Annotated in this window: 58 protein-coding genes (2 of these 58 running past the window's edge); 31 read left to right on the top strand and 27 right to left on the bottom strand. The window is 67.1% G+C overall.

What is annotated here, in order from left to right; all coding sequences use genetic code 11:
• The 3 genes in view from SBI20_RS07875 to SBI20_RS07865 are tightly spaced (at most 3 nt apart) and all read right to left on the bottom strand, a layout consistent with a single transcriptional unit that may run on beyond the window.
• Positions 1–708, bottom strand: partial view of a M48 family metallopeptidase gene (locus tag SBI20_RS07875; RefSeq protein ID WP_317974538.1) — the 5' portion only. 42 nt of this gene lie to the left of the window's left edge; the window shows 708 of its 750 coding nt (coding positions 1–708); its start codon is at positions 706–708; its stop codon lies beyond the left edge, outside the window.
• On the bottom strand, positions 705–1,175 hold the full coding sequence (locus SBI20_RS07870) for a YcgN family cysteine cluster protein (protein WP_317974537.1): 471 nt from the start codon (positions 1,173–1,175) through the stop codon (positions 705–707). Before SBI20_RS07870 ends, SBI20_RS07875 begins: the two co-directional genes overlap by 4 nt.
• Before the next feature lie 3 nt (positions 1,176–1,178).
• Positions 1,179–1,841: an SCO family protein gene (locus tag SBI20_RS07865; protein ID WP_317974536.1), complete on the bottom strand. Its 663-nt coding sequence runs from the start codon at positions 1,839–1,841 to the stop codon at positions 1,179–1,181.
• Between the two features lie 163 nt (positions 1,842–2,004).
• On the opposite strand from SBI20_RS07865, the gene SBI20_RS07860 reads away from it, so the two are divergent.
• From SBI20_RS07860 to ssb, 5 genes are all read left to right on the top strand, one after another.
• Complete coding sequence (locus SBI20_RS07860) at positions 2,005–2,610, top strand: ankyrin repeat domain-containing protein (RefSeq protein ID WP_317974535.1); 606 nt, start codon at positions 2,005–2,007, stop codon at positions 2,608–2,610.
• A gap of 60 nt (positions 2,611–2,670) precedes the next feature.
• Positions 2,671–3,351, top strand: a complete 681-nt coding sequence (locus tag SBI20_RS07855; protein ID WP_317974534.1) for a COQ9 family protein — start codon at positions 2,671–2,673, stop codon at positions 3,349–3,351.
• A gap of 89 nt (positions 3,352–3,440) precedes the next feature.
• Complete coding sequence (locus SBI20_RS07850) at positions 3,441–3,692, top strand: FeoA family protein (protein ID WP_317974533.1); 252 nt, start codon at positions 3,441–3,443, stop codon at positions 3,690–3,692.
• Positions 3,689–5,560 (top strand): ferrous iron transporter B, encoded by a 1,872-nt coding sequence (gene feoB / locus SBI20_RS07845; protein WP_317974532.1) that lies wholly within the window; start codon positions 3,689–3,691, stop codon positions 5,558–5,560. The genes SBI20_RS07850 and feoB overlap by 4 nt, the downstream gene beginning before the upstream one ends.
• A gap of 102 nt (positions 5,561–5,662) precedes the next feature.
• Positions 5,663–6,259: a single-stranded DNA-binding protein gene (gene ssb, locus SBI20_RS07840; protein WP_317974531.1), complete on the top strand. Its 597-nt coding sequence runs from the start codon at positions 5,663–5,665 to the stop codon at positions 6,257–6,259.
• A gap of 76 nt (positions 6,260–6,335) precedes the next feature.
• Here ssb and SBI20_RS07835 read toward each other — a convergent pair whose 3' ends face one another.
• The 4 genes from SBI20_RS07835 to SBI20_RS07820 all read right to left on the bottom strand — a co-directional run bounded on the left by SBI20_RS07835 (position 6,336) and on the right by SBI20_RS07820 (position 11,485).
• Positions 6,336–7,364: a phosphatase PAP2 family protein gene (locus SBI20_RS07835; protein ID WP_317974530.1), complete on the bottom strand. Its 1,029-nt coding sequence runs from the start codon at positions 7,362–7,364 to the stop codon at positions 6,336–6,338.
• A 77-nt stretch (positions 7,365–7,441) separates the two neighbouring features.
• Positions 7,442–7,774, bottom strand: coding sequence for a hypothetical protein (locus SBI20_RS07830; protein ID WP_317974529.1), 333 nt, complete (start codon positions 7,772–7,774; stop codon positions 7,442–7,444).
• 114 nt (positions 7,775–7,888) lie between these two features.
• The gene (locus SBI20_RS07825) at positions 7,889–8,635 is read right to left on the bottom strand and encodes a 7-carboxy-7-deazaguanine synthase QueE (RefSeq protein WP_317974528.1); all 747 of its coding nucleotides are present in this window, start codon (positions 8,633–8,635) and stop codon (positions 7,889–7,891) included.
• 123 nt (positions 8,636–8,758) lie between these two features.
• Complete coding sequence (locus tag SBI20_RS07820) at positions 8,759–11,485, bottom strand: valine--tRNA ligase (protein ID WP_317974527.1); 2,727 nt, start codon at positions 11,483–11,485, stop codon at positions 8,759–8,761.
• Positions 11,486–11,624: 139 nt separating this feature from the next.
• Between SBI20_RS07820 and SBI20_RS07815 the strand changes: the two genes are divergently transcribed.
• From SBI20_RS07815 to parC, 7 genes are all read left to right on the top strand, one after another.
• The gene (locus tag SBI20_RS07815) at positions 11,625–12,743 is read left to right on the top strand and encodes an MlaE family ABC transporter permease (protein ID WP_317974526.1); all 1,119 of its coding nucleotides are present in this window, start codon (positions 11,625–11,627) and stop codon (positions 12,741–12,743) included.
• Positions 12,740–13,681 carry an ABC transporter ATP-binding protein gene (locus tag SBI20_RS07810; RefSeq protein ID WP_317974525.1) on the top strand — a complete coding sequence of 314 codons (942 nt, stop codon included), beginning with the start codon at positions 12,740–12,742 and terminating at the stop codon, positions 13,679–13,681. The genes SBI20_RS07815 and SBI20_RS07810 overlap by 4 nt, the downstream gene beginning before the upstream one ends.
• A gap of 3 nt (positions 13,682–13,684) precedes the next feature.
• The gene (locus tag SBI20_RS07805) at positions 13,685–14,623 is read left to right on the top strand and encodes an MlaD family protein (protein WP_317974524.1); all 939 of its coding nucleotides are present in this window, start codon (positions 13,685–13,687) and stop codon (positions 14,621–14,623) included.
• 22 nt (positions 14,624–14,645) lie between these two features.
• On the top strand, positions 14,646–15,242 hold the full coding sequence (locus tag SBI20_RS07800) for an ABC-type transport auxiliary lipoprotein family protein (RefSeq protein WP_317974523.1): 597 nt from the start codon (positions 14,646–14,648) through the stop codon (positions 15,240–15,242).
• Positions 15,243–15,490: 248 nt separating this feature from the next.
• Positions 15,491–15,982, top strand: coding sequence for a cache domain-containing protein (locus tag SBI20_RS07795; protein WP_317974522.1), 492 nt, complete (start codon positions 15,491–15,493; stop codon positions 15,980–15,982).
• A gap of 227 nt (positions 15,983–16,209) precedes the next feature.
• Complete coding sequence (locus SBI20_RS07790) at positions 16,210–17,271, top strand: acyltransferase family protein (protein WP_317974521.1); 1,062 nt, start codon at positions 16,210–16,212, stop codon at positions 17,269–17,271.
• Between the two features lie 87 nt (positions 17,272–17,358).
• Positions 17,359–19,656, top strand: a complete 2,298-nt coding sequence (parC, locus tag SBI20_RS07785) for a DNA topoisomerase IV subunit A (RefSeq protein ID WP_317974520.1) — start codon at positions 17,359–17,361, stop codon at positions 19,654–19,656.
• Positions 19,657–19,703: 47 nt separating this feature from the next.
• Here the strand turns inward: parC and SBI20_RS07780 are convergent, their stop codons facing one another.
• Positions 19,704–20,594 carry a LysR substrate-binding domain-containing protein gene (locus SBI20_RS07780; RefSeq protein ID WP_317974519.1) on the bottom strand — a complete coding sequence of 297 codons (891 nt, stop codon included), beginning with the start codon at positions 20,592–20,594 and terminating at the stop codon, positions 19,704–19,706.
• A 99-nt stretch (positions 20,595–20,693) separates the two neighbouring features.
• Between SBI20_RS07780 and SBI20_RS07775 the strand changes: the two genes are divergently transcribed.
• The 8 genes from SBI20_RS07775 (at position 20,694) to fghA (ending at position 29,564) form a co-directional block, all read left to right on the top strand.
• Positions 20,694–21,731 (top strand): 2-oxoadipate dioxygenase/decarboxylase family protein, encoded by a 1,038-nt coding sequence (locus SBI20_RS07775; protein ID WP_317974518.1) that lies wholly within the window; start codon positions 20,694–20,696, stop codon positions 21,729–21,731.
• A 78-nt stretch (positions 21,732–21,809) separates the two neighbouring features.
• Positions 21,810–23,033: an aspartate aminotransferase family protein gene (locus SBI20_RS07770; protein ID WP_317974517.1), complete on the top strand. Its 1,224-nt coding sequence runs from the start codon at positions 21,810–21,812 to the stop codon at positions 23,031–23,033.
• Positions 23,033–24,043 (top strand): arginine N-succinyltransferase, encoded by a 1,011-nt coding sequence (locus SBI20_RS07765; protein WP_317974516.1) that lies wholly within the window; start codon positions 23,033–23,035, stop codon positions 24,041–24,043. Before SBI20_RS07770 ends, SBI20_RS07765 begins: the two co-directional genes overlap by 1 nt.
• Positions 24,044–24,047: 4 nt before the next feature.
• Positions 24,048–25,454 (top strand): succinylglutamate-semialdehyde dehydrogenase, encoded by a 1,407-nt coding sequence (gene astD, locus SBI20_RS07760; RefSeq protein WP_317974515.1) that lies wholly within the window; start codon positions 24,048–24,050, stop codon positions 25,452–25,454.
• A gap of 170 nt (positions 25,455–25,624) precedes the next feature.
• Positions 25,625–27,502 (top strand): HWE histidine kinase domain-containing protein, encoded by a 1,878-nt coding sequence (locus tag SBI20_RS07755; protein WP_317974514.1) that lies wholly within the window; start codon positions 25,625–25,627, stop codon positions 27,500–27,502.
• Between the two features lie 2 nt (positions 27,503–27,504).
• Positions 27,505–28,239: a hypothetical protein gene (locus tag SBI20_RS07750; protein WP_317974513.1), complete on the top strand. Its 735-nt coding sequence runs from the start codon at positions 27,505–27,507 to the stop codon at positions 28,237–28,239.
• A gap of 93 nt (positions 28,240–28,332) precedes the next feature.
• A complete protein-coding gene (locus SBI20_RS07745; RefSeq protein ID WP_317976074.1) occupies positions 28,333–28,716 on the top strand; it encodes a VOC family protein in 384 nt (127 codons plus the stop codon).
• Positions 28,713–29,564, top strand: a complete 852-nt coding sequence (fghA, locus tag SBI20_RS07740; RefSeq protein ID WP_317974512.1) for an S-formylglutathione hydrolase — start codon at positions 28,713–28,715, stop codon at positions 29,562–29,564. The genes SBI20_RS07745 and fghA overlap by 4 nt, the downstream gene beginning before the upstream one ends.
• Before the next feature lie 74 nt (positions 29,565–29,638).
• On the opposite strand, the gene SBI20_RS07735 is transcribed toward fghA, so the two are convergent.
• Positions 29,639–30,229 carry a DnaJ domain-containing protein gene (locus SBI20_RS07735; RefSeq protein WP_317974511.1) on the bottom strand — a complete coding sequence of 197 codons (591 nt, stop codon included), beginning with the start codon at positions 30,227–30,229 and terminating at the stop codon, positions 29,639–29,641.
• Between the two features lie 39 nt (positions 30,230–30,268).
• Between SBI20_RS07735 and SBI20_RS07730 the strand changes: the two genes are divergently transcribed.
• The 4 genes from SBI20_RS07730 to nusB all read left to right on the top strand — a co-directional run bounded on the left by SBI20_RS07730 (position 30,269) and on the right by nusB (position 33,027).
• Positions 30,269–30,541, top strand: coding sequence for a BolA family protein (locus SBI20_RS07730; protein ID WP_317974510.1), 273 nt, complete (start codon positions 30,269–30,271; stop codon positions 30,539–30,541).
• Between the two features lie 76 nt (positions 30,542–30,617).
• Complete coding sequence (hisG, locus tag SBI20_RS07725; RefSeq protein WP_317974509.1) at positions 30,618–31,289, top strand: ATP phosphoribosyltransferase; 672 nt, start codon at positions 30,618–30,620, stop codon at positions 31,287–31,289.
• Positions 31,289–32,578, top strand: coding sequence for a histidinol dehydrogenase (gene hisD / locus SBI20_RS07720; RefSeq protein WP_317974508.1), 1,290 nt, complete (start codon positions 31,289–31,291; stop codon positions 32,576–32,578). Before hisG ends, hisD begins: the two co-directional genes overlap by 1 nt.
• Positions 32,575–33,027, top strand: a complete 453-nt coding sequence (nusB, locus tag SBI20_RS07715; protein WP_317974507.1) for a transcription antitermination factor NusB — start codon at positions 32,575–32,577, stop codon at positions 33,025–33,027. Before hisD ends, nusB begins: the two co-directional genes overlap by 4 nt.
• A gap of 318 nt (positions 33,028–33,345) precedes the next feature.
• Here nusB and SBI20_RS07710 read toward each other — a convergent pair whose 3' ends face one another.
• From SBI20_RS07710 to SBI20_RS07695, 4 genes are all read right to left on the bottom strand, one after another.
• Complete coding sequence (locus tag SBI20_RS07710; protein WP_317974506.1) at positions 33,346–33,531, bottom strand: hypothetical protein; 186 nt, start codon at positions 33,529–33,531, stop codon at positions 33,346–33,348.
• 27 nt (positions 33,532–33,558) lie between these two features.
• Positions 33,559–33,915 carry a hypothetical protein gene (locus SBI20_RS07705; protein ID WP_317974505.1) on the bottom strand — a complete coding sequence of 119 codons (357 nt, stop codon included), beginning with the start codon at positions 33,913–33,915 and terminating at the stop codon, positions 33,559–33,561.
• Positions 33,916–34,140: 225 nt separating this feature from the next.
• Positions 34,141–34,764, bottom strand: a complete 624-nt coding sequence (locus SBI20_RS07700) for a calcium-binding protein (protein ID WP_317974504.1) — start codon at positions 34,762–34,764, stop codon at positions 34,141–34,143.
• A gap of 256 nt (positions 34,765–35,020) precedes the next feature.
• Positions 35,021–36,163: an acyltransferase family protein gene (locus SBI20_RS07695; protein WP_317974503.1), complete on the bottom strand. Its 1,143-nt coding sequence runs from the start codon at positions 36,161–36,163 to the stop codon at positions 35,021–35,023.
• Between SBI20_RS07695 and SBI20_RS07690 the strand changes: the two genes are divergently transcribed.
• Positions 36,162–36,293, top strand: a complete 132-nt coding sequence (locus SBI20_RS07690) for a hypothetical protein (RefSeq protein WP_317974502.1) — start codon at positions 36,162–36,164, stop codon at positions 36,291–36,293. The two genes, SBI20_RS07695 and SBI20_RS07690, sit on opposite strands and share 2 nt — an antisense overlap.
• 166 nt (positions 36,294–36,459) lie before the next feature.
• Complete coding sequence (gene cobS, locus SBI20_RS07685) at positions 36,460–37,452, top strand: cobaltochelatase subunit CobS (protein WP_317974501.1); 993 nt, start codon at positions 36,460–36,462, stop codon at positions 37,450–37,452.
• 47 nt (positions 37,453–37,499) lie between these two features.
• Here cobS and truA read toward each other — a convergent pair whose 3' ends face one another.
• Both truA and fmt read right to left on the bottom strand, forming a co-directional pair.
• Positions 37,500–38,249: a tRNA pseudouridine(38-40) synthase TruA gene (truA, locus tag SBI20_RS07680; RefSeq protein ID WP_317974500.1), complete on the bottom strand. Its 750-nt coding sequence runs from the start codon at positions 38,247–38,249 to the stop codon at positions 37,500–37,502.
• 73 nt (positions 38,250–38,322) lie between these two features.
• A complete protein-coding gene (gene fmt, locus SBI20_RS07675) occupies positions 38,323–39,228 on the bottom strand; it encodes a methionyl-tRNA formyltransferase (RefSeq protein ID WP_317974499.1) in 906 nt (301 codons plus the stop codon).
• Between the two features lie 51 nt (positions 39,229–39,279).
• On the opposite strand from fmt, the gene recR reads away from it, so the two are divergent.
• Positions 39,280–39,873, top strand: a complete 594-nt coding sequence (gene recR, locus SBI20_RS07670; RefSeq protein ID WP_317974498.1) for a recombination mediator RecR — start codon at positions 39,280–39,282, stop codon at positions 39,871–39,873.
• Positions 39,874–39,877: 4 nt separating this feature from the next.
• Here the strand turns inward: recR and SBI20_RS07665 are convergent, their stop codons facing one another.
• The 7 genes from SBI20_RS07665 to SBI20_RS07635 all read right to left on the bottom strand — a co-directional run bounded on the left by SBI20_RS07665 (position 39,878) and on the right by SBI20_RS07635 (position 45,630).
• Positions 39,878–40,681 (bottom strand): TrmH family RNA methyltransferase, encoded by an 804-nt coding sequence (locus tag SBI20_RS07665; protein WP_317974497.1) that lies wholly within the window; start codon positions 40,679–40,681, stop codon positions 39,878–39,880.
• A gap of 40 nt (positions 40,682–40,721) precedes the next feature.
• A complete protein-coding gene (locus tag SBI20_RS07660; RefSeq protein WP_317974496.1) occupies positions 40,722–41,021 on the bottom strand; it encodes an HPr family phosphocarrier protein in 300 nt (99 codons plus the stop codon).
• Between the two features lie 33 nt (positions 41,022–41,054).
• The gene (locus SBI20_RS07655; RefSeq protein WP_317974495.1) at positions 41,055–41,459 is read right to left on the bottom strand and encodes a PTS sugar transporter subunit IIA; all 405 of its coding nucleotides are present in this window, start codon (positions 41,457–41,459) and stop codon (positions 41,055–41,057) included.
• A gap of 218 nt (positions 41,460–41,677) precedes the next feature.
• The gene (gene rapZ, locus SBI20_RS07650; RefSeq protein ID WP_317974494.1) at positions 41,678–42,637 is read right to left on the bottom strand and encodes an RNase adapter RapZ; all 960 of its coding nucleotides are present in this window, start codon (positions 42,635–42,637) and stop codon (positions 41,678–41,680) included.
• A 56-nt stretch (positions 42,638–42,693) separates the two neighbouring features.
• The gene (locus tag SBI20_RS07645) at positions 42,694–43,116 is read right to left on the bottom strand and encodes an HPr kinase/phosphorylase (protein ID WP_317974493.1); all 423 of its coding nucleotides are present in this window, start codon (positions 43,114–43,116) and stop codon (positions 42,694–42,696) included.
• The gene (locus SBI20_RS07640) at positions 43,113–44,786 is read right to left on the bottom strand and encodes a sensor histidine kinase (RefSeq protein ID WP_317974492.1); all 1,674 of its coding nucleotides are present in this window, start codon (positions 44,784–44,786) and stop codon (positions 43,113–43,115) included. Before SBI20_RS07640 ends, SBI20_RS07645 begins: the two co-directional genes overlap by 4 nt.
• A 28-nt stretch (positions 44,787–44,814) precedes the next feature.
• Positions 44,815–45,630 (bottom strand): response regulator transcription factor, encoded by an 816-nt coding sequence (locus SBI20_RS07635; RefSeq protein ID WP_411911550.1) that lies wholly within the window; start codon positions 45,628–45,630, stop codon positions 44,815–44,817.
• 492 nt (positions 45,631–46,122) lie between these two features.
• On the opposite strand from SBI20_RS07635, the gene SBI20_RS07630 reads away from it, so the two are divergent.
• Positions 46,123–47,727: a phosphoenolpyruvate carboxykinase gene (locus SBI20_RS07630; RefSeq protein ID WP_317974490.1), complete on the top strand. Its 1,605-nt coding sequence runs from the start codon at positions 46,123–46,125 to the stop codon at positions 47,725–47,727.
• 79 nt (positions 47,728–47,806) lie between these two features.
• On the opposite strand, the gene SBI20_RS07625 is transcribed toward SBI20_RS07630, so the two are convergent.
• Complete coding sequence (locus SBI20_RS07625; RefSeq protein WP_317974489.1) at positions 47,807–48,463, bottom strand: alpha/beta hydrolase; 657 nt, start codon at positions 48,461–48,463, stop codon at positions 47,807–47,809.
• Between the two features lie 133 nt (positions 48,464–48,596).
• On the opposite strand from SBI20_RS07625, the gene SBI20_RS07620 reads away from it, so the two are divergent.
• From SBI20_RS07620 to SBI20_RS07610, 3 genes are read left to right on the top strand one after another with little or no spacing between them, the layout of a single operon-like run.
• A complete protein-coding gene (locus SBI20_RS07620) occupies positions 48,597–49,628 on the top strand; it encodes a cysteine desulfurase family protein (RefSeq protein WP_317974488.1) in 1,032 nt (343 codons plus the stop codon).
• On the top strand, positions 49,625–50,704 hold the full coding sequence (locus SBI20_RS07615) for a cysteine desulfurase family protein (protein WP_317976073.1): 1,080 nt from the start codon (positions 49,625–49,627) through the stop codon (positions 50,702–50,704). The genes SBI20_RS07620 and SBI20_RS07615 overlap by 4 nt, the downstream gene beginning before the upstream one ends.
• A gap of 5 nt (positions 50,705–50,709) precedes the next feature.
• Positions 50,710–51,042, top strand: coding sequence for a 2Fe-2S iron-sulfur cluster-binding protein (locus SBI20_RS07610; protein WP_317974487.1), 333 nt, complete (start codon positions 50,710–50,712; stop codon positions 51,040–51,042).
• 292 nt (positions 51,043–51,334) lie between these two features.
• Here SBI20_RS07610 and SBI20_RS07605 read toward each other — a convergent pair whose 3' ends face one another.
• The 4 genes from SBI20_RS07605 to SBI20_RS07590 form a co-directional block, all read right to left on the bottom strand.
• Positions 51,335–52,099 (bottom strand): hypothetical protein, encoded by a 765-nt coding sequence (locus tag SBI20_RS07605; RefSeq protein WP_317974486.1) that lies wholly within the window; start codon positions 52,097–52,099, stop codon positions 51,335–51,337.
• Between the two features lie 61 nt (positions 52,100–52,160).
• A complete protein-coding gene (locus tag SBI20_RS07600) occupies positions 52,161–53,693 on the bottom strand; it encodes a DNA recombination protein RmuC (RefSeq protein WP_317974485.1) in 1,533 nt (510 codons plus the stop codon).
• Positions 53,694–53,822: 129 nt separating this feature from the next.
• A complete protein-coding gene (gene def / locus SBI20_RS07595) occupies positions 53,823–54,389 on the bottom strand; it encodes a peptide deformylase (RefSeq protein WP_317974484.1) in 567 nt (188 codons plus the stop codon).
• A gap of 192 nt (positions 54,390–54,581) precedes the next feature.
• Positions 54,582–54,985: the 3' portion of an ATP12 family chaperone protein gene (locus tag SBI20_RS07590; protein ID WP_317974483.1), read on the bottom strand. It continues 292 nt past the right edge of the window; 404 of the gene's 696 nt are visible here — the last part of the coding sequence; its start codon lies beyond the right edge, outside the window; it ends in the stop codon at positions 54,582–54,584.

Raw genomic sequence — 54,985 nt, 5'->3', positions numbered from 1 at the left:
GCGATTGGCCGCCGCCACGCTCCCCTCGAACAGCGCGTCGAGCAAGGCGTGAAAGGCCGGGCTGTGGTCGAAATGGACAAGGTGGGCCACCTCGTGGGCGACAACCGAGCGGCGCACGGCATCGGGCGCCATGATCAGGCGCCAGTTGATGCGAATCGTGCCATCCGCCGCGCAGCTTCCCCAGCGCCGCGTCGCACGCGAAAGGGCGAGCGCGGGAACGGGCTTTCCCGCCCGCGCGCAATAGTGGGCAAGGTCTGCCTCGCACAGGCGCAGCGCTTCGGCTTCGAGCCAGCGGCGGGTACGCACGGCCAGTTGCTCGGCGGGGCCCCCCACCAGCAGGCGCCCGTCATCGACGACCGGGCGGCGCGGGTGCTGGCGGTCCCAGTCGAGGATCAGGCTGTCGCCGCGAAAGGGCAGGGCACTGCCGCTCTCCAGCGCGAGCGGGGCGGGCAGGCGGACGAGTTGCGCGGCCAGCCAGTCGTGCCGTTCGCGCACGAAGGCCAGGGCATCGGCCTGCCGCGCCCATGTCGGCATCGAGACCCGCGCCGCGCTGCCGTCGGGGGCGAGGCGCAGGGTCATCCGCCGGGCCTGTGCGAGGCGGCGGATCTCGACCGGCAGCGCGCGCCCCGCGACCGTCACGGTGGGCGCCTTCGGGGCCGTTTCGGCATGAGGCGGCCTGACGCCGGAGCGGCGCAGCCAGTCGATCATGGCCGGGCCGGGCTGTCCCATTCGACATCGGAGACGACATGGTTTTCCAGCGGCCCGGCGAGGACTTCGCTGATCGCCTTGCCCGCCACCGAGGCCCCGGCGCGGTGGACCGCCTCGCGGTCGCCACATTCGAGATAGTGCCATGCGGGCAAGGGCTTGCCCTGTCCGCGCAGGCGATAGGCGCATGTCGCGGGCAACCAGGCGACCTGCTCGACAAGGCGCGGGGTCAGCCGCAGGCAATCGGGCACCATCGCGCGGCGGTGGCGATAGTCGGCACAGCGCGCGGTCTTGATGTCGAGCAGGCGGCAGGCGACGTTGGTGTGATAGACCTCGCCGGTGTCCTCGTCCTCCAGCTTGTGGAGGCAGCACTTGCCGCAGCCGTCGCACAGGGCCTCCCACTCGTCGCGGGTGAGCGTGGCGATGGGCTTGTCCCAGAAACGGCCTGATGGGGTCGGGGTGTTGCTCATCTTTTAGTGGACCCAGCGGGCCAGTTCGGTGGCCACGGCCTGTCCGCTCTGCTCGACCGGAAGCAGCGCGATGGGCTTGCCATCCGGGCCCATCAGGTAGGCCGCGCGGCTGTGGTCCATCAGATAGGCTTCGGGCGGGGTGCCCTTGGGGGCGGGGCGCTTTTCGGAATAGACCGCGAATTCCTTGGCCACGGCGGCAATCTGGGCCGGGGTTCCGGTCAGCCCGACCAGTTCCTTGCCGAAGGCGTCGGTGAACGTGGCGAGCACGGCGGGGGTGTCGCGCGCGGGGTCGATGGTCACGAACAGGGGGACGACGCGCTTGGCCAGGTCCGGGTGGTCGTGCGCGAAGCGGTGATAGCCCTGCATCAGGTTGGCCGCGTCCATCGGGCAGACATCGGGGCAGAACGTGTAGCCGAAATAGAACACGGTGTAGCGCCCGGCGAAATCTGCGGCGTGGACGGTCTTGCCGGTCTCGTCGGTCAGCGTGAAATCGCCGCCCAGTTCGGCACCGGCCAGCGGCGGATCGCCCGGCTTGGGGCCGCTGTCGCATCCGGCGAGGGAAAGCGCGCCGGCAAGCGCCAGAGGGGCGAGAAAGCGCGGGGCGAGAAAGCGCGTTTGGCGAGAGGCCGCACGGGCAATATTACGAAAGAACGCAGGGTGATCCATGGCGTGGCGGTTCATGCTCTGCTAACAGCGCGCTTGCAAGGGGGCTGTCCTTCCATGGGCGAGCATCCTTGCAGCCAGTGGAGGACCAAAGCCCGTGCCGATCATCAGCGCCCGTTCGCGTCGTCTTGTGCCAGCCCCCGTGCGGGCTCTGGCCGGATTTCAGATGCTTGCTCTTCCGGCGCTGGCGCTTCCGCTGGCGGCCCTGATGCCCGCAACCCCGGCTTTCGCCCAGTTTTCCGAGAGCTACAAGTTCCTCGATTCCGTGCGCAAGAAAGAGGGCGACAAGGTCAACGAGGCGCTTCAGGTCCCCGGCACCCAGATCGTCAACACCCGCGATGTCAGCACCGGCGAATCCGCGCTCCACATCGTGACCGCGCGGCGCGACCTGCTGTGGATGCAGTTCCTCGTGGGCAAGGGCGCCAACGTCAACATCCACAACAACAAGGGCGAGACCCCGCTGGTGATCGCGGCCAATCTCGGTTTCCTCGAAGGGGTGGACTTCCTGATCTCGGTCGGCGCGCGGGTGGACGAGCCCAACAACACCGGCGAGACCCCGCTGATCTCGGCGGTCCATGTCCGCAACATGGCACTCGTGCGCTCGCTGCTCAAGGCCGGGGCCAACCCCGACCATCCCGACAATTCGGGCCGTTCGGCGCGCGACTATGCCGCGCTGGACAAGAACACCGCGATGTCCGAAGAGCTTGATGCGGCGGCGGCCAAGAAGAAGCAGCAGGACAAGGGCGGACAGACCTACGGCCCCACGTTCTGAGCTTTTCGCTCCTTATCGGCCCTTTCGCTTCAACGCGCACACGTCACAGGAATTGCTTGCATGGTTATCGACGCTCCCGAAACGCTCACGCTCGAAGCGCTGCGTCTCGAACTGGCCCCGCTGGTGGCCGCGGCGGCGATGTTCGACGGCTGGAGCGAGGCGGCGGTCGACAGCGCGGCGCAAGATGCCGGGGTCGATCCGGCGGTCGCCCGCTTTGCCTTTGGCACGAGCCAGGGGCGCAGCAGCGCGATGACCATGATCACCGCGTGGATCGCGCGGATCGATGCCGACATGGTGCGCGCGCTTCCCGCCGAGCTGCTCGCCACGCTCTCGATCCGCGAGCGGATCCGCCGCCTCGTCCAGTTCCGCCTCGATGCGCTCACCGGCCTTGAGGAAGCGCTGCGCCGCGCCCAGATCGAGATGGCGCGCCCGCGCAATGCGGCGGCTGTCGCGCGCCTGTGCTGGCACAGCGCCGACCTGATGTGGCATCTGGCCGGCGACAAGGCGACCGACCTCAACCACTACAGCAAGCGCGCGACGCTGGCCGCGCTCTATACCTCGACGCTGGTCTTCTTTGCCCAGGACCACAGCGAGGATCACGCCGAAACGCGCGCTTTCCTCGACCGGCGGATTGCCGGGGTGATGCGCTTTGAAAAGATCAAGGCGCAGTGGACCGGACGCAAGGGCGAGCATTTCAGCCCGGTGCGCCTGCTCGGCCGCCTGCGCTATCCCGCGCGTTGAATGGGCGGGTGCGTTGAATGGGCGCTGGCCTGATATAAAACTATTGCGAACGACTTGCATAAGCGGCGCGGCTATGGCAGCGGGAATTTGTGACGCTCGATGAACTCCCCGTGGGCCACGAGGCCCGAATCGCTTCGGTCGACTGGGCCGCTCTCGTGCCCGAGGAAGCGCAGCGCCTGCGCGCGCTGGGGTTTGATGCCGGGGCGAAGGTCAAGCTGGCCTATCGCGGCGTGTTCTTCACGCGCGATCCGCTGGCGATCGAGATCGGGCGGATGACGGTCGCGCTGCGCCGGGTCCATGCCCGCGCGATGCAGGTGGCTGAGCAGGATCTGGCGGCATGAGCCGCGGGCCCTTCGTCACCGCGCTGGTCGGCAACCCCAATGCGGGCAAATCGGCGCTGTTCAACGCCCTGACCGGCGCGCGCCAGAAGATCGCGAACTATCCGGGCGTGACCGTCGAGCGCAAGTCGGGGCGCCTCCAGCTCGCTTCGGGCGAGAGCGTCGAACTGGTCGACCTGCCCGGTTCTTATGGCCTTCACGCCACCAGCCCCGACGAAGAAGTGACCCGCCGGGTGATCATGGGCGAACAGGCAGGGCAGGCCCGACCCGATGTGCTGGTGCTGGTGCTCGATGCCTCGAACCTCGAACAGCATCTCGTTTTCGCGCAGGAAGTGCTTGAACTGGGCCGTCCTTGCGTGGTCGCGCTCAACATGGTCGATCTGGCCGCGCGCGATGGCCTGACCATCGATGCTGCCGCCTTGTCGAGCGCGCTGGGCGTTCCGGTGATCGAGACGGTGGCCGTGCGCCGCCGGGGCCTGACCGAACTGGCCGACGCGATTGCCGCCGCGCGCGACCGCATCGCGCCCGAAACGTCTCCTGAAACACAGCCCCATCCGCGCGTGCATGTGACCGAGCCCGAGCGTCGCATGCTCGCGCGCGAGATCGCGCATGGGGCGATCCTGTCGGAAACGGCAAAGCACCGCATTCACGCGCGGATGGACAGGCTCCTGCTCCACCCGTGGCTGGGGCCGCCGATCCTGTTTGCGCTGCTGTTCGTGGTGTTCCAGGCGGTGTTCTCGTGGGCGACGCCGTTTCAGGACGCGCTCGACGCGGGGGCCAGTGGCCTGGCCGACATGGTGCGCGCCGCGCTGCCCGCCTCGCTGCTGCGCGACCTGCTCACCGACGGGGTGATCGCGGGCGTGGGCTCGGTCGTGGTGTTCCTGCCGCAGATCCTGATCCTGTTCTTCTTCATCCTCGTCATGGAGGCGACCGGCTACATGGCCCGCGCCGCCTTCCTGATGGACCGCATGATGGCGGGCGTGGGGCTTTCGGGGCGCAGCTTCATTCCGCTGCTCTCCAGCTTTGCCTGCGCCATTCCGGGCATCATGGCGACCCGTTCGATCACCGACCCCAAGGACCGGCTGACGACGATCCTGATCGCCCCGCTGATGACCTGTTCGGCCCGCCTGCCGGTCTATACGGTGATCATCGCCGCGTTCATTCCCAATAGCCATGTCCTGCCCGGTGTCGGCCTTCAAGGGCTGGTGCTGTTCGGGCTCTATGTGGTGGGGATCGTGGGGGCGATGGTCGTCGCGCTGGTGCTGCGCCGCTCGGTGACCAAGGGCGCGGCCTCGGGCTTCATCATGGAAATGCCCAAGTACCAGTTGCCCACGCTCAAGGATCTGGCGCTGGGCCTGTGGCAGCGCGCATGGGTCTTCCTGCGCCGCGCGGGGACGATGATCTTCACCGTGACGGTGGTGCTCTGGCTGCTGCTGAGCTTTCCGCGCGCCGAGCCGGGCAAGAGCCAGGTCGATGCCTCGATCGCCGGGCATCTGGCCAATGGCCTTGCCGTGGTGCTCGAACCGATCGGTTTCAACCGTGATATCGCGCTCGCGCTGGTGCCCTCGATGGCTGCGCGCGAGGTGGCGGTCTCGTCGCTGGCGACCAGCTATGCGGTCGACAATGCCGACGAGAATGCGCAAGGGCGCGCGCTGGGCGACCAGCTCAAGCACCACTGGAGCCTGGCCACCGCGCTGGCGTTCCTCGCCTGGTTCGTCTTCGCGCCGCAGTGCATGTCGACCATCGCGGTGACCCGGCGCGAGACCAACGGCTGGAAATGGCCCGGTTTCATGCTGGCCTATCTGTTCGTGCTGGCCTATCTGTTCGCCGGGATCACCTACTGGACCGCCGTGGCCTTCGGGCTGGGATAAGCCGGGCCGGGGGTATTCCCAGAAAAATCGGGCGGCGGGCGTGCAACCATGCCCCGCCTTGCGCTATTACGCGCAACAGGATTCCATAGGGACAAAGATTCGATGGCAGGCAGCGTCAACAAAGTCATTCTGATCGGCAATCTGGGGGCCGACCCGGAAGTGAAGTCGTTCCAGAACGGCGGCAAGATCGCCAACCTGCGGATCGCCACGTCCGAAACCTGGAAGGACCGCCAGACCGGCGAGCGCAAGGAGCGCACCGAGTGGCACAGCGTCGTGATCAACGGCGAAGGCCTGATCGGCGTGGTCGAGCGCTTCCTGCGCAAGGGCAGCAAGGTCTACATCGAAGGCCAGTTGCGCACCCGCAAGTGGCAGGACCAGAACGGCAATGACCGTTACAGCACCGAAGTGGTCGTGGCCGGTATCGGCGGCGCGCTGACGATGCTCGACGGCCCGCAGGGCGGCAGCGGCGGCGGCGGGCAGCGCGGCGGCAGCAGTGGTGGCGGCGACGGCGGCTGGGGCCGCGACAGTGGCAGTTTCTCGGGCGGCGGCTCGTCGGGCGGCGGCTCGTCGGGTGGCGGCTTTGGCGGTGGTTCGCGCGGCGGCAGCGGCGGTGGCCAGCCCTCGGGCGGTGGCAGCACCTGGAACCAAGGCGGCGGCGGCGGTTTCGCCGACGATCTGGACGACGATATTCCGTTCTGACCGGCTGTTTACCGACAGAAAAAGGGGCCTTCCGGGCCCCTTTTTTGTGGCTGCGAGGGTGGCGGAGGGCTCCGGTTCAAGGGCGGGGCGACGACATAGGGAGCGCCTCGTCACCCCGAGCTTGAGCCGGGGCCTTCAGCAGCGGTCGGGGGACGGCGGTGCCTTCGACAAAACCGATCATCAGCAGTGCAAGGCCGGTTCCGGCTACGAGATCGACCAGATAATGCCCGCCGATGGGAATGGCTGAAACCCACATGACGGCGTTGATGGCCAGAAAAGGCCAACGCAGATAGCGGATCTTGCCATATCCCCAGGCTAGGAGAACCGCACCAGCGGCATGAAAACTGGGGAAACTGACGAGTCCACTTAAAGCGGCACTGTTTAGCGTGGTGATGGAATGGGCACGCAGTTGTTTGAGAATAATGGGATAATCCCATGCTGCAGTGCACAGGGCATCGGGCATCGCAGAGTGAGGGATCGCGTGAAAGGTATAGGGATTAAGGGCGGGGGCGAATGGAAAGATCAGTGTGGTTACAAGAATGCACAAGGTCCAGGCATTGATGAATTTCCAGGCTTCCTGCTTCCTGCCTTGACAGCAAAGTAAGGCCAAAAGAACGGGTGGCTGCCAACCAAGTGCTATGTAAGCGTATGATAAAAGATGAAGAATTTGTGGGTATCGTTCCAGCGCCTGTACGGTGGATGGCCAGGAAAAGCCGGAAACCAACTGGTGATCCAGTTGCGTGAGCGTGGCGTCGGCAAGCGGAAAATTCGTGGTGGCCAGTGCGGCGCAAGCCAACGGTGAGGCGAGCGCAACCCCCAGGAAAACGGCGTACAGTTTACAAAGATCTGGAACGACGCCGCCATGGCGTAGCTGACAAAGATGGCCCAGAAGCCATAGGAGCGCGAAGGTCAGGATCAGGCCGTCAAAATCGGCATGACTGAAGGTAAATACCCCTGATGCTACTGCGATGGCGGCGATGAGGCTGAAGATTGCTATTGTCGCTAAAGCTGGAATTTCATGAGCGGGTAAATACCAGTTGTGAAACCATGGTTTCAGCGATCGGGCTGCATTTTCCTGATGCGTGTTAACGTTTGCATACGCCATGCACTACGTAATGCTGCGTATGATTTAAAAATTAATTTCAAATGCGGTGGAAGCGGTAGTTTCTGCTTCACATAGGTTCAGCGGCCGCAGGCGTCGTAATAGCCGGCGCGGCAGTCGGCGACGGCGCGGCGCCAGTCGGCAAGGTCGCGGCGGTATTGGGCCTGGGCATCGGCATAGCTGTCGGCGTCTTCGTAGGAGCGGGTGCTCGATGCTTCCCATTCGCGGGCCTGGCGGGCGTCGCGCTTGCGCACGTAGTCGAGCTGGGCCTGGTTCATGCGGCGGATCGTTTCGTGGTCGCGGGCGCGGGCGGCGGCGCTGCGCATCGTGCGGTCGTTGGGATCGTCGGCGTGGGCGGCAGCGGGAAGGCATGCGGCCAGAAGGCCTGCGCAGAGCAGCGAATGAAGTTTCATGGGTTCTTACAGGTCCCTCATGGAGCGGGCAAAACGCTCCCGATGAGGCGTGTCCTATCAGGGATGGGGCGGGGTGGAACAGCGCTCTTGCGACGAGCTGTTCCACCGTTTGCCTCAGGTTCCGCGCGTGTCGCCGTAGAGGTGGATGTGGAGGCGATCCGTCATCCGCCAGCCGTGGTCGAGCGCGGTGGCGCTCAGCCACTTTTCGCGGGTGCGCAAGGTTTCGCTGTCGGTGCCTTCGGGCATCACGAACAGGCGGTCTCCGGGGATGCCATAGGTCGCCGCAAGCGTGGCGACTTCCTCGCAATCCGCCGGTGTGGCCACGACGAACTTGAAGAAAGCACGAGGACTTTGCGCCCATGCAGCCAGCCGCTCGGGGATCAGCGCGAGGTCGGCCGGATTGCCCGAATGGGACAGCTTGGGGCTGACATTGTACTGGTCGATCAGCTCGTCGATGGTCGGGGGCGGGGTCACCGTGCCATTGGTCTCGATCTCGACATGGAGCGTGGGGCGCGCGGCCTTGAGCGCGGCAAGCACGCGGGCGAGCGCCGGGGCCTGCAACAGCGGTTCGCCCCCGGTCACGACCAGCCGGTCTTGCGGGAAGGCCAGCAGGCGGTCGATCACCTCGGTTTCTTCGAGCACGAGCTGGTTGGCCTCCCGCGCGAAGGACAGGCCATCGCGGTGGGGGCGATTGTCGCCGGTAAAGCGCCAGGTATAGGCCGTGTCGCACCAGTGACAGGCCAGGTTGCAGCGCGAAAGGCGCAGGAACAGCGAGGGGCGGCCCATCGAGGGGCCTTCGCCTTGCAGGGAGGCGAAGATTTCCGGTCCGCCCGGTTTGGTGGTGGCGAGAGCTAAGGTCATGGCCAAAGCCCCTCCACCAGCCTGCGGCTGGTCCCCCTCCCCATTGCATGGGGAGGATCTGGTTCCTCCCCGCGGGGCGGGGAGGGGGACCGCCCGCGCAGCGGGTGGTGGAGGGGCATTTCCTTAGCCCAGCCGCGCCAGCGCGGCGGCGAAGCGTTCGGCTTCGGCGCTGTGGTGGGCGTGGTCGGCGCGGGCCTTTTCGACCGCCTCGGGCTTGGCGCGTTCGACGAACGAAGGGTTCGACAGGCGCCCGTCGAGCGCCTTGGCTTCCTTCTGCGCGGCGGCCAGCGCCTTTTCGAGGCGGGCCTTTTCCGCCGCGATGTCGATGATCCCTTCGAGCGGCACCACCAGCGTCGCATCGCCAGCCACGATCTGCATCGCCGCGCCCGCCGGGGCCGGGGCGAACGTGATCCCGGTCAGGCGGGCAAGGCGCTCGATGGCTGCCGGGTTGGCGGCGATGATCGCGGCGGTGCGTTCGCTCGGCTCGGCCAGGAAGGCGTCGAGGCGGGCGCCCGGCGCGATGCCCAGCTCGTTCTTGGCCGTGCGCAGCGAGGAGACCAGCGCGATCAGCCATTCGACTTCGGCCTTGGCATCGGCATCCACGCTGGCCTGCGGGGCGGGCCAGCGCGCGACGATCAGGTCATTGGCGCGCGGGGCCTCGCTGCTGGCCATGGCATGCCACAGCTCTTCGGTGACGAAGGGCATGAACGGATGGAGCATGACCAGAATCTGGTCGAGCACCCAGCCGGCCACGGCGCGGGTTTCGGCGTCGAACGAGCCCTTGATCAGCTCGATGTACCAGTCGCAGAAGGTGTTCCATGCGAACTGGTAGATGGCATTGGCAGCCGCATCGAAGCGCAAATCGGCCATGGCCTGGTCGATCTGGGCGAGGGTTTCGACCACTTCGCCCACGATCCAGCGGTTGACCGCGCTGGTCGCCTCGGGGGCTTCGAGGCTGGCCGAGCCGGTGATCCCGTTCGATTGGCAGAAGCGCGCCGCGTTCCACAGCTTGGTGGCAAAGTTGCGGTATCCCTCGACCCGCTTCTCGTCCATCTTCACGTCGCGGCCCTGGCTTTCCATGGCGGCCATGAAGAAGCGCAGCGCGTCGGCGCCATACTTGTCGATCAGGCCCAGCGGATCGACCACGTTGCCCTTCGACTTCGACATCTTCTGCCCGTCGGCCGCGCGCACGAGGCCGTGGAGATAGAGCCGCTTCCACGGCACTTCGTTCATGAAGTGCAGCCCCTGCATGGCCATGCGCGCATCCCAGAAGAACAGGATGTCGAAGCCGGAAACCAGCAGGTCGTTGGGGTAATGGCGCTTGACCATCTCGGTTTCGTCGGGCCAGCCGAGCGTGGCGAACGGCCACAGCGCCGAGGAGAACCACGTGTCGAGCACGTCGGCATCGCGCGTGAGCGGCTTGTTGCCGGCCAGCGCCCGGGCTTCTTCCTCGGTCTCGGCGACGTAGGGGGTGCCTTGCTCGTCATACCACGCCGGGATCTGGTGGCCCCACCAGAGCTGGCGCGAGACGCACCAGGGCTGGATGTTTTCCATCCAGTTGAAGAAGGTCTTTTCCCACGACTTGGGCACGATCTCGATGGCGCCCGAGCGGACGGCCTCGATCGGCTTTTGCGCGAGAACTTCCGCGTTCACATACCACTGGTCGGTCAGCCAGGGTTCGATGACCACGCCGCCACGGTCGCCGAACGGGGTCTGGATCGTGCGCGGCTCGGCGTCGAGTTCCTGCTCCTCGCCGTCCTTGGTCTTGACGACATGGGGCACCAGCAGACCTTCGGCCTTGAGGCGCTCCACCACGGCCTGACGCGCGTCGAAGCGGTCGAGGCCCAGGAATTCAGCCGGGATCAGGCCATCGGCGGTCTGGATCACGCGAGCTTGCGCGTCGAGCATGTTGAGCATGTCGGCGGCCTTGATGCCCGCGCGGCGGCCCACGTCGAAGTCGTTGAAATCGTGACCCGGCGTGATCTTGACCGCGCCCGTGCCCAGTTCGGGATCGGCGTGTTCGTCGGCCACGACGGGAATGCGGCGCCCGGTGATCGGCAGGATGATGTGCTTGCCGATCACGCTCTTGTAGCGGGCGTCCTCGGGGTGGACGGCCACGGCCATGTCGGCCAGCATGGTTTCCGGGCGCGTGGTGGCGACCACGATATGGTCGGCCCCGTCGTCAAGACGCACGCCATCGGCCAGCGGGTAGCGGAAGCGCCAGAAGCCGCCCTTGACCTCGCGCGTTTCGACTTCGAGGTCGGAAATCGCGGTCTTGAGCTTGGGGTCCCAGTTCACCAGCCGCTTGTCGCGGTAGATCAGGCCCTGATTGTAGAGGTCGACGAAGACCTTGACCACCGCGCGGGTGAAGTGCGGGTCCATCGTGAACTGTTCGCGGCTCCAGTCCATCGAGCAGCCCAGACGGCGCAGCTGGCGCGTGATCGTGCCGCCGCTTTCCGCCTTCCATTCCCACACTTTGGCGATGAACTCCTCGCGGGTGTGGTTGGTGCGCTTGTCACCGGCGGCTTCGAGCTGGCGCTCGACGACCATCTGCGTGGCGATGCCCGCATGGTCGGTGCCGACCACCCACAGAGCGTCCTTGCCCTTGAGGCGCTCGTGACGGATCACGATGTCCTGAAGCGTGTTGTCGAGCGCGTGGCCGATGTGGAGCGAGCCGGTTACGTTGGGCGGCGGGTTTACGATGGTAAACGGCTGGGCCTGCGGGCGCTCGGGACGGAACAGGCCGCCTTGCTCCCAATGCTGGTACCAGCGCGCCTCGATGGCACCCGGTTCAAAGGTCTTGGCCAGCTGGTCCTGGCCCGATTCCGGCTGAAGATTGGTCTCGCTCATGGGGTGGCGCCTTGCCATCTGGCGGGCTTCCTCGCAACCATGATCGCCGCTGTTGCGGGAACAGAACAGGGCATTGCCGTGTTTGAACGCATGTGCAGCACTTGTCGCCCCCCACATTTTCCCCCATGAAGCGGGCAGGATGAGAGCCTTAGCCGAATTCACCATGGAACCTGGCCAGGGCGGCGAGGGCACCACGCTGGTCTTGCGCGGCCCCATGGTCGTGTCTTCGCTGGGGGCGATCGACCACAAGCTGCGCCAGATCGATGAGGCGGTGGCCACCATCGACCTTGCCGGGGTGGACCGCATGGACACCGTGGGCGCCTGGATCGTGTTGCGGCTCTCGCGCCAGTTTGACGCAAAGGTAGCCAATGGCCGCGAGGAGGCCACCCGCCTGATCGCGGCGCTTGAGGAAACCGAGGAAAACACCCAGAGCCTGAGCCCTCCGCGCCTGCCCCTGATCCAGCGCGTCCCCTCGCAAGTGGGCGAAGCGGTGGTCGACATGGCGCGCGGCACCGTGCAGGTCATCGGGTTCCTCGGGCTGGTCGTTTCGGGGATGGGCACGATGCTGCGCCATCCGCGCGCGTTCCGGGGCAAGGCGCTGGTCCACCAGATGGAACTGGTCGGCGTCAATGCGCTGGCCATCGTGGGCCTGATGAGCTTTCTGGTCGGCGTGGTGATCGCCCAGCAGGGCGCGGTCCAGCTCCAGCAGTTCGGCGCCGAAATCTATACCGTCAACCTCGTGGGGCGCCTGACCTTGCGCGAACTGGGCATCCTGATGACCGCGATCATGGTCGCGGGCCGTTCGGGCTCGGCCTTTGCCGCGCAGTTGGGCACGATGAAGCTGACCGAGGAAGTCGATGCCATGCGCACTATCGGCGTCTCGCCCACGCAGGCGCTGATCCTGCCGCGCATTCTGGCCACGATGCTGATGCTTCCCTTGCTGGGCATCTATTCGGCCGCGCTCGGGATCGTGGGCGGCGCGTTTCTTGCCTCGCTCACGCTGGGCATTCCGTTCCTCACGTTCCTCGCGCGCATTCAGGAAGTCGTGCCGTTGCACGATGTCTGGGTGGGGCTGGTCAAGGGGCCGGTGTTCGGGCTGATCGTATCGGTGGCGGGCTGCTATCAGGGCATGCAGGTCAAGAACAACGCCGAGGAAGTGGGCACCCGCACGACCGCCGCAGTGGTCATGGCGATTTTCATGGTGATCGTGCTCGACGCGTTCTTCGCGGTCTTCTTCACCAAGATCGGCTGGGGATGAGCGCGATGGACGACACGCAGGCGCCGCCGCCCGAGGCTCAGGCCGAAGCCGCCGTTGCTTCCGCCCCCGAACCGGCCCAGTTGCAGCCGGCCCAGCTACAGCCGGCCCAGTTACAGCCGGATGCGCAATTCCCCATCCGCGTGCGCGGGCTGGTCAACCGTTTCGGCAGCAACACGATCCACGAATACCTCGATCTCGACGTGCGGCGCGGCGAAATCCTGGGGGTGGTGGGCGGATCGGGCACCGGCAAGTCGGTGCTCATGCGCTCGATCATCGGGCTCCAGATTCCCGAAGAAGGCTCGATCGAGGTGCTGGGCCGCTCGATCACCGATGCGCGCGACGATGCCGATATCGACATCCGCAGCCGGTGGGGCGTGCTGTTCCAGGGTGGCGCGCTGTTCTCGACACTGACCGTGGGCGAGAATGTCGAGGTTCCCCTGCGCGAGTTCTATCCCGAGATCACCGACGACCTGCGCGGCGAGATCGCGCGCTACAAGGTGCTGCTTTCGGGTCTTCCGGCCAATGCCACCAACAAATACCCTTCCGAGCTTTCGGGCGGCATGAAGAAGCGCGCCGGCCTTGCCCGCGCGCTCTCGCTCGATCCCGAACTGCTGTTCCTCGACGAACCGACCGCCGGGCTCGACCCGATCGGCGCCGCCGCGTTCGATACCCTGATCGCCGATCTTCAGGCCACGCTCGGCCTCACTGTGTTCCTGATCACCCACGACCTCGACACGCTCTACGCGATCTGCGACCGCGTGGCCGTTCTGGCCGACAGGAAAGTGATCGCGGTGGGCACGATCCCCGAACTGCTGGCCACGGATCATCCGTGGATCCAGGAATATTTCAACGGGCCGCGCGGGCGTGCGGCCAAGGATGCACAGGACCGCGATGCGGACCGGACGGGGCCATCGGGCACCACGGGCAAACAGGACTAAGCGATGGAAACGCGGGCAAACCATATCTGGGTCGGTGCCATCACCCTGCTGCTGCTGGTGGGGACGGCCGTTCTGACCGTCTGGATCGCACGGCTCAACCAGCACGAGCAGAACGAGTACGACATCTTCTTCAAGCAGTCGGTCGACGGGCTGGCCAAGGGCTCGGAAGTCTCGTTCTCGGGCGTGCCGTCCGGGCAGGTCAAGGACATCGAACTGTGGGAGAAAGACCCCGAGTTCGTGCGCGTGCGCATCGCCATCGACAAGCGCGTGCCGATCCTGATGGGCACGACCGCCAGCCTTCAGGGCAGCTTTACCGGCGTTTCGACGGTCCAGCTGGCAGGGGCCGTCAAGGGCGCCCCCCCGATCGACCAGCCGGGGCCCGATGGCGCCCCGGTGATCCCGACCAAGCGCTCGGGGCTGGGCGAGATCCTCTCGAATGCGCCGCTCCTGCTCGAACGCCTCGCCACGCTGACCGAGCGGCTGACCATGGTGCTTTCCGACAAGAACCAGAAGTCGATCGAGAACATCCTCGCGCATACCGACAAGATGACCGCCAACCTTGCCGATGCCTCGCCGCAGGTCCAGCGCACGCTGGCCGAACTGCAATCGACGCTGCGTCAGGCGACCTACACGCTCGCCGCCTTCGAGAAGGTGGCCGGTTCGGCTGACCAGATGCTCAACGACCAGGGCAACGGCCTGGCCCAGCAGATGCGCACGACGCTCAAGTCGGTGCAGGGCGCGGCGGACGCGCTCAACGCGACGGCCACCTCGGCCCAGCCCGGCCTCCACCAGCTCAACGACAAGACCCTGCCTGCCGCCGAAGCCGCCATGCGCGATCTTCAGGCGACCACCCGGTCCTTGCGCGAGGTGACCGACCGTATCAACGACCGCGGTGTCAGCAGCATCGTGGGCAGCGCCAAGCTGCCCGACTACAAGCACTGAGCGCGCCATGGGGAGTTTGCACATGATGTCCCGTTTGATCCCCGGCGCGAGCCGTCTGGCTCTCGTTGCAGGTGCCGCGCTCGCCCTGTCGGGCTGTGTCAGCATCGGCACCAAGGCCCCTGACAGCCTGATCGCGCTCACGCCCGAGGCCAGCCTGCCGGCCGGCGAGGGGGCTTCGGGCACGCTGGCCAGATCGGTCGTGGTGATGGAGCCTTCGGCAGACGCGCGCATTGCGGTGCTGCGCGTGGCCGTGCAGGTCGATCCGACCAATATCGCCTATCTCAAGGATGCCCAGTGGGTCGAGCGCCCCTCGCGCCAGTTCCAGCACCTCGTGGCCGAGACCCTGCGTGCGCGGGCCGGAACGCTGGTGGTCGAGGGCGATGTCGACAGCTGGCAGCAGCGCCTGTCCGGTCGGCTTCTGGCCATGGGCTACGACGTGCCCAGCCACAGCGTGGTGGTCCGCTTCGACGCGGTCAAGGAAACGCCGGGCGGCCACATGGAAACCCGCCGCTTCGAGAGCGTGATTCCCCACGTCGGCGACCACGTCAAAGCCATCACCCCGGCCATCAACCACGCCGCCAACGACGTGGCGCGCCAGATCGTCGCCTGGCTGGGCTGACCGTTACACGCCCCCCGCGCAAGGCTGGCACGGGGGGCGAGTCCGCAAGGTCTGCATGGGGGCCGCAAGGCCTGCACGGGGCGTGGCTTGTCCGCGCCCTTTTTTGCCGTCCACGCGGATTTGATCTGGCGCACAGACACCCCCGCACGGCAGGCCTAGAGCGATTCCACCACGAGAGATCGCGCGATAGTCCGCCGCGCGGCGATCTTCCCGAGGCGTTGTACGCACCGTCCAAGGAGGTCAGAACCATGCCGTTTTTCACTCGTCCGTTCGTCGCTGCCGCCTGTGCCCTGGCCCAGCCGCTTGTCGTCCTGCCGCTGGTGGCCGCGCCTGCGCCGGCTCTTGCTTCGACTCATGCCGGATCGGCTGATGCCCAGGCCATGCTCGCCCGTGCCGTGGCCGAGCTTCAGGGCGTCGGCCCGGCCCGCGCCTTTGCCGAATTCAACGCCCAGCAGGGCCCGTTCCACGACAAGGATCTCTACGTCTTCGTGTTCAGCCTCGACGGGCGTTACGAGGCTTCGGGCGCCGATCCGCGTCTGGTTGGCACCAGCGTTGCCGAAATGACCGATGCCGAAGGCACGCCGCTGGTGCGCCAGATGATGACGCTGGCCAATGCCAAGGGCGCGGGCCGGGTCGATTACGTCTGGCTCAACCGCAACGACAACCGCGTCGAGCACAAGCGTTCGCTCGTCCAGCGTGTGGGCAACCACATCGTCGGCGTGGGATATTATGCCGGCTGAACAGGGGTATGAACGGGAGGAGATGAACCGGAGGCGGGCACAATAGCGCCCCTCGTGTGTTTGCAGGAATGGTCCCGCCCGCGCCCGTGGTGCGCGCGGGAGAGGATGCAGACACAAGAAGGGTTCTCTTGTCCGCCAATCGGTTTTCCCGTTCATCCCGTTCAGGACACCAGCGTTCCGGGCCGCAGCGTTCTGGGCAACTGTCCCGCGCCATCGGTATTTCCCGCGTGCTGTGCATCATGGGCATCGTCTATGTCCATGCGTGGACGGGGCTCTATGGCCCGTCGCTCAGCGCGCTGGCCGATACGCCGCAAGGCTTGCTTCGCTGGGGCCTGATCGAGTTGCTCGGGCGCAGTTCGGTGCCCTTGCTCAGCATGATTTCCGGCTGGCTGGTCGGGCCCTCGCTGGCCCGGCGCGGCTGGCGGCGGTTTCTGGCCGGCAAGGTGCGGGCCGTGCTCGTGCCGATGGTCGCGTGGAACCTGATCGCGATTGTGGTGGTTTCGGGCGCGGCGCTGGCCGGGTGGCTCTATGCCCCCCATCCCGAGGCGCTGAATCTGGCGGCGCTGGACTGGCTGGCCAACGAGCTGCTCGCGTTTCGCGCGCCCAACGAGATCAACGTGCAGATGCCGTTCCTGCGCGACCTGTTCGTCTGCCTCGTGGCCGCGCCCCTGCTGGTGCGGGCGCGCACGCCGGTGCTGGGGGGCATCGCGCTGATGGCTCTGGTCTGGAGCCTCTTTGCCGGGGGCCTGCCCTGGGGCTTTTACGTGTTGCAGCGGCCCTCGATCCTTGCATTTTTCGTGCTGGGCATGCTCGCCCGCCGGGGCGATCTGGCTGCGCGGGTGGGGGGCTGGCCGTTGGAGCTGCTGGTCCTGCCCTATCTGGCGATGGCGGCGCTCAAGATCTGGCTGGAAGTCTTCGATGCGGCGGAGGAAGCCGCGCATCCGCTGGTCTTCGCGCTGGCCGATCTGGCCATGCGCGCGGCCACGGCGCTGTGTTTCTGGGCGCTGGCGTGGCGGCTGGCCGGGGAAGGGCGGATGCAGCGGCTGGGCGATGGCCTCCTGCGGGCCGAGCCATATGTGTTCCTGATGTTTTGCGCGCACCTGATCCTGATCTGGTGCGCCGGGCCGGCCATCGGCCAGATCACCGGCCCGCTGGGGGCACCGGCCTATCCGCTGTTCCTGCTCGGGCAGCCGGTGCTGGCGCTGGGCGGGGCGGTCGTGCTGGGCCAGGCCTTGCGCCGGGTCCATCCGGGGCTGGCGCGGGTGCTGAGCGGCGGGCGCCTCGAATAGGGCGCCAATTTGCCCACAGGCGGCACGGGCACGGGCGCGTTTACAGAGGTTCCGTTTTGTTCACGGTGTTGCTACACCTTGTTTCCCATGGCCGATGATCTGACAGACCCCTTCGACGCATCCGATCCGTTTGACGCGATTGTCGATGCCCCGTTCGATTCCGCGCTGTCGGAACGCTATCTGGTCTATGCGCTCTCGACGATCACCGCGCGCTCGCTGCCCGACTTGCGCGATGGGCTCAAGCCGGTCCACCGCCGCCTGCTCTGGGCCATGCGGCAATTGCGGCTCGACCCCAACAGCGCGTTCAAGAAATCGGCGCGCGTGGTCGGCGATGTCATCGGCAAGTATCATCCCCATGGCGATGCCTCGGTCTACGACGCGATGGTCCGCCTCGCGCAGGATTTCGCGCTGCGCTATCCGCTGGTCGAGGGGCAGGGCAACTTCGGCAATATCGACGGCGATAACGCCGCCGCCTACCGCTACACCGAAGCGCGCCTGACGCCGACGGCGATCCGCCTGATGGCGGGACTCGACGAAGGCACGGTCGATTTCGTCCCCACCTACAATGGCGAGGATCACGAGCCGGACATTTTCCCCGGCCTCTTTCCCAACCTGCTGGCCAATGGCGCCAGCGGGATCGCGGTGGGCATGGCCACCAATATCCCCAGCCACAATGTCGCCGAGATCGTCGACGTCGCACTGATGCTGATCGACAATCCCCAGGCCGAGCATGCCCAGTTGATGGAAGTGTTCCACGGTCCCGATTTCCCCACCGGGGGCGTGGTGGTCGACAGCCCGGCGCTGATCGCTGCGGCTTATGAAACCGGGCGCGGCTCACTGCGCGTGCGCGGGCGCTTTTCGACCGGGCGCGACGAGGCGGGGCAGTGGGAAGAGACCGGCATCGAGAAGCTGGGCAGCGGCCAGTGGCAACTGGTCGTCTCGGAAATTCCCTACATGGTCCAGAAGGGCAAGCTGATCGAGCAGATCGCTGCCCTCATCGGCGACAAGAAGCTGCCGATCCTCGAAGACGTGCGCGACGAGAGCGACGAGCATATCCGCATCGTACTCGTGCCCAAGAGCCGCAATGTCGATCCCGACCTGCTCAGGGAATCGCTCTATCGCCTGACCGACCTTGAATCGCGCTTTGGCCTCAACCTCAACGTGCTCGATGCCCAGCGCACCCCCGGCGTGCTCGGCCTCAAGGATCTCGTTCAGGAATGGGTGATCAGCCAGATCGACATCATGCTGCGCCGCGCGCAGCACCGGCTCGACAAGATCGCCGCGCGGCTCGAACTGCTCGAAGGCTATATCATTGCCTATCTCAACCTCGACCGGATCATCGAGATCATCCGTACCGAGGACGAGCCCAAGCCGGTCATGATGGCCGAATTCGGCCTGACCGACCGCCAGGCCGAGGCGATCCTCAACATGCGCCTGCGCTCGTTGCGCAAGCTTGAGGAAATGGAACTGCGCCGCGAGCACGACGCTTTGCTGGCCGAGCAGGACGAGCTGAACAAGCTGCTCGAAAGCCCGGCACGCCAGCGCACGCGCCTGAAGCGCGAACTGGCCGCCCTGCGCAAGGACTATGGCCCCGAAACGGTGCTGGGCCGCCGCCGCACCACCATTGCCGAGGCCGCGCCCACCCGCGAATTCTCGATGGACGCGATGATCGAGAAGGAGCCGGTCACCGTCGTCCTTTCCGCGCGCGGCTGGATTCGCGCGGCCAAGGGCCACCTGCCGCTCGATACCGAGTTCAAGTTCAAGGAAGGCGACGGCCCGGCCTGGGTGCTCCACGCGCAGACGACCGACAAGCTGCTGGTCGCGCTCGACACCGGGCGGTTCTATACGCTGGGTGCCGACAAATTGCCCGGCGCGCGCGGCTTTGGCGAGCCGATCCGCACGATGGTCGACATCGACCCGGATGCCCACATCGTCGCGCTGGTCGTCTATCGCCCCAAGGGCCAGCTTCTGCTGGCAGCCAACAGCGGGCGCGGCTTCGCGGCGGAAATGGACGAACTGCTCGCCGAAACACGAAAGGGGCGCGGCGTCGTCTCGACCAAGCCGGGTGTCCAGCTCAAGATCGTGCGCGAGATCGCGCCCGAACACGACCATGTCGCGGTCATGGGCGAGAACCGCAAGCTGGTGATCTTCGCGCTCTCCGAAGTGCCGATCCTGGCCAAGGGGCAGGGGGTTACGCTGCAACGCTATCGCGATGGCGGGTTGTCCGACGCGATCACGCTCAGGCTCGAAGACGGCCTGAGCTGGACAATGGGCGGCGACACCGGGCGCACCCGCGTCGAAAAGGACCTGCTCCCGTGGAAGGTCGCACGCGGCGCGGCCGGGCGCCTGCCTCCAGTCGGATTTCCGCGCGACAATACGTTCTAACCCGCGCCCCTCCACCGCCCGCATAGCGGGTGGTGGAGGGGCAAAAGTCACCGCACCTCCTCCACCAGCCAGTCATGAAACTTGACCAGCCCGGCATGTTCGCGCCAGTCGGGCCGCAGGACGAGGTAATAGCGCCCTTCATCGACCAGCGCGGTCTCGAACGGGGTGACCAGCACGCCAGACTCCAGTTCGGGCTCGATCAGGAAGCGCGGCAGCAGCGCTGCGCCCGATCCGGCGGCGGCGGCCTGGGCCAGCATCAGGAACTGCTCGAAATTGGGCCCCTTGAGCGGGGGCAGGCCTTCGATTCCCGCCGCGGCGAACCAGCGGTTCCACGCCTGTCGGCGCGAGGTCTGGAACAGGAGCGGCTTGTCAAGCAGGTCGGCGGGGGCCCTGATCCCTTCGGTGCGCAGCCAGTCCGGCGCGCAGGCGACCACGGCCTGTTCGGTGAACAGGGGGACCATCTCTGCATCGGCCCAGTCCGCCGCGCCGAAGTGGATCGCGGCATCGAAACGCTCCTCGCGCAAGTTGAACGGAAACGAGCGCGCGGCGAAATTGACGGTCAGTTCGGGGTGGCGCGTGGTCAGTCCCGGCAGGCGCGGGGCCAGCCAGCGCATGCCGAAGCTGGGCAGGGTGGCGATGGCCAGATCGCGGCGGCTGCCCCGGTCCATGGTCTTGATCGTGGCCTGACGGATGCGGCGCAGCGCCGGTTCGATGTCTTCGAGATAGGCGCGGCCCGCCTCGTTGAGGGTGACGCGCCGCCCGTGGCGGGTGAACAACGGGGTTTGCAGGCTTTCTTCGAGCAGGGCGATCTGGCGGCTGACCGCGCTCTGGGTCAGGCCGAGGTGCTCGCCCGCGCGCGAGAAGCCGCCTTCGCGCGCGGCGCTCGCGAAACAGGCCAGAGCTGTCATCGAAGGGAGTTCCCGGCGGGAGTCGCTCATTCCAAAACCTGATCTACAGATGACACATCGCCGTTTTGAGGCGCTGCTTTCCTAGCATAAACAGGGGCCAGCAACGATACTAGATCGAAAGGTCGCATAATGCAGCATTCCGCAACCATCGAACTTGCAGGCAGTGGCGACCTTGTCGAAAATGTCCTGGGACGCGACCGTGCCGAGCAGATTCGTGCGCTCGCCGCGCCGATGGTTCCGGTGGGCGCCCATGCGCCGGTCAATGGTGTCGATGCCTTGCGCTTTGCCGAGGCGCTCAACCTCGTGCTGTTTGCCGATCTGATCGACCGCGTGCCCGAAGGGGCGGCCTATGTCGCCGACTGCGCGCGCGAAGGGCGCCGGATCGTGCTCGACCATGGCGCGCTGCGCACGGTGGCCCTGCCGCAGGGCACGCGCTGTGCGATGCCGCAGGGGGTGGAGGCGATCCGCCGCGTGCTCGAACCGCTCGGCTATGTCGAGGTCGGGCTCTATCCGCTGCCGCGCCTGAAGATGACCGGCCATGTCTGGTGCCATGCGCAGTTTCCCGAAACGATGCCGCAGTTCTTCGTGAGCGAACTGCATGTCGACCAGTTCTCGCCCGATTTCGCCAAGGCGGCGGTGCGCGTGTTCGGTTCCGCGCTCGACCGCTTCGACGCGGCGACGGGCGCCGTGCTGGCCCGTCTGGGCGAGGGCGGCAGCGTGCCGACCGACGATGCGGCCGATGCGCTGCGCACGGTGATGCGCCTGTTCGACCGCCAGCACGCGGTGCCGTTCGAGGCCGACTACGAAACCCTGCTGGCCGAAAGCGCCGAGGCGGCCTGGATTTCCACCGAAGGCAATGCCTTCAACCATGTGACCGACCGCGTGACCGATGTGGAGGCTACCGCGCAGGGCGAGCGCGAGGCCGGGCGCAGCATCAAGGACAAGGTGGAAACCTCCGCCTCGGGCCGTGTGCGCCAGACCGCGCTGCGCGCCGCGCAAGTCAAGCGCACGTTCCGCGCTGCCGACGGCACGCTGGTCGCGCGCGAGGTGCCCGGTTCGTTCTTCGAATTCATCACCCGCCGTGTCGATCCGGCCACCGGCAAGCTCGACCTCGCGTTCGACAGCGGCAATGCCACGGGCATCTTCAAGATGACCCAGGCCGCCTGACACGCCGCCTGAATTCGGCAAAATTCCCGTTTTGATGCAACCACAAGTCCGCAACGACGATTGCGGGGAGAAAGTCTCATGTCCGAAGCTCTGATGCCGCTCTATGCCCGTGCCCAGATCGAAGTGGAACGCGGGGAAGGCGTCTGGCTTGAGGCGCGCGATGGCCGCCGCTTCCTCGATTGCGTGGCGGGGATCGCGACGTGCGCGCTCGGCCATGCCCATCCCGCGCTGGTCGAGGCGCTGACCACCCAGGCGCACAAGCTCTGGCATGTTTCCAACATCTTCCGCATTCCCGGACAGGAAGAGCTGGCGCAAAAGCTGACCGCCGCGACGTTTGCCGACATGGCCTATTTCGCCAATTCGGGCACCGAGGCGGTCGAGGCCGCGCTCAAGATCGCCCGCCGCTATCACTTCGCGAAGGGCGACGTGCAGCGCGTCGACGTGATCGGCTTTGCCGGTTCGTTCCACGGGCGGACCTATGGCGCGATCAACGCCTCGGGCAATCCCTCGTACCTCGAAGGCTTCGGCCCGCGCCTGCCCGGCTATCACCAGCTTTCGATCGACGACTGGGCGAGCGTGCAGGAGGCGGTGTCCCGCCCGACCACGGCGGCGGTGATCATCGAGCCGGTGCAGGGCGAAGGCGGTGCGCGCGCGTTCGACGGGGAAACCCTGCTGGCGCTGCGCCGCCTGACCCGCGAACACGGCGTCCTGCTGATCCACGACGAAGTGCAGAGCGGCATGGGCCGCACCGGCAAGCTGTTCGCCCACCAGTGGTTCCCCGGCGCCGAGCCCGACATCATGGCTATTGCCAAGGCGCTGGGCGGCGGTTTCCCCATCGGGGCCGTGCTGGCGAGCGCGGAGGCGTCGAGCGGCATGGGCACCGGCCTCCACGGCACGACCTTCGGTGGCAATCCGCTGGCCATGGCCGTGGGCCTTGCCGTGTTCGAAATCCTTGCGAAGGACGAGGCGCTGGCCCATGTCGGGGCCATGTCCGAGCGTTTCTTCACCGGCTTTGCGGCGCTGGCCGCGCGCTATCCCGATCAGGTGGTCGAGCCGCGCGGCAAGGGTCTGCTGATGGGCCTCAAGCTGCACCCCAACAACCGCGAAGTCATGGCGCTGGCGCGCGAGCATGGCCTGCTGGTGGCCGGTGGCGGCGACAACTGCATTCGCCTGCTGCCCTCGCTGCTGATCGCGCCTGCCGAAGTGGACGAGGCGCTGGCCCGGCTCGACGCGACGCTGGCCGATGCGCGCGCGCGCGGCTGGGGCAAGGTTGACGCGCAGCCTGCGCTGGCAGGCGCCTGATGCTGGTGGTGCGGCCGGCGGGACCGGCTGATATCGACGCGCTGCTCGATCTGGCCTTTCTCTCGGGCAAGGGCTTCACCAGCCTGCCCGAGGATCGCGCCGTCCTGACCGAGCGGCTCGCCCTGTCGGAACAGAGCTTTGCGCGCGATCTTCCTGCGAGCGAGGCGTGGTACACGCTGATGCTCGAAGATACCGCTACCGGCTCCATCGAGGGGGTGGCGAGCATCAAGGGCGGGGTCGGGCTGCACCGGCCGCACTATTCGTTCCGGGTGATGACGCTGGCGCAATATTCGTCGGCCACGGGCACCCGGTTCGACCATCAGGCGCTGGTGCTGGTCAACGAATGCACGGGCGCGTCGGAAGTGGGCTCGCTGTTCCTGCGTCCGCGCAAGCGGCAGGCGGGGGCCGGCTCGCTGCTGGCGCGCGCGCGCTATGCGCTGATCGGCGCCAATGCGGGCCTGTTCGCGCCCACGATCATGGCCGAACTGCGCGGCTGGTTCGACGAGCGCGACGAAAGCCCGTTCTGGAATGGCATTGCGGGCAAGTTCTTCCGCCTGCCGTTCGAGGACGCGGACCGGATGATCACCGCGACCGATGGCCAGTTCATCCTCGATCTCGCGCCGCGCCATCCGATCTACCTTGAACTGTGCGCGCCTTCCGCGCGCGAGGCCATTGGCAAGGTCCATCGCCATGGCGAGCGCGCGCTCGCCATGCTGGAGGACGAGGGCTTCACCCGCTCGGGCCTGATCGACATCTTCGATGGCGGCCCGACGGTGACCGCCACGCGCGACCATATCCGCACGATCCGCAATGCCCGCAGCCTGCCCGTGCAGGCCGGAAAAGTGGAGGCGCAGGCCAACGAGCGCCTGTCGCTCGTCGCCAATCCCGGCCTTGCGGGTTTCCGCGCCGTGCTCACCCCGGTACGGATCGGGGAAGGCGCGCTGATCCTGCCTGAAGAAACCCTTGCCGTGCTGGGCGCCCGTCCCGGCGACATCCTGACCGTGAGTTGAGACCGTGACCCAGACCCTTACCTCGTTCGATCCCGCCCATGGCCATGCTGTCTGGGAAGGGAACGTGGCCGATGCGGCGGCTTGCGCCGCAGCCATCGAGGCCGCGCGCGCGGCCTTTCCGGGCTGGGCGCGCACGCCGCTCGAAGAGCGCGTGGCGATTGCCCGCCGCTATGCCGAACTGGTCAAGGCGAGCCCGACGCTGGCCGCGCTGATCGCGGCGGAAACCGGCAAGCTCCTGTGGGAAACCCGCACCGAGCAGGCCTCGATGGCGGGCAAGGTTGCCGTGTCCATCGCCGCCCAGGCCGAGCGCGCGGGCGCGCGCAGCGCCGACATGCCGTTCGGCACGGCCAGCCTGTCGCACCGGCCCCATGGCGTGATGGCCGTGCTCGGGCCCTACAATTTTCCCGGCCACCTGCCCAATGGCCACATCGTGCCCGCGCTGCTGGCAGGCAATACGGTGGTGTTCAAGCCTTCGGAACTGACCCCGGCGACGGGCGCTGCGATGGGCGCGCTCTGGCGCGAGGCGGGCCTGCCCGAAGGCGTGCTGACCATCGTGCAGGGCGGACGCGAGACGGGTGAGGCGCTGCTGGCCGGGCCCATCGACGGGCTGCTGTTCACCGGTTCGGCGCAGGCCGGGCAGGTCTTCCGCCGCCAGTTTGCCGACCGTCCCGACGTGATCCTCGCGCTCGAACTGGGCGGCAACAATCCGCTGGTGGCCTGGGATGGCGATCCGTCGGCGGTGGCCAGCCTGATCGTCCAGTCGGCCTTCATCACCACCGGCCAGCGCTGTTCGTGCGCGCGGCGGCTGATCCTGCCCGAAGGCGACTGGGGCGATGCGGTGCTGGCCGCGCTGGTCGATCTGGCGCGCGCCCTGCCGATTGCGGCGTGGGACGAAGAGGGCGAAGCCTTCATGGGCCCGCTGATCGGCGATGCACAGGCCCGCGCCGCGCGCGAGGCGGTTCAGGCGCTGGTCGTGGCCGGTGCGCGCCCGATCCTGACCGAAGCGCAACTGGCCGGGCGCCGCGAGGCCTTCTTCGCGCCGGTGATCCTCGACGTGACCGGCGTTGCCACGCCCGACCGCGAGATTTTCGCGCCCGTGTTGCAGGTCCGCCGCGTGGCCGGTTTTGCCGCCGCCATCGAGGCCGCCAATGCCACGGCCTTTGGCCTTTCGGCGGGGCTGGTCAGCGCCGATCCGTCGCTGTGGGACGAATTCCGCCTGTTCGTGCGCGCGGGCGTGGTCAACTGGAACCGTCCGACCACGGGCGCTGCGGCGACGATGCCCTTCGGCGGGCTGGGCGAGAGCGGCAACCACCGCCCGAGCGCCTACTACGCCGCCGACTATTGCGCCTGGCCGATGGCCAGCTTCGAGGCCCCGGTGATCGAACAGCAGGCCATTCCCGGTCTGGGCTGATCGCCGCCCGATAGAAGCTCCTCCCCACAGCGTGGGGAGGAGCTTGTTCCTGATCCTCCCCATGCAATGGGGAGGAAAGCAGCCCGAAGGGCTGACGGAGGGGCAGAAAGGCCCCCAATCGTAAAAAACTGTGGCACCAAACGCCCGGTCGTGCATTGCTGGCAATGCCGATGACCCAAATTCCAGCCCCCCACGAGCAGCGCTCCCACGCCGGGGCTGACGGTTTTGCTGTCGACTTGAGCAATTGCGACCGCGAGCCGATCCACATTCTGGGCAATGTCCAGCCTTTCGGCTTCCTCGTCGCCACCACGCCGGACTGGATGATCGCGCGGGTTTCGGAAAACCTGCAAGGCTTTACCGGAGCCGCGCCCGAGGCCGCGCTGGGCATGCCGCTCAACCACCTGTTTGCGCGCGAGGCGATCCACACGATCCGCAACCGGTTGACCGGCCTGCGCGGCCCCGATGCGGTCGAACGGATTCTGGGGCTGGCCCTGCTGGGGGACGCGCGGCTGTTCGACGTGGCCGTGCATTTTGCCGGGCGCGAGATCGTGATCGAGGCCGAACCGGCGGCGGTCGAGCCGATCGAGGCGGTTTCGGTCGTGCGCGGGATGATCGCGCGGCTCCAGCATGTCGACGATCTGTCTGCCTTCCTGCGCGAAGGTGCGCGGCAGGTCCGCGCGATCACCGGGTTCGACCGGGTGATGGTCTACCGGTTCGATGCGCAGGAATCGGGCGAAGTCGTCGCCGAAGCGGTGCGCCACGGTGTCGAGAGCTTTCTGGGCCTCCACTACCCGGCCAGCGACATTCCCGCACAGGCGCGCCAGCTCTATTTGCGCAACACGTTCCGCGTGATCGCCGATGTCGGGGCGGTGCCCGTGCCGCTCGTGCCCGGGCGCGATCCGGCAGGGCAGGTGCTCGACCAGTCGCTCTGCGTGCTGCGCGCGGTCTCGCCGATCCATATCGAATATTTGCGCAACATGGGCGTGCGGGCCTCGCTGTCGATCTCGATCGTGGTGGGGGGCAAGCTCTGGGGCCTGTTTGCCTGCCATCACTATGCCCCGCGCCTGCCCACGATGGCCGCGCGCGGCGCGGCCGAACTGTTCGGGCAGATGTTCTCGCTGATGCTCGAAGCGCGCGAACATGCCCAGGCGCGCGATTATGAAGCGCGTGGGCGCGCGGTGACCGACCGCCTGCTGGCGACCGTGGCGCAGGACAACGACCTGCTCGACGATCCGCAATGGCTGGCCGACGTGATCGGCGATGCGATTCCGGCCGATGGCATCGGCATTTTCATGCGCGGGCAGCTTTCACTGGTGGGGCTCACCCCTTCGGCCGCGCAGTTCGAGGCCATCGTGCGGATGCTCAACCGGGTATCCTCGGGGCAGGTCTTTGCCACCGAATCGATCCAGACCCTCGTGCCCGAGGCCGCCGGTCATGCCGATGTGGCCGCGGGCATGCTGGCGATCCCGCTCAGCCGCGAGCCGCGTGACTATGTCGTGCTGTTCCGGGCCGAGCGCCTGCGCGAGGTGCGCTGGGGGGGCAAGCCCGAAAAGGACATGGTCTATGGCCCCAACGGCCCGCGCCTGACCCCGCGCAAGAGCTTCGAGGCCTGGAGCGAGCTGGTCAAGGGCACCTGCCTGTCCTTCACCCCCGCGCAGCGCCGCGTGGCCGAAGCCTTGCGCGTGGGCATGCTCGAAGTGCTGGTGCGGCTGGCCGAGACTGCCGGGGCCGAGCGCGCGCGCGCCTCCGAGCGGCAGGAAGTGCTGATCGCCGAACTCAACCACCGCGTGCGCAACATCCTCTCGCTGATCCGGGGCCTGATCGCCCAGACGCGCGACGGGGCACAGGATGTGGCGACGTTCATCGCCACGCTCGACGACCGCATCCGCTCGCTCGCCCGCGCGCACGACCAGATCACCGCCGATCGCTGGGGCCCGGCGCCGCTGCTCGAACTGATCGAGGTCGAGGCCAGCGCCTACTTGCGCGACCGCTCGCACCGGATCGTCGCGCGCGGCGAGAATGTCCTGCTCTATCCCGTGGCTATGTGACGATGGCGCTGGTGATCCACGAATTGACCACCAATGCCGCCAAATATGGCGCGCTGGCCGACAGCGGCACGGTCGACCTCTCGTGGGAGATCGAGCGGGAAAGCGGCGATCTGGTGATCGACTGGCGCGAACGCGATGGCCCGGAGGTGCGCGAGCCGGGGCATCGCGGCTTTGGCAGCACGATCATCGAACGCTCGATCCCCTACGATCTGGGGGGCACCGCGCGGGTGGACTTCCACCGGCAGGGCCTCCACGCCCGTTTCACGCTGCCTGCACGTTCCATCGCCGGGGTTGCGGCGGCGCGGGCACATGGCGCCCTGCCGATCCGGGCCGAGGGCGGATGCACGCCGCTGGCGGGCAAGGACGCGCTGCTGGTCGAGGACAGCATGATCATCGCCCTCGATGGCGAGGAAGCCTTGCGCGATCTGGGCGCGCGCAGTGTCACCACGGTGCCTTCGGTGCGCGACGCGCTGCGCATGATAGACGAGCGCATGACGGGCGAGGGCCTGTTCGATTTCGCCCTGCTCGATTACAATCTGGGGGTCACCACCAGCGCCCCCATCGCCGACCGGCTGGCCGAACTGGGCGTGCGCTTTGCCTTTGCCACCGGCTATGGGGAAGGGCTCGACACCCGCGCCTGGGGCGATGTTCCTGTCATTACCAAACCTTATGGCCTCAAGGAGTTGCGCATGGCCATGGCGCGGCTGGGGTTTGTTTCGGGATCAGGGCCGGAATAAGAGGACGCGGGCTTGACCTTGCCCGGCGCGGGCGGGCACACCCTTGCGCAAGGCGGCGCGCGGCGCGCCGCAGTTCGGAGAGAGAGCGGCCCCATGTTCAGCCACCTGATGCTCGGTACCAACGACCTCGATCGCGCCAAGACCTTCTACGACGCCACTTTCGCCGCGTTCGGGGGCCCCGAAGGCCTGCTCGACCGCGATGCCGGGCGCCTGATCTATGTCTACAACGGCGGCATCTTCATCCTGACCAAGCCGATCAACGGCGAACCGGCCACTTGCGCCAACGGCTTCACGCTCGGCTTCGCGATGACCCCGGAACAGGCCGACGCCTGGCATGCGGCGGGCCTCGCCCATGGCGGCAGTGCCTGCGAAGACCCGCCGGGCGTGCGCAAGGGAACGCCTTATTATCTGGCCTATCTGCGCGATCCCGATGGCCACAAGCTTTGCGCGCTGCACAATTATGGTGCGGTGCAATGACCCTCGAAACCGTTTCGACCTCGAAGGCCCATGGCGGCACGCTGGAGGTCTACAAGCATGCTTCGGCGGCGACGGGGACGGAGATGACCTTCTCGGTCTTCGTGCCGCCCCAGGCGCAGGTAGGCGAAGGCGCAAAGTTGCCGATGCTGTTCTACCTCTCGGGGCTGACCTGCACCCATGCCAATGTGACCGACAAGGGCGAATATCGCCGCCTCTGCGCCGAACTGGGGCTGGTTTTCGTGGCACCCGATACCTCGCCGCGCGGCGAAGGCGTGGCCGACGATCCGGCCGGGGCCTATGATTTCGGCCTCGGCGCGGGCTTTTATGTCAACGCCACGCAGGCGCCGTTCGCCGCCCACTATCGGATGTGGGACTATATCGCGCAGGAACTGCCCGCGCTGGTCGCGGCCCATTTCCCGGTCGATCCGGCGCGCATGGGCATCACCGGCCACTCGATGGGCGGCCATGGCGCGCTCACGCTGGGGCTGACCTTCCCCGAAACCTTCAAGTCGCTTTCGGCCTTCGCGCCGATTGTCGCGCCGGGGCAAGTGCCGTGGGGCCACAAGGCGCTGGGCGGCTATCTGGGCGAGGACAAGGCCCTGTGGCGCGCGCACGACGCGACCGCGCTGGTCGAGGACGGCAAGCGCCCGGCGGGTGCGATCCTGATCGATCAGGGCGAGGCCGACAGCTTTCTGGCCGAGCAACTGCGCCCGCACCTGTTCGCACAGGCCTGCGAAAAGGCCGGGGTCGACCTCACCTTGCGGATGCAGCCGGGCTACGACCACAGCTACAACTTCATCTCGACCTTCATGGACGACCATCTGCGCTGGCATGCCGAGCGGCTGTGAGCCGGGGGCGTTCCGTCTGAAAAGAAAGGGGGGGGGGGAGGGGCCACACGCTCCTTCCCCCTTTTTTGTTCCGGTTATCGCAAGCCCGGCGAGTGCCGCAGGCGGTCATAGGCCTCGACCACGCGTTGCAGCTTCGTTTCCAGGCTGCGGTCGCCGCCGTTGTGGTCGGGGTGATAGCGGCGCACGAGTTCGGTGTAGCGGCGGCGCAGGGCCCGCCGGTCGGCATCGAAAGGCAGGTTCAGCGCTTCATAGGCCGCGCGGTCTTCGGGCGAGATTCCGCGCCGGGCGGCTTCCTGCGCCTGAGCGTGGTCGGCCTTGCGGGCACGGGCGCGGCGGGCAATGGCTTCGAGCGGATCGGCAAAATCGGCCCAGCGCGGGGCCTGGTCGATCCCGGCATCGGGGCGAAACGCGCGCGTGCTGTCTTCCCAGCCGGAGATCGGCGATTGCGCGGCCAGAATCTCGTCCTGGCTCATCCCGGCAAAGAAATCGTACCCGGCGTTGAACGCGCGGATATGGTCGAGGCAGAACCAGCGATAGTCGCCCGGCCCGTCGAACCCCGAGGGCCGCACGCCGGGCGCACGAAATTCGCCGGAATCCTCGCATCCCGGAGCATTGCAAAGGCGCCCGTTCCCCGAGACGCGGCCATGGAACTTGTCATGCTTCACGCGATTGCACATGGTATCTGCCCACGCGAAAGGAAAGACATGGCAGGCCCGATTGCCCAGGAAATCGAACGTAAACTTGTGGAAGCACTGGCGCCCACGCATCTGCTGATCACCAACGATTCGGCCCGTCACAGCGGTCATATGGGCGATGACGGCACGGGCGAATCGCACTTTACGGTCGAGATCGAGAGCCCTGCCTTTGCCGGGGTTTCGCGTCTGGCCCGCCAGCGGCTGGTCAATGGCGCGCTGGGCGATCTGCCGGGCGGGCGGGTCCACGCACTGGCCATCCGCGCACGCGCGCCGGGCGAATGAGGCAAACGGGGACGAGGGCAGCGGTTGCTGCATACAGTTGCCCTTTTCCCCGGCTTGCCATAGGGGCGAAAGCGTCATGACCACCGCCACACCGCTCGTTTTCGCCCTTCCCAAGGGGCGCATCCTCGAAGAGGCACTGCCCCTGCTCGAACAGGCAGGCGTGGTGCCCGAGGCCGCGTTCTTCGACAAGTCGTCGCGCGCGCTCTCGTTTGCCACCAGCCGCCCGGACGTCACGCTGATCCGCGTGCGCGCCTTCGACGTGGCCACGTTCGTTGCCCATGGCGCGGCCCAGGCGGGCATTGTCGGGTCGGACGTGATCGACGAGTTCGACTATGCCGACCTTTACGCGCCGGTCGATCTCGACATCGGCCATTGCCGCCTCTCGGTCGCCGAACCGGTTGCGGGCATCGCGGGCGAGGGCGGCGTGCGCGAAAGCCATGCCCGCGTGGCGACCAAGTATCCCAACCTCACCCGCCGCCATTTCGAGAAGATGGGCGTGCAGGCCGAAGTGGTGAAGCTCAACGGCGCGATGGAGCTGGCCCCCTCGCTGGGTCTGGCCAGCCGCATCGTCGATCTGGTCTCCTCGGGGCGCACGCTCAAGGAAAACGGGCTGGTCGAGACCAGCCAGATCATGCAGATCTCGGCCCGGCTGATCGTCAACCGCGCCGCGCTCAAGACCGACAGCGCGCGTCTGGGCGCGCTGATCGATTCCTTCCGCGCCCAAGTGGCTGCACGAAAGGCTGCCTGATGCTGCGCCTCAAGAGTTCCGATCCCGATTTCGCCCAGCGTTTTGCCCGGCTGGTCAAGGACCGCCGGGAAAGCGATGAAAACGTCAGCCGCGATGTGCAGACGATCATCGAGGACGTGCGTCTGCGCGGCGACGAGGCGCTGGCCGAGTATACCCACCGTTTCGACGGCCACTTGCCCGAAGGCGACGGCTGGAAAATCGACGCGGCGACCTGCCGCGAGGCTTTCGATGCGCTCGCGCCCGACTTGCGCGCCGCGCTCGAACTGGCCGCCCAGCGCATCCGCGCCTACCACGAAGCGCAGATGCCGCAGGACCGCGACTATACCGATGCGGCAGGCGTGCGTCTGGGGGCGAAGTGGCGCGCGGTCGATGGCGCCGGGCTCTATGTGCCCGGTGGCCGCGCGGCCTATCCCTCCTCGCTGCTGATGAACGCCATTCCCGCCAAGGTCGCGGGCGTTGGCCGTCTCGTCGTCACCACGCCGACCCCCAAGGGCGAAATCAACCCGCTGGTGCTGGCCGCTGCGCATCTGGCCGGGGTCGATGAAGTCTGGCGCGTGGGCGGGGCACAGGCCGTCGCCGCGCTCGCCCATGGCACCGCGATGATCAGGCCGGTCGACGTGATCACCGGGCCGGGCAATGCCTGGGTGGCCGAGGCCAAGCGCCAGCTTTACGGCGTCGTGGGCATCGACATGGTGGCCGGGCCTTCGGAAATCCTCGTGATTGCCGATGCGAAGAACGACCCGCAGTGGATCGCCGCCGACCTGCTCAGCCAGGCCGAGCACGATCCGGCGGCGCAGTCGATCCTGATCACCGATGACGCGGCCTTTGCCGATCAGGTGGTCGACATGGTCGGCGTGGAAATCGCCATGCTGCCGACCGCGCGCGTCGCCAAGGCGAGCTGGGACGCCCACGGCACGGTGATCGTGGTCGATTCGCTCGACGAGGCGCCCGCGCTCGCCAATGCGCTGGCCGCCGAACACGTCGAGATCGCCACCGACGATCCCGAAACCCTGTTCGACCAGATCCGCCATGCCGGGTCGGTCTTCCTTGGCCGCATGACGCCCGAAGCCATCGGCGACTATGTGGCCGGCCCCAACCACGTGCTGCCCACCGGGCGCCGCGCGCGGTTCTCTTCGGGGCTTTCCGTGCTCGACTTCATGAAGCGCACGAGCTTCATTCAGGTGAGCGATGATTCCATCGGCGCGGTGGGCCCTGCGGCCATCGCGCTGGCCGATGCGGAAGGGCTTTCGGCCCATGCCCGCTCGATCGAACTGAGACTGGGACTATGACCAATACCAACAAGAGCCAGGCGCGCTCCGCCGCGCGGCTGGCTGCCGTTCAGGCGCTCTATCAGGTTGACATGGAAGGCACCGAACTGCGCTTCCTGCTCGACGAATTCCATCTCCACCGCCTTGGCCGGGAGATCGAGGACGTCGAATATGCGGCTGCCGATGTCGAATTCTTCGACGACGTGGTCAAGGGCGTGATCGCCCGTCGCGACGAGATCGACGCGCTGGTCCAGTCGCGCCTCGCGCAGGGCTGGTCGCTGGCCCGCCTCGACAAGACGATGCTCCAGATCCTGCGTTGCGGCGCCTACGAGCTGCTCGCCCGCACCGACATCGCGGTCGGCACGGTGATCAGCGAATACCTCGACGTGGCCCACGCGTTCTTCGACGCGCGCGAAGCCAAGTTTGCCAATGGCGTGCTCGACGCCGTGGCCAAGGACGTTCGTTCCTGAGAGCCCGACCCAAAGGTCCTTCGGGTCGGTTTGGCGGGTCTTTTGTGCCACCACGGCGTCGGCTGTTCGCCACGATGCCTCCAGCATCGCTGGGCTCTCAGCCTTCTTGTGGTGACCCAAAATCCCTCGCCAAACCTCCGCCGCCCGACTTTTGGGTCGGGCTCTGAGGGATTTTTAAGAAAATAGAATATCCCGGGGGCCATCGCCCCCGGACCCCCGGGAACTGGCGTAAGTTGCCATGCCCGGCTTGGCCATTGGCACTGCCCCATCCAAAGATAATGGGGTGCAGGGGGCTGTGCCCCCTGCGATATTCCCTTTTTATTCCTGGTCCTGATGGGCCAGGGCAATCATCGAAGGCCCCCCGGCAACCGGGGTCAGCCAGACGGCGAGGTCTGCCGCGATCAGCACGGCCATGACCAGCATCAGCGCCGGGCGCTTGCGTTCGCCCCGGCGCCAGAAAAACACCGCGCCAGCGACCAGCGCCACCGTCAAGAGAACGAGCAACGAAAGAACGGTATCCATCGCGCGTGATCAGCCCAGCAGGCCCTTGGCAAAGCCGGTCAGGTCGTTGAGCGGGTTGCCGTCGCCGTCCTTGTCGAGGAAGCGGGTGACCTGGCCGAGGGCATCGGGATGCTGGCCGAGGAGCGAGGCGAACTGGGTAAGGCCGCCTTCGCCGCCGATCTGTTCGGCAATCTGGCTCAGCAGGCCCGGTTCGAGGCCTGAATTGGCCGCAGCCGTCTCGATCGTGTCGCCCTTGGCCTGATGCCCGGCGGCAAGGGCGGCGATGGCGGTTTCGGCCTGGGTGGGATCGATGCCGAACTTGGCGGCGAGGTTCTTGACGTCAACCGCGCTGCTGACCTGGCCGAGGATGCTGTCGAACATGCTCATGGGGGAATTCCTTGTGCCGGGGGGAAGGGCTTGTGAAGACCGCGCCGACAGGGCCGGCGTGCCTTTCGCGATGATAGGCCTTCCCTCGTGCTGCGGCCACAAAAAAGGCCCTGCCGAACATGAGAACGGCAGGGCGCGAAAGTCTTGCAAAAAATTCGGTCTTGCAAAGGGTTCCCTGCTGCGCCGGGGGCCGCGCAAGCCGGGAAATCAGAGAAGACCGGGAAATCAGAGAAGAACGGTGTCGTCGGCGATGATGTGGTTGAGCGTCAGCGCCTGTTCGTGGCCCGAGGCATCCTTGAGGATGAAGGTCGTGCCGTCGAAACCGGAGGTGTTGACGAAGTAGGAGCCTGCCGAAGGGTTGGCCTTGAGATAGGCGGCGAGGCGGTTCACGTCGTCCTGCGAGTCGATGAAGTACGAGCCGGTCCCCTTCACGCCGAAGCCGAGCGCGCCGAAGATCGAATCAAAGCCGGTGATGCGGATGACATCGTGATCGGCAAAGTTGAGGTCGGTGATCGTCACCCACTGGTTGACGGTGCTGACCCCGTGGCCGCCGGTGAAATTGAGGGCCGTGAAGCCTTCGGACGCGCGGAAGACGAACTGGTCGGCGCCGCTGCCGCCGGTCAGGCTGTCCTTGCCGCCGCCGCCCTTGAGGACATCGTCGCCGTCGCCGCCATAGACCCAGTCGTTGCCCGCGCCGCCATAGAGCATGTCGTTGCCCGCGCCGCCGCTGATCACGTCGTTGCCGGCGCCGCCGGAGATGGTGTCTGCGCCGCCCATGCCGTTGATGATTTCGCCGGTCTTGCCGCCGTCGATGGTTTCAGACGCTGAAGTTCCGTTGATAACTGCCATGTCCATTCTCCTCGTTCCGCGCTCGGGCGGAAGGTTTGTCCACAATTCTTCAGGAAAGTGCCTTATGGTCGGGAAGAACGGGCAGGTTCCTCGGCCAGAAAAGGTGGGGGTCATAAAGGGGGGTGTTGATCTTTATTTTGATTGATTATTTTTATTGTCGGATATTTTTCGATGGTGTAATAATTGCGAGAACCCCTGATTTCCCTTGTTGGTATCATAACGCAGTATTGCACTGCGGTGTGTCAGGGTTTTCAGTTCAATTTGGCGGTTTCCCGCCCATTGCCGGGCCAGACAGGTTCAAAGTGGATGGACCTGCCGCGACGCCTTTGCCGGGGGCTTGCGACCGGAAGCCACGGGACGGACGCTGCGACAGGAACGCGCGCAGCGGTTCGTCAAACAGGATCAGCGTCAGCCAGGCAGCCATCAGGATCGGGGGCAGCAGCAGCAGCCCCCAGGCATCGAGGGGCATGCCGCCGGTGATCCGCTTGATCCCCCCCGCCGCAATCGCGAGCAAGGGAACGTGGATGCCATAGAGCGGATAGGACAGGCGCCCCAGCAGCGCCCCGCCCGGCATGGCCCGATGGCGTCCGGCGGCGACGGACACTGCCAGAATGCCCGGCAGGAACACCAGCGCGACGAACAGCGTCCAGGCCAGATGCTCTTCCGGCAGGGCCAGGGCATAGACCAGCGCGAGGGCGGCCAGAGGCGCGGCCGGGGCCTTCATCGGGGGGATGCGGTGGCGCAGCCGGTGCATCAGCAATCCACACCCGAACCCGAACGAAATCCGCGCCAGTCCGCCATCGAGGGTCGGCACCTGCCAGCCGATGTGCAGCGAGCCATGGTGCAGCGCACTGGCGCTCAGGGCCGCGGCTGCCAGCAGCGTCAAGCCCGCGAGCATGCGGGTGGAGGCGCGGGTCATCCACGCGGCCCAGACCAGATTGGCCAGAACCTCGAAAAAGAGCGACCACAGCGGCCCGTTGGCGGGAAACAGTTCCCAGCCGGTGGCCCGCCCATGCCAGAGCTTGGGCAGGAGCACGAGGTTGAGGGCATCGGCCATCACGACTTCGACCAGAGGGTCGGAGCGGTCGGGCGCGGCGCCCCAGCGGGCGAGGAGATAGACCCCGCCGATCGTGGCCCCGAGCATGGCGACGGGGGCCATGCGGACCGTCCGGCGGCGGATGAACGCGGTCAGGCTCATCGACTGGCGAAGGCGGTTTTCATAGGCTTCGGCCAGAACGAAGCCGCTGAGCATGAAGAAGAAATCGACCGCGAGATAGCCATTGGGAAACAGTTGCAGCCCGCCCGCGCGGGTGCCGATGTGAAACAGGCACACCGCGACCGCCGCGATTCCGCGCATGTCGTCGAGCAGGGCATAACGCCCGCGATGGTCTGCCTGCATGCTGGTTGCCCCCTTTGCCCGCCGCTTGCACAGGCCCGGACGAGTGATCACGAACAAGGTGATCATCCATCTGGCTGTGGACCGTCTGGAATCGTGCGACGTGGCCGCGCGCGACAGTGAACGATCGTGACTAACGGGACAGTAACCAAATATGCGGATGAGACTTATACGGATTGTTACTTAGACCACCCTTCCGGGCCCAGGTTCGGGAGCAGGGGCCAAAATCTCGCCTTCCGGCAAGGAACGATGCCAAAGCTTGTTGCGGCGCGGCGCGCGCGCGGATAGGCAGGTTCGCGATGAGCGACACTTCGAACCTCGTGGCCCAGCCCGGCGCCACCACCGTCCTGCCGGCGCCCGACATCACCGTGTCGGTGCGCGAGACTTTCGGTATCGACATCGACATGACCGTGCCGGCCTTCTCGGTGGCCGACGAGCGCGTGCCCGATGCCGACGACAACTATGTCTTCGATCCCGATACCACGCTCGCGATTTTGGCCGGTTTTGCCTTCAACCGCCGCGTGATGGTCCAGGGCTATCACGGCACCGGCAAGTCGACCCACATCGAGCAGGTCGCCGCGCGCCTCAAGTGGCCCTGCGTGCGCATCAACCTCGACGCGCATATCAGCCGCATCGACCTGATCGGGCGCGACGCGATTGTCCTGCGCGATGGCATGCAGGTGACCGAATTCCGTGAAGGCCTGCTGCCCTGGGCGCTCCAGACGCCGACCGCGCTGGTCTTCGACGAATATGACGCGGGCCGCCCGGACGTGATGTTCGTGATCCAGCGCGTGCTGGAAACCGAAGGCAAGCTGACCCTGCTCGACCAGAACCGGGTGATCCGTCCCAACCCGTGGTTCCGCCTGTTCGCCACGGCCAACACCGTGGGCCTTGGCGATACCTCGGGGCTCTATCACGGCACGCAGGCGATCAACCAGGGCCAGATGGACCGCTGGAACCTCGTCGTCGCGCTCAACTACCTGCCCGCCGAGACCGAAGTCGAAGTCGTCACCAAGAAGGTGCCTGGCCTCGATCCGCAAGTCATCGCCAGCATGGTGCGCGTGGCTGACCTGACCCGCAAGGGCTTCGTGGGTGGCGACATCTCGACCGTGATGAGCCCGCGCACGGTGATCTCGTGGGCGCAGAACAGCCAGATCTTCAACGACGTGGGCTTTGCCTTCCGTCTCTCGTTCCTCAACAAGTGCGACGAGGCCGAGCGGGTTCTGGTGGCCGAATACTACCAGCGCGTGTTCGGCAAGGATCTGCCCGAGAGCGTCGCCCACAAGGCCTGATCGTTTTTGCAAAAAAGGCCGGGAAGTCAGTGCTTCCCGGCCTTTTTTCAGGGCTCGTCGGGATAGACGGCCTTGACGAAATAGAGTCCCTCGGGCGGGGCATTGTGCCCCAGCTTGCGCCGGTCGCGCGCATCGCGGGCCGCCACCAGATCGGCGCGGGTCCAGTGACCGAGCCCGACCAGCCCCAGACAGCCGACCATCGAGCGCACCTGATGGTGCAGGAAGCTGCGCGCGGCGGTCTCGATGATCACCATGTCGCCTTCGCGCCGCACGTCGAGCCGGTCGAGCGTCTTGAGCGGGCTGGCGGCCTGACAGTGGACCGAGCGGAACGTGGTGAAATCGTGCCGTCCTACCAGTTCCTGTGCGGCCTCGTGCATGGCCTGTGCGTCGAGCGGGCGGGGCACCCGCCAGGCCCGCCCGGCCTGGAGCGTGAGCGGCGCGCGGCGGTTGGCAATCCGGTATTCATAGGCGCGGCCCAGGCACGAAAAGCGCGCGTGCCAGTCGTCGGCCACTGCCACGCAATCGAGCACGGCAATCGGATCGGGCTTGAGCCGGGCATTGAGCGCCTCGCCCAGCCGGAACGGATCGAACGGACGGTCGATGTCGATATGCGCGCGCATCCCCAGCGCATGGACGCCGGTATCGGTACGCCCCGCAGCAAAGAGCGTGACGGGATGCCCCACAATCGATTGTGCGGCCTCCTCGACCGCTTGCTGGACCGAAGGCCCATGGGCCTGCCGCTGAAGCCCCATGAACGGCGTGCCATCGAATTCGAGGGTCAGCGCATAACGCGGCATCAGCCGTTCCTTCCCATGCCATGGGGAGGGGGACCGCCCGCGCAGCGGGTGGCGGAGGGGTAAAACGGCCCGCTCACGCCAGCACCGTCCCGGCCACAATCGCCCGCCCGCGCAACAGCGCCGCCGTCTCCATCGCCGGACGCCCGGCGCGCTGGACGATCAGCGGACGGATCGCGCCCTCTCCACAGCCAATCGTCAACTGCCCGTCGAGCACGGTTCCCGGCGCGCCTTCGCCCTCGACCACCTGCGCGGCCAGCACGCGATAGCGCTCGCCCTCCAGCTCGAAAAAGGCCCCCGGCGCGGGCGCGAAGGCGCGCACCTGCCGTTCGACCTGAAGCGCGGGCGCGGTGAAATCGAGGCGGCTCTCGGCCTTGTCGATCTTGGCGGCATAGGTAACGCCCGCTTCGGGCTGCACTTCGGGCTCGAACAGCGCAAGGTCGGCCAGCACGCGCACCATGAGGTCGGCGCCCAGTGCGGCCAGTTCGCCGGTCAGTTCGCCCGCCGTCTTGCCCTCGACCGGGGTGGCGACGGTCGCCAGCATCGGCCCGGTGTCGAGCCCGCGCTCCATCTGCATGATCGTGACCCCGGTGTGCACGTCGCCAGCCAGAATCGCGCGCTGGACGGGCGCGGCCCCGCGCCAGCGTGGCAGCAGCGAGCCATGGACATTGAGGCAGCCCAGACGCGGCGCGGCCAGAATCGGCTGGGGCAGGATCAGGCCATAGGCGGCCACCACCGCCGCATCGGCCCCGTGGGCGGCAAACACGGCCTGTTCTTCCGCGCTTTTGAGGCTGACGGGGGTGAAGACGGGGATGCCGTGGCCCTGCGCGGCGAGATGGACGGGGGAGGGCTGGAGTTTCTTGCCCCGGCCTGCCGGGCGCGGGGGCTGGCTGTAGACGGCCACGACCTCGTGGCCTGCGGCCACCAGCGCATCGAGCGTGGGCACGGCAAATTCGGGGGTGCCCATGAAGATCAGGCGCATGGTTGCAAACGGTCCTTTTCCAATCCTGCGCCCGGCCCTATCTGTCGCGCCATGGCATCGCAAGAGATCGAGGCGCTTTCAGGCGCGCTGGCCCGTCTGCCCGGCCTTGGCCCCCGCTCGGCGCGGCGTGCCGTGCTCTGGCTGATCAAGCGGCGCGAATCCGCGCTGCCCCAGTTGCTGGCCGCGCTCGAAGCCGTGCGCGAAAAGCTGGTGGAATGCGACGTGTGCGGCAATGTCGACACGACGAACCCGTGCGGGATCTGCGCCGATCCGCGCCGCGATGCGCGCGCGCTCTGCGTGGTGGAGGATGTGGCCGACTTGTGGGCGCTCGACCGCGCGCGGCTGTTCACCGGGCGCTATCACGTGCTGGGCGGGCGGCTTTCCGCGCTCGAAGGGGTGCGCCCCGAAGACCTGACCATCGCCCGCCTGCTCGACCGCGTGGGGGCCGGCGGGATCGACGAAGTGGTGCTGGCGATGAATGCCACGCTCGAAGGGCAGACGACCGCGCACTACATCGCCGAGCGCCTCGAAGGCCTGCCCGTGCGGGTGACGCAACTGGCCCATGGCCTGCCGGTGGGCGGGGAGCTGGACTACATGGACGAGGGCACGCTGGCGCAGGCCCTGCGCGCGCGGCGTCCGGTGTAATGACTCAGCCTTCGAGGCTGGCCAGAACCTCGTAGGCCAGCACGGCCCCGGCCACGGCGGCGTTCAGACTGTCGGCGCGGCCTTTCATCGGCATCGTCACGCGCAAGTCGCAGGCCAGTTCATAGTCCTCGGGCAGCCCGCGCGATTCGTTGCCGACCATCACGAAGCAGGGGGCGGCATAAGGCGCGCCGCGATAGGGCACCGCCTCGCGCAAGGAAGCCGCCACCAGTTGCCCGGCACCACCGCGCAGCCAGGGCAGGAATTCGTCCCAGCGCGCCTGCGCGAGGTGCTGGGTGAAGATCGCCCCCATGCTGGCACGCACGGCCTCGACCGAGAACGGATCGACGCAATCGTCGAGCAGGATCAGCCCGCCCGCGCCCACCGCGTCGGCGGTGCGCAGCATCGTGCCCAGATTGCCCGGATCGCGCATGGCCTGCGCCACCAGCCAGAGCGGGGCGGCCTCGCGCGTGATCGTGGCGAGCGAGGTGTCCCACTCGGCAAAGACCCCGGCGACGGCCTGCGGGTTGTCCTTGCCGGTGATCTTGGCGAGGATGTCGACCGGAACCTCGATCACGTCGCCCCCGGCGCTGGCCGTGGCCTGTTCGAGTTCGTCGAGCAGCGGGTGCCCCTCGCGCCCTTGCGCCATCAGCAGGATTTCGGGCAGGCGCCCGCCTTCGCGCGCATCGGTCAGCAGGCGCAGGCCCTCGGCCAGGAACTTGCGCTCGCGCCTGCGGTGCTTCTTGTCGCGCAGACTGCGGACAAACTTGACGGTGGGATTGGAAAACCCGGTGATCGTGCGGCGAAACATGCGCGCTCCCATGCGTCAGCGCCGGGCGCGGGGCAAGTGCTCAGTCTTCGCCGAAGCCGTCCTTGACGAGGCCCGCCAGCTTGAGCAGCACCGAATCGGCCTCTTCTTCAGGGCCGGCGACGACCACGTCGATGCAATCGCCCTTGGCCGCGCCCAGCATCATCAGGCCCAGGATCGAGCCGCCATTGGCCTCGGTCCCGTCCTTGAGCACGGTGACGCTCACCCCGGAGGGGAGCTTGGCAACGGCGTTGACGAACTTGGCGCTCGCGCGGGCGTGGAGGCCGCGCTGGTTGACGATGGTGATCGTCTCGCGGGCGACATAGGTCTGATTGGTCGTCAAGGCTTGCCCTCCCGGTGGCGTCGCGGCTGGAAATCAGGCATCCTGGCCCAGGAATTCCGACGCGATCGTAATGTAGTTGCGCCCGGCATCGCGCGCGGCGGCCGTGGCATCGCGAACATTCATGCATCCGCGCGCCTTGGCAAGACGGATCAGCATGGGAAGGTTGATCCCGGCGATGACCTCGATCCGGCCCGCTTCCATCAGCGAGATGGCCAGATTGGAGGGGGTGCCACCGAACAGGTCGGTGAGGATGATGACACCTTCGCCGCTGTCGACGCGGCGAATGGCATCGGCGATCTCCTTGCGGCGACGCTCCATGTCGTCGTTGGGGCCGATACAGACACCGATGATGTCCTGTTGTCGGCCCACGACATGTTCCATCGCATGGATGAATTCGTCGGCAAGGGCGCCGTGGGTGACGAGAATCAGACCGATCATGAAGGGAACGGACTCCGCAATGCAGCCGTGCAAGGTACCATGGCCAGGCTTAACAGAGCCTTGGCGGGCACATGCGGGCTGCCAGAATTCTGGCATTCACAAGGCATGTCTTTCAAAACCGTCCCGCTCCCGGTGTGCTGTGCTTTGATGCCACGCACATTATCGTTGATTTGCCGATCCTGTTGCAATTATTCCAACTTTTACAGCAAGATCAAACATCACACCTGCACCGCCTGGGCCCCTTCGAGAAGGTTGGCCCCGCGCGAGGCGAGGTTGCGATGCAACAATGTGGGAGAAAAACCCGCGTCGCGCAAGCCTTGTGCGATCTGTTCAGCCATGAACACCGAGCGGTGGCGCCCGCCGGTGCAGCCAAAGGCGATGTGCACATAGGCTTTCCCCTGTGCCTCGAATCGGGGGAGCAGGAGCAGGAGAAGCCCGAGAATCCGTTCGTAAGCCTCGGCATAGGCCGGATCCTGGCGGATATAGGCGCCGATCGGGGCGTCCTTGCCGGTCATCGGGCGCAAGGCCTCGTCCCAGTGGGGATTGGCAAGGAAACGCATGTCGAAAACGAGGTCGGCGAGCGGGGGCGTGCCCCGTGAAAAGCCGAAACTGCTGACGGTTATCGTGGTCCGACTCGGCGAGAGCGCGGCGAATTGCTGGCGGATCGCCTGTTGCAGGTCGTTGGTGGTGAAATCGGTTGTGGATATCACCACGTCGGCCCAGCGGCGCAGCGGGGAAAGCAGCTCGCGCTCGGCGGCGATGCCGCTGGCGGCGGGGCGGTCATCGCTCATCGGATGGCGGCGGCGGGTCTCGTTGTAGCGGCGTTCGAGTTCGGCCCCGCCGCAATCGAGGAACAGCGTCGTCACCGAAAGATCGCTGCGCGTCAGGAGCGCCTTGACCCGTTCGATGATGGTCTGGGGATCGAAACCCCGCGTGCGGGTGTCGAAGCCGATGGCCAGCGGGGTGGCCGTATCGCCCCCTGCCGCCCCTGCCGCCGCCCCGGCAGTCTGCCCCGGTTCGGTTTCGAGCAGGCGGTCGAGCAGGCGGATCGGGAAGTTGTCGATGGCTTCCCAGCCGAGGTCTTCGAGTGTGCGCAGCGCGGTGGTCTTGCCCGCGCCCAGCAGGCCTGTGACGAGGAGGACGCGCTGGGGTTGCGGGGCAGTGGACGGGGTCGACATGAGGGGCCTTGTGCGCCCATCGACGGGCAAAGAAAAGGGTGATCGTCGCGCGGCTTTCAGACCAGTCCGTGATGCCGCAGGGCGAGTTCGGCGCGCAAGGGCAGGGCCTGGCTCTCGGGCCACAAGTGGAGCAACGGCACCGGCCATCCGCCGCGCAGGACGGTCTGCGCGGCCTCGACAAAGCGCGGGGCCTGCCGGTCGAGCACGACGACCAGCGCGACCGGCACCGGATCGGGTCCGGCATGGGGGAAGGGCAGGATGCCCAGGTTGCGCACCTCGATCAGCCCGGCGGTATTGGGGTGGGGCGCGGCGCACAGGCGTCCGTCAGGGGCGCTGAGCACGACCCCGTCATCGCCCAGCAGAATCGCCCCCCGGTCGATCAGCGCGAGCGCGAGGCTCGATTTTCCGCTGCCCGGCGGCCCCTCGATCAGCAGGGCGCGCCCGTCGATGACCACTGCGCTCGCCTGATGGACGATCATGCGACAACTTCCCCGGCATGGGGCAGGGTCAGCACGAGGCAGGCCCCGCGCGCGCCGTCGGGGCGGTCGAGGATGGTCAGGCTGCCGTCGTGGGCCTCGGCGATGGTGCGCGCGATGGCCAGCCCCAGCCCGCTGTGCGCGCCAAAGGCCTCGCCCGCCGGACGCACCGAATGGAACCGCTCGAAGACCTTGTCGCGTCCTTCGACAGGGATGCCGGGCCCCTGGTCGGTCACGCTGAGCAGCACGCGGGCAAAGTCGTCGGTGCCGCCCCCTTCGGTCCAGACCGCCACCTCGACGATGCCGCCCGGCGGCGAGAACGAGACGGCATTGTCGAGCAGGTTTTCCAGCACCCGTTCGAGCCGCATCCCGTCGCCCACCACCAGCGGGGGCAGCGGCTGGAGCAGCGGAGCGGGAAACGGGCCGGTGAAGGCCGGATCGGGATAAGCCGGGGCAAGGCGGATCACCGCGCCCCCGCGTGTCTCGCGCGCGCCGCGGGCGCCCACCACTTGCGCGGCCAGCGCGGCCAGATCGAGCCGGACGAAAGTGGCGCGGCTCAGTTCGGCGTCGATCCGGCTGGCGTCGGCAATTTCGGTGATCAGCCGGTCGAGGCGCTGGACATCGTGGGTGGCAATCGCGGTTAACTGGCGGCGCAGGGCCGGGTCTTCGACGCGGTCGAGCGATTCGACCGCGCTGGCAAGGCTGGCCAGCGGGTTCTTGAGCTCGTGGGCGACATCGGCGGCAAAGCTTTCGACCGCGTCGATGCGGTGGCGCAGGGCCATCGTCATGTCGGAAAAGGCGCGGGCGAGCAGGCCGATCTCGTCGCCCCGGTCAGGCAGGCGGGGAACCACGACCTCGCGCTCGCGCCCCAGCCGCACGCGCACCGCCGCCCGCACGAGCGCGCGCAGCGGCTGGACGATGGTGCGCGCGAGGAACAGCGAGAGCTGGACCGAGAGCAGCAGCGCCAGCCCGATGATGATCACCAGCGTCTGGCGCGCATCGCGCACGGCCTGGGTGATGTCGACCGCGTTGCGCATGGTGAGCAGCATTTCGCCACCGGTGCCGACCGGGGTGGCGGCGGTCAGGATCGGAGTACGGTCGGGGGCGTAGCGCAAATGGACTTGCGTGGTTCCGGCCCGGCGCGCCCGGCGCACTTCGGGCCAGCTGACCGCGCCCGAGCTGGCCGGTTCCTGATACTGTTCGACCGGGGGCGCACCGACGATGAAATCGACCCCGCGATCGAGCAGCCGCGCGGCGTTCTGGTACCAGGCCTGGCGGTCGGGATCGGCCAGGGTGAACGTGGGCGGGGCCAGCACGAAACTGTCGGCCAGCAGCGCGCCACGGGCATCGAACAGGCGCAGGCGCAAGTGTTGCTGGCGCCCGATCCGCACGAGCAGTTCGGCCTGCGTGGCCGCATCGTGGCGGTCGAGTGCATCGGCGGCGATCTCGGCCTCGGCACGGGCGAGCTTGAAGCGTTCGCCCAGAAGCTGGGTGCGGTAGCTGTCGAGATAGAAGAAGCTGCCCGCCAGCAGGGCCAGCGCAATCACGTTGACGGCCAGAATGCGCGCGGTCAGCGAGAGCCCGCGCGGGCGCAGCGAACGCGGCGAAAGCAGGCGCGGCGGGGGGCGCGTGGCGGGCGGATCGACCACCGCCACGGGATCGTCCCTGCTCATGGGAGGCTGCTCATGGGGGGCGGGCTACTCATTCATCGGTAAAGCTGTAGCCCGCGCCATAGAGCGTCTCGATGGCGGCAAACTGGGAATCGACGGCGCGGAACTTGCGGCGCAGGCGCTTGATATGGCTGTCGATCGTGCGATCGTCGACGAAGACATCGTCGTGATAGGCCGCGTTCATCAACTGGTCGCGCGTGCGCACGACGCCCGGGCGCAGTGCGAGCGCCTCCAGAATCAGGAACTCGGTCACGGTGAGCGAGACCAGCTTGTCGTCCCAGGTCACGACATGGCGCGCCGGGTCCATCGTCAGGCGGCCCCGGCGGATCGGCTCGGGCAGGGTCTCGGCCGGTTCGGTATCGGGGGTGGTGGCGGTGTCGCGGTAGACGATCTCGCTGCGGCGCAGGATCGCGCGGATGCGGGCGATCAGCAGGCGCTGGCTGAAGGGCTTGGCGATGTAGTCGTCTGCGCCCATGGCCAGGCCCAGCGCCTCGTCGGCCTCGTCGTCCTTGCTGGTCAGGAAGATCACCGGAAGCTCGCTCTGCTCGCGCAGGCGGCGCAGCATTTCCAGCCCGTCCATGCGCGGCATCTTGATGTCGCAGACGGCAAGGTCGGGCGGGTTGTCGAGCAGGGCTTTGAGCGCGGTGTCGCCATCGTTGTAGAGCCGCGTGGCAAAGCCTTCGGTCTGGAGCGCGATGGAAACCGTGGTCAGGATGTTGCGGTCATCGTCGACCAGCGCGATCACCCGGCGGACTTGCACGCCTGCGCCGGCGTGCCCCGTCGTCTGGAGATCGGCGGGGGCTGCTGCGGGGGACACGGCGGATTGGGCCGGGGCAATCGGCGCCATTTCGGCGGGATCAGGGGCGGGCGTTGTGGGCATGATGGCTTGGCATCGGCAACCTGACGGGGTGGGCGGAAACGGGGACGTCCCGGCGTGCCGGATGGCATGCACAGGCATGAAAAGCCCAGAATACGGCGCTTTTCCGGCACTGGCAAGAAAGCCCCGGTATCGGGCTCGCGCGGGCGTGTGGTTAATGCATGATGACCCGTGGCGACGCGGTGGCCACAGTTGAAGATTGTGCAACTTGCTGCGCAAAAATCTTGGCGTGATCCGGTTTGACGGGGAGGGGGGGCTCGATTATCCGAAGAAGGAATCATGCATTCGTATTCATGGTCGGGACGGTCCAGCGCCGGAACGGTCCAGCGTCAGAACGGCTCCGCGAATGACGCGAATGCCCACGGTTCGAACCGGCAGTGTTGCAATCGAGCGGTCTGCGCGTCGCCCAATGCTCCACAAGGGAGCGGCGAGTGCGGCGGACCTGCCAATGGGAGGCAAGAGATGTCCGTCAACAGCCTGAACGTGTCCCTGTCGCAGCAGGGTTTTCCCGAAGTCGCCACGATCTTTGCCAATCTGGGCACAGCCCCGCTGATCGAGCATGCGGTGCGCCATGGCGAAGGCCTGCTGGCCAAGGATGGCCCCTTCGTGGTGGCCACCGGCAAGCACACCGGCCGTTCGGCCAAGGACAAGTTCATCGTCCGCGACGATGAGACCGAAAGCACCGTGTGGTGGGGCAAGACCAACGTGGCGATGAGCCCGGAGCATTTCGCCGCGCTCAAGGAAGACTTCATCGCCGCGCTGGCGGACAAGGAACGCCTCTACGTGGCCGACCTGTTCGGCGGTTCGCAGCCCGAGCATCGCGTCAACGTGCGCGTGATCAACGAACTGGCCTGGCACAACCTGTTCATCCGCACCCTGCTCGTGCGCCCCAAGCCTGAAGAACTGGCCGGTTTCGAGCCTGAATACACGATCATCGACCTGCCCACCTTCCGGGCCGACCCGGCGCGCCACGGCTGCCGCAGCGAGACGGTGGTGGCGGTCAACTTCACCGAGAAGCTGATCCTGATCGGCGGCACGGCCTATGCGGGCGAGATGAAGAAGTCGGTCTTCGGCATCCTCAACTACCTGCTGCCGGTCAAGGGCGTGATGCCGATGCACTGCTCGGCCAATATCGGCGCCGATGGCAAGACGGCGGTGTTCTTCGGCCTGTCGGGCACGGGCAAGACGACCCTTTCGGCCGATGCCAGCCGCACGCTGATCGGCGACGATGAACATGGCTGGTCGGACACCGCCGTGTTCAACTTCGAAGGGGGCTGCTACGCCAAGATGATCCGCCTTTCGGCCGAGGCCGAGCCGGAAATCTACGCCACGACCAAGCGCTTTGGCACCGTTCTCGAAAACGTGGTGATCGATCCGGTCACCCGCGAGATCGACCTCGACGATGCGAGCCTTGCCGAAAACAGCCGCGGGTCCTACCCGATCGACTTCATCCCGAACGCCTCGGAAAAGAACCTCGGCCCGGTTCCGGCCAACCTCATCTTCCTGACGGCGGACGCCTATGGCGTGCTCCCCCCGATCGCGCGGCTCACCCCCGATCAGGCGATGTACCACTTTCTCTCGGGCTATACCGCGCGCGTGGCGGGCACCGAGATCGGCGTGACCGAACCGGAAGCGACCTTCTCGACCTGCTTTGGCGCGCCGTTCATGCCGCGCCATCCCTCGGTCTATGGCAACCTTCTCAAGGAGCGGATCGCCAAGGGCGGGGTCAAGTGCTGGCTGGTCAACACCGGCTGGTCGGGCGGCAAGGCCACGATGGAAGGCATCAAGCGCATGCCGATCAAGGCCACCCGTGCCCTGCTCAACGCCGCGCTCGACGGCAGCCTGAACGAGGCCGAATTCCGCGAAGACCCCAACTTCGGCTTCGAGGTTCCCGTCGCGGTTCCCGGTGTTGACACCGCGCTGCTCGATCCGCGCGGGGCCTGGGCCGATCCGGTCGAGTACGACAAGACCGCGCAGGAACTGGTCAGGAAGTTCATCGACAACTTCGAGCAGTTTGCCGAGCATGTCGATGAAGGCGTGCGCAACGCGGCCCCCGTTTCCGCCTGAGCAGGCGGGACGACATCCGACAAAAAAGCCCCGGCAGAGCGATCTGCCGGGGCTTTTTGTATTGGTCCGGGCGCTGAAGTCAGCGGATCGGGCACTCGGGCGAGAGGCGGAAGTCGAGGTAATTGTCGACCGAGCGCATCATCTCGTCCATCTCGTTCTCGAAGAAGTGGTTGGCGCGCGGGATCTCGTCGTGGTGGATCGTGATGTGCTTTTGCGTGCGCAGCTTGTCGACCAGCTTCTGTACCGCATTGGGGGTCACGACCGTATCGGCCGAGCCCTGCACGATGATGCCCGAGGCCGGGCACGGCGCGAGGAAGCTGAAATCATACATGTTGGCCGGCGGAGCGACCGAGATGAAGCCGCGAATCTCCGGGCGGCGCATCAGCAACTGCATGCCGATCAGCGCGCCGAACGAATAGCCCGCGATCCAGGTCGAGGAGGCTTCGGGATGGATCGACTGCACCCAGTCGAGCGCGGCCGCCGCGTCCGAGAGTTCGCCCACGCCATTGTCGAAGCTGCCCTGGCTGCGCCCGACCCCGCGAAAGTTGAAGCGGAGCGTGGCAAAGCCGCGTGCGACAAAGGTTTTGTAGAGCGCCTGGGTAACCCGGTCGTTCATCGTGCCACCAGCCTGCGGATGGGGGTGCAGGATCATGGCGACGGGGGCGCGGCTGCGCGTGGCGGGCTGGAAGCGCCCTTCGAGGCGGCCTTCGGGACCGGGGAAGATGACTGCGGGCATCGTTGACCTGATGAACCTGTTGGCTGGGCCGGCCTGCCACCCGCGCAAGGAAATGCACGGGGAGGGGCTGGGCATGGAACTGACCGCTATATAGAAAGCAACCCTCAAAACGCAACTTTTCCGGGATTTCTCGTTGTCGGCCTCGCTCTACCTCGATCATGCTGCCACCACGCCGCTCCTCCCTGCTGCCCGCGAGGCCCTGTTTGAGGGCTTTGCGCTCTGGGCCAATCCGTCGAGCCCGCACCGCGCAGGCCGCGCCGCGCGCGCCGCGCTGGAAGACGCGCGGCGCAGGATCGGGGCCGCGCTGGGCTGGCCGGGCGAAGTCGTCCTCACCAGCGGGGCGAGCGAGGGGCTGGCGCTGGCAATGGGTCGCTCCAGGGCGCCATTGGCGGCGGTCAGCGTGGTCGAGCACGAGGCCGTCCTGCGGCTGGCGGGTGGCGCCGCGCGGCTGGGGGTCGATGGACAGGGCCTTGTCGATCCGGCGCAGGCTGCCGTTTCCGGGCTGGTCTGCGTTCAGCAGGTCAACAACGAGACCGGGGTGATCCAGCCGCTCGACGCCATCGGCGCAGCCGTGCGCGGGGCGGGGGGTGTCCTGCTCGTCGATGCGGCGCAAGGGGCGGGCAAGCTGGCCTTGCCCGAGGCCGACCTGATCGTGCTTTCGGCGCACAAGTTTGGCGGGCCGATCGGCATGGGCGCGCTGCTGGTGCGCGACTGGGCCTTGCTTGAACCGACCGGCGGGCAGGAGCGCGGCTATCGCCCCGGTACCGAGAACCTGCCCGGCGCCCTGGCCATGGCCGCCGCGCTGGAGGCCGGGGCCGGCTGGCTGGGTGAGGCCGCGCGCCTGCGCGAGCGTCTCGAACGGGACCTGGTGGCGATGGGCGCGCAAGTGATCGCGGCACAGGCCCCGCGCCTGCCGACCATCGGCGCCTACCGGATGCCCGGCAAGTCCGCCACGGCGCAACTGATCCGTTTCGACGGGCTGGGCATTGCCGTTTCGGCGGGGAGCGCCTGTTCGTCGGGCTCGCTGCGCACCAGCCATGTGCTGGGCGCGATGGGCGTGGAGCACGCCGGGGAGGTGATTCGCGTTTCGATCGGGCGGGAAACCACCGGGGCCGACATCGACCGCTTTTGCGACGCATGGCGCACGATTGCGGGGCTGGCGTGATCTACCTCGACTATCAGGCGACCACCCCGCTCGCCCCCGAAGCGCGCGCGGCGATGCTGCCCTGGCTGGCAGGCCCCGAAGCCATGGGATTTGCCAACCCCCACAGCCCCCACCGCGCAGGCCGCGCGGCAGCGGCGGCGGTCGAGGTGGCGCGTGGGCAAGTGGCGGGGCTGTTTCCGCCCGGTGGCCGGGTGATCTTCACCTCGGGCGCGACCGAGGCGCTCAATCTGGCGATTCTGGGAACCGGCAGGCGCGCTCTGGCGGTTTCGGCCATCGAACACGCCGCCGTGCTCGATACCGCACGGTTCCATGATCCCGCGCTGGCCGTGCTGCCGGTCGATCATGCCGGGCTGGTCGATCCGGCGGTGGCGATCCCTGAGGGGACCGGGCTGGTCGCGGTCATGCAGGTCAACAACGAGATCGGCACGGTCCAGCCGGTGGCCGAACTGGCCGCGCGGGCCCATGCCATGGGCGCTCTATTCCTGTGCGATGCGGTGCAGGGCGCCGGCAAGCTGGCCCCTCCGCCTGAGGCGGACCTGATCGCGGTTTCGGCGCACAAGCTCCATGGGCCCAAGGGCATCGGCGCGCTCTGGGTGCGCGACGGGGTGGAGCTGACCCCGCTGATCCACGGCGGCGGGCAGGAAGGCGGCTTGCGCTCGGGCACGCTGAGCCCCGCGCTGTGCGTCGGGTTCGGCGCGGCGGCGGCGCTGTGTGTGGCGCGGCGCGAGGCCGACGGAGCCCATGTGGAACGCCTGTGGACCCTCGCGCGTTCCTTGTTCGCGCGCTGGACGCTCAATGGCGATCCCGACCGTCGCTGGCATGGCAACCTCAGCCTGAGGCTGCCGGGTCTCGATGTCGCTCGGCTGTTGTCGGAATGTCGCGCTCTTGCCTTTTCAGCAGGTTCTGCCTGCGCAAGCGGGTCGGGACGGCCCAGCCATGTCTTGCGCGCCATCGGACTTTCGGACAGGGAAGCAAAAACCACGATCCGGATCGGGTTCGGACGCTATACAAGGGAAGAGGACCTCGAAGAGGCAGCCGCCGTGCTTCATGCGGCGGTCCAAGCGCAGGGAGTCTAGAGCCTATGGTCCGCGTCACCTTCCTCACCGCCACTGGCGAACCTGTCGTCGCCGAGGGCGAGGCTGGGCAGCGGCTGCTCGAACTCGGCCAGAATGCCGGGCTTCCGCTCGAAGGGACGTGCGAGGGCCAGATGGCCTGCTCGACCTGCCATGTCGTTGTCGCCGAAGCCTGGTTCGACCGGCTTGATGAAGCCTCCGAAGACGAGGAAGACATGCTCGACCTTGCCGTCGGCGTCACCCGGACCAGCCGTCTGGCCTGCCAGATCGTTCTCGACGACAGCCTCGACGGCCTCGAAGTGCGCGTGCCCGAAGAGGCCCGCGACATGCAGCCGCGCTGACAAACCCCCTCCGTCAGCCCTGACGGGCTGCCACCTCCCCATTCCATGGGGAGGACCTGATCCTCCCCGCGAGCGGGGAGGGGGACCGCCCGCGCAAGCGGGTGGTGGAGGGGCGGTGCTCTCAATTCCTTGCCTCGGAGTGCGTGTGCCCGAAGAGGCCCGCGAGCTGACAAAACCCCTCCGTCAGCCCTGACGGGCTGCCACCTCCCCATTTCATGGGGAGGACCTGATCCTCCCCGCGAGCGGGGAGGGGGACCGCGCGCGCAAGCGGGTGGTGGAGGGGCAGGAGCTCTCAATCCCCCGCAATCACCGCCGCGATCCGCCAGCCATCCCCGGTTTGTTCGGCCAGAATCCGCCGTGCCAGCAGGCTGCGCAGCGAATCCATCGCCACCCACCCCTTGCGCTGGGGCCTGCCGGTGATCACTGCGGCATAGCGCGCTGCCGGGTTGAAGCCCGGCGCGAGGCTGACCAGCGCCCAGTCGAGCCGGGCCACTTCGGGGGCCGTGTCGGAAGGCCGCGCACGCAAGGGCACGCCGCTGCCGGTCACCAGCATGGTCATCCCCGGATCGACGGTTTCGGGCAAGTGGGCGAAGAACCACGGCATCGTCGCCATTTGTCCGTCGATTGCGCAGCCCAGCGGCATGATCCGCGCCAGATCGGCCCAGATCGCCGCGCCAGAGGGCGCCGAAAGCTGCTTTCGCAACGAGGCGGGGCCATGGCCGCCGCCATAATCGAGCGTGACATCGCGCGCGGACAGGTCCGCGAGGGCCTGTGCGTCGCGCGTGGCGACCGCAGCGGCGAGCCGGGCGCGAAACTCGGCCCAGCCCGGCTGGCCCGCGCAATCGTCACGCGGCGGCAGCGCCATGGCCGGCAGGGCCGAGGCGGTGTCGGCGGCGACGAACGGGGGGGAAGGGGCCGGACGGGCGGAAGGTTCGGGCGAAGCGGCGGCTTCGGGGGCAGAGGACGGGCCGGGCACGGCAGAGGGGCTTTCCTGCGTGGAGCCATCCTCTGTGGTCTTGTCCGGGCCGCATCCGGCCAGCGCGGCGCACAAGGCCAATGAAAGTGCCGTTGCCCTTGTCCTGCCGGGCCTCGTCCTGCCGCGCCTCATGGTGTCTTGCCTATCCTGCTGCTGCCTGTTCGGGACTGTGTTCGAGGGCAACGGATGGTGCAAGGGTCGGTTCCGCGACCGGTTCTGGCCCCGATTCCGGCACGACATCGGCGGCGCCATAGCGCGGCGCGGTTTCGACCAGCGGGGCTTCCTCGATTTCCCTGGAAATCTCGATGTGCTTCTCGCGCATGCGGCGGGCCGAGGAGAGCACGTTGCGCTCGAAGCTGCCGACGAACTTGTTGTAGTTGGTCACCGCCGATTCGAGGCCCGAGCCCACGCGCTTGAGGTGCTCGGCGGCCACGCGGATGCGGTCGTAAAGTTCGCCGCCCATGCGCCCGATTTCGCGCGCCTCGCGGGCGAGGCCGTCCTGCCGCCAGACTTGCGCGACCGTGCGGCAGATCGCCACGAGGTTGGTGGGCGAGGCCAGCAGCACCTTGCGCTCGAATGCAAAGTCCCACAGCGAGGGATCGCGTTCGAGGGCCGCGGCGATGAAGTGTTCGCCCGGCACGAACATCAGCACATAGTCGGGCGCGTCCTCGAACTGGCTCTGGTAGGCCTTGGTGCCCAGCGTCTGGATGTGGTTGCGCATCGATTGCACATGGGCGGTCAGCGCCGCCGCGCGCGCGGCGTCGTCCACCGCCTCGAAGGCATCCTGATAGGCGTTGAGCGAGACCTTGGCGTCGATCACCAGCAGCTTGTTGCCCGGAATCTTCACGATGGCGTCCGGGCGCAGGCGGCCTTCGTCGGTATCGACCGAATGTTCGGTGATGAAGTCGGTGTGCTCGGACAATCCGCACTGTTCGAGCACGTTGCGCAATTGCTGTTCGCCCCAGCGCCCGCGCGCCTTGGGCGCGTTGCGCAGCGAATTGCCCAGCCGCGCGGCCTCGGCCCGGACCTGTTCCTGCCCTTCGCGCATCGACTGGATCAGGCCGGTGAGGTTGCCGAAGGCGTCGACGCGCTCCTTTTCGAGGCGGCTGACCTGTTCCTCATAGCTCCTGAGCCGCTGGTCGACCGGGGCGAGCAGCGCGGCGAGGGCCTGGGCGGACTTTTCCTCGCTCTGGACGAAGCGTTCCTGTGCGCGGGCGAGGAAGGTTTCCTGCGCCTTTTCCAGAACCTTGTTGCCTGCGTTCTCGAACTCGCGGCGCAGCGCCTCCTGCGAGGCGATCAGCAGGCGCTTCTGCTCGTCGAAATGGAGCGCATCGGCGGTGAGCCGGGCGACTTGCGCGGCCAGATCCTCGCGCTGTTCGCGCGCGGCGTGCAGCGCGTCGCGCAAGGCGTCGGCCTCGTGCGCGCGTTCATGGGCGGCGGCGAGCTGGGCCGAGAGGCTGTCGCGCTCGCTACGCAGGGCATCGCGCTGCATTGCGACCTGTTCGCTCTGGCGCGTGCGTTCGGCCATTGTCGCCAGATCGATGGCCATGGCCTTGACCTGCCCCTGCGCGGTGCGGGCATCTGCCTGCGCCTGCGCCAGAGGGCGCGTGCCCAGAAACCAGCCGAGACCGGCCCCCACGACCAGAGCCACAATCACGAAAACAAGCGCGCCCACACGGCCTCCATTTCAGAACAGAGGGGGAACGTAGGGCAATCGGGAGAGTCGCGCAACTCGGCAAGTCGCCACAGGGCAACAAAAAACCCGCCAAAACGGCGGGCTTTTCGTGTTTGCTGTGGAGGCCCCTCAGGCGGCCTTGCGCAGCTTGTCGAGCTTCTTGAGCGCCATCTGGCGCTTGAGGCGCGAGAGGTGGTCGATGAACAGGATGCCTTCGAGGTGGTCCATCTCGTGCTGGAGGCAGGTGGCCAGCAAGCCGTCGAGGGCTTCCTCGTGGGTCTGGCCGTCCAGATCCTGCCAGCGCGCGCGGATGCGCGAGGGGCGCTTCACGTCGGCATAGATCTCGGGCACCGAGAGGCACCCTTCCTGATAGATCGTCTGGTCTTCCGACGGATCGAGGATTTCCGGGTTGATGAAGACGCGCGGCTCGCGGATCGACGGACGGTGCGAATGGCCGCAGCCGTGGTCGTGGCAATGCTCGGGCTCGGCATTTTCGTCTTCGGGCTGGAGGTCGATCACCAGCACGCGCAGCGGAACGCCGACCTGAATCGCGGCAAGGCCGATGCCCGGCGCGTCGTACATCGTGTCGAACATGTCGGCCACGAGGGTGCGCAGGTCGTCGTCGAACGCTTCGACCGGGGCCGAGATCTGCTTCAGGCGCGGATCGGGGACTTCAAGGATTTCGCGGATAGCCATGGAAGAAAGATAAGCCTTGTAGGAGCGACTCGCAAGGAGGGCTTGATTTGTGGGTGATCCGAAACTTTGTTTCGGATCGTTCGGCACCGGCCCGCTCCCCCACCCGGCCTCCCTACGATAGTACCCTATGGGAGGCCGGGTGGGGGAGCGGGCCGGTGCCGAACCGAAATTCGCCTTCAGGCGAATTTCGAATTAGCAGCCGGCGAGATGGGCGAAGCGGGCGGCCTGGGCGAAGGCTTCACCCCGGCGGGTGCGGCGGGCGAGGGCTTCCTCGTCCTTGCCCCAGAGGCTGGCCTGCCAGTCTTCCTCGGCGCTCGCCGCGTCCCACAGCGCGACGAGGTCGGCCTGGGGATCGAGCGCGGCAAGGCCCACGATCAGCGAGGCCGAGAGCGAGGCGGTGTTGTGGAGGGCGGCCAGCGCGAAGGGCGAAAGCGCTTCGAGTTCGCCGCGCAGCGCGGCCATCGTGGCGGGGCTCTGCGGCTTGTGGATGATCCCGCAGACGCGCACGAATTCAACGCCGAGGCGGGCTTCGGCCATCGTCACCAGCGGTTCCCACAGCAGGCGCTGGTGGGCGGCGAGGGCCTCGTCGGGCTCGG

This window comes from Novosphingobium sp. IK01, assembly GCF_033242265.1.
GTDB classification, from domain to species: Bacteria; Pseudomonadota; Alphaproteobacteria; order Sphingomonadales; family Sphingomonadaceae; genus Novosphingobium; species Novosphingobium pituita.
This window is presented reverse-complemented; position numbering and strand designations above follow the sequence as displayed.

Bases quoted from the DNA above. Each gene is read 5' to 3' on its own strand.
- fghA (WP_317974512.1), top strand. From the start codon at position 28,713: ATGACCCTCGAAACCGTTTCGACCTCGAAGGCCCATGGCGGCACGCTG.
- SBI20_RS07815 (WP_317974526.1), top strand. From the start codon at position 11,625: ATGAGAGCCTTAGCCGAATTCACCATGGAACCTGGCCAGGGCGGCGAG.
- SBI20_RS07645 (WP_317974493.1), bottom strand. From the start codon at position 43,116: ATGATCGTCCATCAGGCGAGCGCAGTGGTCATCGACGGGCGCGCCCTG.
- SBI20_RS07855 (WP_317974534.1), top strand. From the start codon at position 2,671: ATGGTTATCGACGCTCCCGAAACGCTCACGCTCGAAGCGCTGCGTCTC.
- SBI20_RS07820 (WP_317974527.1), bottom strand. From the start codon at position 11,485: ATGAGCGAGACCAATCTTCAGCCGGAATCGGGCCAGGACCAGCTGGCC.
- nusB (WP_317974507.1), top strand. From the start codon at position 32,575: ATGACCAATACCAACAAGAGCCAGGCGCGCTCCGCCGCGCGGCTGGCT.
- fmt (WP_317974499.1), bottom strand. From the start codon at position 39,228: ATGCGCCTGATCTTCATGGGCACCCCCGAATTTGCCGTGCCCACGCTC.
- SBI20_RS07860 (WP_317974535.1), top strand. From the start codon at position 2,005: ATGCTTGCTCTTCCGGCGCTGGCGCTTCCGCTGGCGGCCCTGATGCCC.
- SBI20_RS07795 (WP_317974522.1), top strand. From the start codon at position 15,491: ATGCCGTTTTTCACTCGTCCGTTCGTCGCTGCCGCCTGTGCCCTGGCC.
- SBI20_RS07755 (WP_317974514.1), top strand. From the start codon at position 25,625: ATGACCCAAATTCCAGCCCCCCACGAGCAGCGCTCCCACGCCGGGGCT.
- def (WP_317974484.1), bottom strand. From the start codon at position 54,389: ATGGCTATCCGCGAAATCCTTGAAGTCCCCGATCCGCGCCTGAAGCAG.
- SBI20_RS07665 (WP_317974497.1), bottom strand. From the start codon at position 40,681: ATGTTTCGCCGCACGATCACCGGGTTTTCCAATCCCACCGTCAAGTTT.
- SBI20_RS07630 (WP_317974490.1), top strand. From the start codon at position 46,123: ATGTCCGTCAACAGCCTGAACGTGTCCCTGTCGCAGCAGGGTTTTCCC.
- SBI20_RS07830 (WP_317974529.1), bottom strand. From the start codon at position 7,774: ATGAAACTTCATTCGCTGCTCTGCGCAGGCCTTCTGGCCGCATGCCTT.
- SBI20_RS07730 (WP_317974510.1), top strand. From the start codon at position 30,269: ATGGCAGGCCCGATTGCCCAGGAAATCGAACGTAAACTTGTGGAAGCA.
- SBI20_RS07800 (WP_317974523.1), top strand. From the start codon at position 14,646: ATGATGTCCCGTTTGATCCCCGGCGCGAGCCGTCTGGCTCTCGTTGCA.
- SBI20_RS07770 (WP_317974517.1), top strand. From the start codon at position 21,810: ATGTCCGAAGCTCTGATGCCGCTCTATGCCCGTGCCCAGATCGAAGTG.
- SBI20_RS07835 (WP_317974530.1), bottom strand. From the start codon at position 7,364: ATGGCGTATGCAAACGTTAACACGCATCAGGAAAATGCAGCCCGATCG.
- rapZ (WP_317974494.1), bottom strand. From the start codon at position 42,637: ATGTCGACCCCGTCCACTGCCCCGCAACCCCAGCGCGTCCTCCTCGTC.
- SBI20_RS07750 (WP_317974513.1), top strand. From the start codon at position 27,505: ATGGCGCTGGTGATCCACGAATTGACCACCAATGCCGCCAAATATGGC.
- SBI20_RS07695 (WP_317974503.1), bottom strand. From the start codon at position 36,163: ATGCAGGCAGACCATCGCGGGCGTTATGCCCTGCTCGACGACATGCGC.
- SBI20_RS07805 (WP_317974524.1), top strand. From the start codon at position 13,685: ATGGAAACGCGGGCAAACCATATCTGGGTCGGTGCCATCACCCTGCTG.
- SBI20_RS07775 (WP_317974518.1), top strand. From the start codon at position 20,694: ATGCAGCATTCCGCAACCATCGAACTTGCAGGCAGTGGCGACCTTGTC.
- hisD (WP_317974508.1), top strand. From the start codon at position 31,289: ATGCTGCGCCTCAAGAGTTCCGATCCCGATTTCGCCCAGCGTTTTGCC.
- SBI20_RS07625 (WP_317974489.1), bottom strand. From the start codon at position 48,463: ATGCCCGCAGTCATCTTCCCCGGTCCCGAAGGCCGCCTCGAAGGGCGC.
- SBI20_RS07780 (WP_317974519.1), bottom strand. From the start codon at position 20,594: ATGAGCGACTCCCGCCGGGAACTCCCTTCGATGACAGCTCTGGCCTGT.
- SBI20_RS07655 (WP_317974495.1), bottom strand. From the start codon at position 41,459: ATGATCGGTCTGATTCTCGTCACCCACGGCGCCCTTGCCGACGAATTC.
- SBI20_RS07640 (WP_317974492.1), bottom strand. From the start codon at position 44,786: ATGAGCAGGGACGATCCCGTGGCGGTGGTCGATCCGCCCGCCACGCGC.
- recR (WP_317974498.1), top strand. From the start codon at position 39,280: ATGGCATCGCAAGAGATCGAGGCGCTTTCAGGCGCGCTGGCCCGTCTG.
- SBI20_RS07745 (WP_317976074.1), top strand. From the start codon at position 28,333: ATGTTCAGCCACCTGATGCTCGGTACCAACGACCTCGATCGCGCCAAG.
- truA (WP_317974500.1), bottom strand. From the start codon at position 38,249: ATGCCGCGTTATGCGCTGACCCTCGAATTCGATGGCACGCCGTTCATG.
- SBI20_RS07610 (WP_317974487.1), top strand. From the start codon at position 50,710: ATGGTCCGCGTCACCTTCCTCACCGCCACTGGCGAACCTGTCGTCGCC.
- parC (WP_317974520.1), top strand. From the start codon at position 17,359: ATGGCCGATGATCTGACAGACCCCTTCGACGCATCCGATCCGTTTGAC.
- SBI20_RS07700 (WP_317974504.1), bottom strand. From the start codon at position 34,764: ATGGCAGTTATCAACGGAACTTCAGCGTCTGAAACCATCGACGGCGGC.
- cobS (WP_317974501.1), top strand. From the start codon at position 36,460: ATGAGCGACACTTCGAACCTCGTGGCCCAGCCCGGCGCCACCACCGTC.
- SBI20_RS07865 (WP_317974536.1), bottom strand. From the start codon at position 1,841: ATGGATCACCCTGCGTTCTTTCGTAATATTGCCCGTGCGGCCTCTCGC.
- SBI20_RS07810 (WP_317974525.1), top strand. From the start codon at position 12,740: ATGAGCGCGATGGACGACACGCAGGCGCCGCCGCCCGAGGCTCAGGCC.
- SBI20_RS07765 (WP_317974516.1), top strand. From the start codon at position 23,033: ATGCTGGTGGTGCGGCCGGCGGGACCGGCTGATATCGACGCGCTGCTC.
- ssb (WP_317974531.1), top strand. From the start codon at position 5,663: ATGGCAGGCAGCGTCAACAAAGTCATTCTGATCGGCAATCTGGGGGCC.
- SBI20_RS07690 (WP_317974502.1), top strand. From the start codon at position 36,162: ATGCTGGTTGCCCCCTTTGCCCGCCGCTTGCACAGGCCCGGACGAGTG.
- SBI20_RS07870 (WP_317974537.1), bottom strand. From the start codon at position 1,175: ATGAGCAACACCCCGACCCCATCAGGCCGTTTCTGGGACAAGCCCATC.
- hisG (WP_317974509.1), top strand. From the start codon at position 30,618: ATGACCACCGCCACACCGCTCGTTTTCGCCCTTCCCAAGGGGCGCATC.
- feoB (WP_317974532.1), top strand. From the start codon at position 3,689: ATGAGCCGCGGGCCCTTCGTCACCGCGCTGGTCGGCAACCCCAATGCG.
- SBI20_RS07705 (WP_317974505.1), bottom strand. From the start codon at position 33,915: ATGAGCATGTTCGACAGCATCCTCGGCCAGGTCAGCAGCGCGGTTGAC.
- SBI20_RS07825 (WP_317974528.1), bottom strand. From the start codon at position 8,635: ATGACCTTAGCTCTCGCCACCACCAAACCGGGCGGACCGGAAATCTTC.
- SBI20_RS07635 (WP_411911550.1), bottom strand. From the start codon at position 45,630: ATGGCGCCGATTGCCCCGGCCCAATCCGCCGTGTCCCCCGCAGCAGCC.